The sequence below is a fragment of the Saccharicrinis aurantiacus genome (assembly GCF_947489045.1).
GTDB classification, from domain to species: domain Bacteria; phylum Bacteroidota; class Bacteroidia; order Bacteroidales; family Marinilabiliaceae; genus Saccharicrinis; species Saccharicrinis aurantiacus.
Genome location: NZ_CANLCN010000006.1, coordinates 230,686 through 284,841, shown reverse-complemented (window position 1 = coordinate 284,841; position 54,156 = coordinate 230,686). Strand labels below are relative to the sequence as shown.

Genomic DNA, 54,156 nt, shown 5'->3' with positions numbered 1-54,156 from the left:
TCCGAATTTCTCCGGGCTATCCTTCTGTAAAAGGCAGGTTTCATACGCGTTACGCACCCGTGCGCCGGTCGTCATCTACTGCAAGCAGCAATGTTACCCCTCGACTTGCATGTGTTAGGCCTGTCGCTAGCGTTCATCCTGAGCCAGGATCAAACTCTTCGTTGTATAAAAATTATTATGACTGAACTAACAGTCTCTTATTCTTTACAAGAGTCCTACTCAAAGAATCACTTTTTTCCTTTTATGCATTCCAATATTTTCAAAGAACTTCTAGCACTTCGCTAGTCTTTATATCTTAAAACCCGAAGGCTTTTTCAATCTTTTTAATCTCACAATCTTTATTGTGATCGCTTTATTTTAGCGGCTGCAAAGATAACAACTTTAATTTCTAAACTCCAAATGTTTTTGAAAGAAAATTTGAAGTTTTTTACTTCTTGTTTTCTATTGTAATTGACTATCGTTAAATAGTTTCAATCACTTTCAAGATGTCGTTTTTGTCACTCTCAGCTCTTCGTTAAAAGCGGCTGCAAAGATAACTGATTTAATTTCTTAATTCCAAATAAATTTGAAAAGAATTTTAAATCTTTTTTGACACCTAAAAACCGCTTATATAAAGGGTTTTTAATCCATTTTTTGTTTCTCAAAATGTCTGTTGTAATCGTGCTTTGCGTTCAAAGCGGGTGCAAAAGTGAGGAGTTTTTTTCATAATTCCAAATACTACTTCAAAGTTTTTTTAGGCAAGAATACGAAGATAATAACTAAAGAATAGTTTATCAATGTTTTAAGTCGAAAAAATTTTTTTTCTCTTTTTTTTAACCTCAGAAAAAACAACGCTTACATAGTATAGAGAATGATACACTATACTAAATAAGAACTAGGTCGTGTCTTACTCGGTATAATTTCAGATTTAACTCATATCAAACTCATATCAAACACAGATCAAACTCACGTTAACGTGAGTTTGATGTGGCTTTTATTTGTGTTTTTACCAAAGTGAACTCCTTGTAATATACTTTTATGGCTTTTACTAGCCGTGTGAGAAGAGATGCGTTAATGATTGGAGCGGCATCCTTTGTGAGCCCGTTATGGCGAAGCAAAGATATAGCGCAAAGCATGACCCGAGAAAAGGGATTTGTGCTGATAATAGAGTATTAGTGGGAGGGGAACGCCCAATGTAAAAACAAAAAAGCTCGTAATCAGTTAATTAGTATATATTTTATTTATTAATATGAGGTTACTACTTATTATTACGGCTCTTTTTATATTTATACATGTATCTGCACAAGAAAACAAAGTTAAAATAGACAGCTCTTACATAAGGAAGTACAACGATAAGTTTATTTTAAAGGTTGGGATTAAAAATGCAGGTGAATCATTTGGCGTGCGAGGTAATAGCGTGAATTATGATTTAAAACCGAATACCGAATTAAAAACAAAGGTTTGGTTTAACTATAGGTTTATTGCTTTATCGCTTGGGTTTGCACCAAATTATTTAAGTGGAAATAATGATGATGATAGAAAAGGTAAGTCTGAGCTGAAGTCGATAGGCCTGAACTTAATATTTCCGCATTGGGTGCAGCACTTTGGCTATTCAAAAACTAAGGGGTACTATATAAGTAACACGAGTGATATTATTGGAGACTGGGACAAGTATAAAGATGCATATATACAATTTCCGGAATTGCTTGTGGAGAACTTCTCGGGATATACGGCTTATAAGTTTAATAAAAACTACTCGGTTAAGGCAGTTAGCGACCAGACGGAACACCAAGTAAAGAGCTGCGGAAGTTTGATGGCCTTTTTACTTTATAGATATTACTCTATTGACAATAAAGCTACCATTACAGCATCGAATAGCACTCAGAAGTCACAGAACTTTGAAACCACCGTACAACTTGGATATTTTTATACTTATGTGTGGCATCAGAATTTTTATATCTCGGCTGGAGCTGCTGCAGGGTTGGGTTTTATCAACAGTAAACTTTTAACTAGAACTATTGAGGAAGAAATTAACTCTCATAATTTAGATCCATTAGCTCGGCTTGAAGCTCAGTGTGCCATGGGATATAATAGTAATCGCTTTTTTGGAGGCATACAAATAACAGGTAGCATACAAAAGCACCCTCAAGGTAAAAGTACTGCTTCGATAGAAGACAACTCACTTGATTTGCAGGTGTTTTTGGGTTATAGATTTGGCATGATTAAGGGCATTAATCATCTGTTTGATAAGTATGGACTATAATACAGCGCCTACTGAATAGTATAAGAAAAAGTCTGCACACCTGTTGTCGCCACCCCTGCGACGTAGTACACAAGAATACAGACTTTCTCGGAGGGTTTGGCAAATTGCAATTTTGCAGATAGCAATTTACCGTGCGTAACCTTATCATTAATTGCCAAAGGTTACTTAATTTTTATTAGGCTGATACTGCCACTTTTATTTGAGTATCGGTCCATTGTTTTACTTCGCGCAGAGCATCTACCAACTTAGCTACCTCATCGGCAGTAGGTATTAAGGCATTACACCCACATCCTTGATCGAGTATTTTAACCTGATCGCGCACTTTAGGTGGAATTATACGGTTAAAACACAATGCTTTTAACATTTCACTGAGGCCATGGCCATATAGCGGAATATTGTTCTTTGTTAGCACACTACTTAATAAGTATTCGGCAGATAATACCGCTACATTTGCTGTTAAAGCCTCACCAAAGCGGTTACTCTCAACAAGGGATATTGTATTGTGATAATAATCAAATCCCACATCATATATTTCTCTATATGTTTCCATTTTGTATGTTTATTTTATACTCAATAGACATAACCAAGAGAATTTCTCACGCTCAGGTAAATCCATTGACCATGTTATTATAGTTTGAGAATTAAATCGCGTAATTCAGTTTGATTAATACCAGCTTTCTTCTCGCTTGCCAAACGTTTTACCTCTGGTAAAATTTCTTTACCCCGTTCGGGTGACACATTAATACCCATCTGTTCGAGCATATTGACTACAGATGCTACGCCAGAATGCTTTCCTATAACAAACTCGGAAGTTTTGCCCACTTCACTAGGATGAAAGGCATGGTAGGTCATTGTATTTTTTAAAAGCGAACGACAATGAATCCCTGACTCATGACTGGTTACCAACTCGCCCGTTACTGGTTTGGTTTTACTTACATATCTTTTTGAGACATGCTCAACATACTTACAAATATCTTGCAATTGAGCAAGGTTGATGCCCATATCTTTATTTAAAGAGAACTTTGAAGCTGCGGCCACCTCTTCGAGCGGTGCATTACCAGCGCGCTCTCCCAATCCGTTTATTGTAACATCAACAGATTGAATACCTGCCTGAAGCGCAGCAATAGTATTAGCTGTAGCCATGCCTAAATCATTATGTGCATGAAATTCGAAATCTACATCGGGAAATAATTGAGTGGTTTCGTTAACCATCTCCCCCACCGAATAAGGATTCATAATACCTACTGTATCTGCTAAACGTACCCGCTTTACTCCGTAATGTGCAGCATTAGAAATATACTGATGCAAAAATTGTGTATTGGCTCTTGATGCATCTTGCGCACCTATACCTACAAATTCAAAGTGATTAGAGGCCAATCCGATCATGGTTTTCATTTGCTTGAGCACCCAATCATAGTTTTTACCAAGAGCTGCTAATTGCAAATCGCTCACCGGAAAAGAAATACTAATACGCTTAACACCTGTGCGCTTGGCGGCCATAATATCGCCTACTGTAGCTCTTGACCAACAAAGGGCATCGAATTTAAACCCCTGGTTAAGTATTGTCTTTATATCTTTTTCTTCTTGGCGCGAGATGGATGGAGTACCTACCTCCGCCTCTACAATACCAATTTCATCTAACATTTGAGCTATTCTAATTTTCTCTTCTAAAGAAAAAACAACTCCTGCGGCTTGCTCGCCATCGCGTAAAGTAGTATCAATTAGATGTTGCATAGTTTTTTGTTTAGATAGATTAGCTAAAATTATATTCTAGATTATATAGCATTACATATTGGGCTTTCAGCCCAAACCCGACTTCATTTCTTGTCTTGAAACAAGAAACAGAAGCAAAGAAATTCAAGACTGCTTTACAAATAACTTTCTTATTTAGTTACGCTTAAGTGCGGCTGGCGGATCTTCGAGCACAGCTCTCAGCTAGCCAGTCTTACTAAAGCTTTAACTAAAACAAAAGCTCTTTATAAAGAGGTCATTTACCGTGGTGCTTAAACAACGATGGTGAAGTTAAAACCACTTGCAAATAGTAGCATTAGTTTAAGAGTATGAAATTGTTAAGTTTAAGTGCACATTATTAGGAAAACATTGAGCTAGCACTTCCCCAACAATATGCACTACCCTTAAATATGCTAATCTGAAATTAAATACTCTTCAACTGCGTTACCTTCTTCTAAGGCATCTAAAATTTCATCAATTTTATCCTCAGTAATTTCTCCATACCAAAAGTTATTTGGGTGAACCACCATAATAGGTCCTTGGCTACATACATTTAAACAGGCTGTGCTTGTTACTGCGGCATCAATACCTCTATCGTTGCACTCTTCCATGATGTATGGAATAAAATCGCCAGCTCCATTTTTGTTACAGAATCCTTTTGCATCGCCTGCAACACGATACGAATTACAAACTAAGATGTGATACTCTGGTTTTTTCATAATGATTGTTTAAGATTCAAGACTAAGCATAAATACTTTACTTGATGATGTTATAAATTTGTTTAATTGTCTTCTTGTATTATTTATTACCAATGTTGTCCTAATTAAATTTTCACTCAAGCCGTGAAGGCTTCTACTTTTTTCTACAGTCAAAAAAGTAGACAAAAAGACCGTCGACTGCACCCATTTCACTCAAAAAACTTTAATGGTGCTGAAACAATTAAGAATACTCAATTCTTAATCGTCCCGATATTTTAAACTCGTACTTTTTCGTGCCTCAAAGCACTCAAACAGCTTACGTTTTTTAACCGTCATTTCAATCCAGTTTTTTGGTTCACTGGCTGAGGTCGATACTAAACAAGGCGTGTAGCACATTATTTAAATACTTTTAGGACGAGATTGATATATTACTAAACATTGAAGCACCCCCTAAGCATTTGCCTGGCCCACGCGAGTTTCACCTCATCCCTTAGAACCTTTTAGGAATCCCCATGGGTTTAGAGCTGTCCCCTACATATTTTGCCTCATCACACTAAAGGTTTTTGCCATCCCCTAGGGTATTGATGGCTTCCCCGAGAGGTTTGTAATCGTCCCCGAGGTAATTGACACCACCCCCGAGCACATTGGTTAATTCCCCTAGGTATTTTACCCATCCCCTAGAGATATGTGCAGTCCCCTAGCGGCTTTCAGCAGTTTTATCAACCACAACCCGTTCCTGTTCCTGAACATGATGCTCCACATTTGAATGCTTCTGCTTTGGTAATGGTTCTTAAATCTTCACCCTTATAAATAGCATCCATTCCTTGGTCGATAAGTCCAGACATCTCTACTACCTTAATACCCGACTTACCTAATATTTTAGATGGTTTAGGTCCTATACCTCCAACCAATATTGCTCGGCAATCACTTAAAGTATCTCCTAACTCTACCCATCTATCATCTCCCTTGCCTCGTGATGGTGTTACTCTTTGGTTTACGAGCTTGTATCCGTTTGGTGTTTCTTTAAAAATATATAGTCGATCAGCTTCACCTAGATGCTGATTCACCAAAATACCTTCGTTACTAGCCACTGCTACATATGGGCGTTCTTCCTCTTCTCCACCTCCACAGCCAACAGTCATTTTTGCCGCTTCTGATAAAAGCTCCATGGCCTCAGTACTATCTTTTCCTAAAAGACCTGCTGCATCAGCTCTACAACGACTACAGTGCGTCATTGGAGGTAAGAATGCGCCAATTTCTTTACGGATGGCTTTCATGGTTGCTGCTTCAGGCTCTGTTAAATCAGAGAAAGGCGTATCCTCAACAGGAATTAATGGAATGGTATTCATTAAATCAACACCCATTTTTGCTAAACCTTCGGCAAGCTCTGGTAAATGATCTTCGTTAATACCTGGTATTACAATGGCATTGGCTTTAACTGTTATGCCTGCTGCTTTTAGCTTTTCAATGGCTTCGAGCTGTTTGCCTAATAATATAGTGGCGCCTTCTAAACCGAAATATCCTTTTTTATCGAAACGAACCCAACGGTATACTTTTGATAATATTTCAGGATCGAGTGCATTTATGGTAATGGTAACATGACTTACTTCTAACTCTGCAAGTTCATCAATATAAGGTCCTATTCCTAAACCATTAGATGATACACACAAAATCATATCATCATAAGTTTTTCGAACCAATCGAAGTGTTTCCATGGTTTCATTAGGATTGGCAAATGGATCTCCAGGACCTGCAATACCAACAACTGAAAGGTTTGGCATTTTCTCTTTCAGTCCTTTTAAGTAAACCATTGATTGCTCTGGCGATAATATATTTGAAGTAACTCCTGGTCTGCTTTCGTTTACACAATCGAATTTACGGTTACAGTAGTTACAGCTAATATTACATTTAGGAGCTACCGGAAGATGAACTCTGGCATATTGTCCTTTCGCTTCTTTATTGAAACATGGGTGTTTTTTAAAATCGATCATAGTACTCGTTTTTAATAATTGAAAAATGAACACTGAGACACTGAGGCTCTGAGTTTATTTTCAATAGTTTTTTAACATTGCAAATAAGTTCTGGAGATTCCCAGGAAAATAATTCCTTTAAACACTTAGTAAAAAACGCTCCGTGTCTTTGAGTCTCCGTGTTCTTACCCCTATATATATTTGTATCCTATTTCAGAGTGCTCTTGTTTGTATTCCATCATGGCGTTGCCAATTTTATCAAACAGCTCTTGAGCACCTTTGTAGGCAATGTGTTTTAATCGTGAACCGCCCATTCTGTCGTGAATTGGGAATCCTACTCTTATAATTGGTATCTCTAACTCACGAGCGATATAATAGCCTTTGCTGTTACCAACCAAAAAGTCGGGTTTCATATCAATACAGAGTTCGTTAATCTTTTCGTAATCTAAATCGCCCATTACCTGTATGGTTTTACCATGAGTGGGCGCACATTTTTCAATTTCGGGCTGTAGCGTTCCACTGTTTCCTCCTGATGCAGCAAGTATTACTTCTACTCCTATTTCATCCAAGAAACCAGTCATGGCAACTACTAAATCCTCTTCGCCATATACTACTGCTTTTTTGCCAAACACGTATTTATGTCCATCGGCGTAAGCATCAATTAATCGGCCGCGTTCCATTTGGTACCTCATCGGCACTTCGTTACCACTTATCTCGCTTAGCGCTTTAAAAAGCTCATCACTTTGCGTGATGCCTACCGGAACATTAACGGTGTATTTTTTAACTCCGAACTCTTTGGATAAATACTCGGCACCTGTTACAGCAAGGTTTTTATTTTTAAGTCGACCTACTAAATTTCCTTTATTAAGGATAGGACCAAACTCAATGGATGCTTTTGCACCTCCTAATAATTTCAAGTCTTCAACAGGAGTTCCTCCATCCGGAATACGATGATAAGTATCCCACACTGGGTTATCTAAAGTCTCAGAGTAATCAGGAACCATTATATAATCAATACCAAAATCAGTAAGAATATCCTTTAACATCCTTAAATCTTCAGTAGATATAAAGCCAGGGAAGATGGCAACCTTCTCATTGGCTTCAACCTTAGTGGCAAATGTTTTGGTGATGGCTGCCACTGTCTCATGAAACCCATCCATATGCGAACCCTGATAACTTGGCGTTGATGAGTATACAAACTCGGGTATACTTTTATCATCGGCATTGGCTGCTTTGTAGTTTCGGAGTGCTTGTCCGATATCATCGCCAATTGTTTCGCTTAAGCAGGTGGTACAAACCCCCACCACCTCTGGTTTATATTGTGCTATTACATTTTGAATAGCCGCGCTGAGATTGCCTTCTCCGCCGAATATAGTTGATTCCTCACTAAAATTTGAAGAGGCAATATCAACAGGCTCCTTGTAATGACTGATTAAATATCGTCGGATGTAAGTGGCACACCCTTGTCCCCCATGAATTACAGGCACACAGCCTTTAATTCCTTTATATGCTATACTTCCGCCCAATGGCGAACACACTTTACATGCGTTACGCGTGGCTACGAAGTTTTTTCTTTCTTTTAATACTGGTATTTTGTCGGCCATCTTTTTTAAGTATCAAGATTCAAGATTCAAGTATCAAGATGATTTACAGCTTGCTTTGAAACTTGAAAGGATTAAAACTTAGAACCAAGGCTGTGTATCAAGAGATATTTACATCATGCAAATAGTCTTATGTCTTGATACTTGCTACTTGATACTACTTCTTATCTATAAACTTCCACACAGGACTACAAACCGAGGCGTATACTTCTTTGGCGAAGTTGAGCATACCAATGTATCCGGCTAATGCTTCTTTACGTTCGTGATTGTGATCGCAAAATCCTAGTCCTAACTTATAGGCTATCGGTCGTTCTTTAACGCCACCTATAAACAGATCGGCTCCCGTTTGCTTTACAAAATCGGATAGCTCATTTGGATTTGAGTCATCAACGATTACGGTTCCCTTATCACAGATTTTCTGTAACAAGTTATAATCGTCTTTATTACCCGTTTGAGACCCTACAACTACCGTTTTCATACCTAATAAACGCAGTGCTTTAACTAGGCTAATGGCTTTAAAGGCACCGCCAACGTATATGGCTGCTTTTTTTCCTTCAAGCTTTTCGCGATACGGTTGTAATGCCGGAATTAATATTGCCAACTCTTCTGAGACTAGTGCTCTGGCATTGGCCATTAATTCAGGATCGTTAAAATGTGTGGCCACTTCGTAAAGTGCATCCGACATATCTTCAATACCAAAGTAGGATACCTTTTTAAATGGTATACCGTACTGACTTTCCATTTCTTTGGCTACGTGCATCATACTACCTGAGCACTGTACCACATTTAGGGATGCTTTATGAGATCGGCGTACTTGTTGCACACGGCCATCGCCTGTAAGACAAGCAATAATCTCAACACCTATTTTTTTATAATATTCGGCCAATATCCAAAGCTCACCGGCTAAGTTAAAATCGCCCAATATATTTATACTGTATTTAGGTGGAACATAATCCTCATCGGTTCCCACCAAATTCATTAATGCATCGCAGGCTGCTTTGTAACCATCTTTTTTGGTTCCCTTAAAGCCTTCGCTCATTACAGGAAGTACTTCAACGCCTGTTTCTTTTTTTAGCTGACGCGCAACGGCCTCAACATCATCTCCAATAACACCAACAATACATGTGCTGTATATAAAAACAGCCTCGGGTTTATACGAAGCAATTAATTCTGTTAGCGCATTGTATAATTTCTTTTCTCCACCAAAAACCACATCCTTCTCACGTAAATCAGTTGAGAAACTCAAACGGTGCAACTGTGGACCAGACGACATAGCGCCTCTGATATCCCAAGTGTATGCTGCACAACCTATAGGACCATGTACAATATGTAGCGCATCTGCAATAGGATATAAAACTACCCTTGAGCCACAAAAAACACATGCTCTCTGACTTACTGAACCTGCTGCTGATTTCTTTTCACAGGCTAAATCGTGTTGGTCTTCGCCTATGGTAACAATCTGGGATGTTCTATCTTTTATATATTTTGACATAAGCGTTTAAATAGAAAGATTGATTTAATTAGACTATCAGACCTTAGTTAGAGATAAAAGACTGTGCTTAAACCTCTATTTTAAAATCTTTTATTTAAAATATGCTGCAACATATTTTATTGTGAGAGTAATTTGTATTTATAAGGAAAGATTGGCGGGGTAATTCTAATCGTTTAATTAATACTCAAAGCACATTAAATTAGAAAATATATATACCACCTATTTATTTTGAATTTCGGCGTTCCGATAATTCAACTACCCCGCTAATCTTAAGGCAACGAACATGTTCAACGCTGCCTAACCTCTGGCAAACACAAATCTTTATTTAGAATTGAGATTTTTGGATAAGAGATAATAGACTCCTCTTTATCTCTTATCACTGACATCTCATGCCTAATTATCTAGAATTACATTACTAATTCTACTTTTTCTTCTTCGCAATTTTCATCTTGATATTGCATCAATAAATCCAACATTTTTTCGAGGATGCGGATACCACCCATATAACCTAATGTTGGGAAATAAGAGTGACCTACACGATCAACAATTGGGAATCCCATTCTTAAGAAAGGAATCTTCTCATCGCGAGCGATATACTTACCATAAGTGTTACCTATTAGTAAATCAACACCCTCTTGTTTAATCCATTGGTGAATTTGGAACATATCCGCATTAGCACCATTTTTGAATTTCACTTGGTCGATTTTATCACCAAATATTTCTTTCATTCTCTTCTCGAATGATTTACCTGGAGTACCTGAAACTACATAAGCAGGAACCATATCAAGATCTAATAAGAACTCACACATAGCGAATAATTGATCTGGATCGCCAAATAAAGCAACACGCTTACCATAAAAGTATTGGTGCATATCCGTAATCATATCCACTAAACGACCACGCTCATCATTTATCGCCTCAGGAACCGAAACAGCTCCGGCTTGTGATAAAGCAGAAATAAAACGGTCAGTAGCTTTAACTCCGATAGGTAAATCCAATAAATCGAATGGTACCTTGCAAGCATTGTCTAAAGCAACGGCTGCTCCTTTTGTACCATACTCACCTAAGGCTAAAGTTTTCATGCTATCGCCCATGCTCACTAGCTCAGGAATAGTAGTTCCTCCTTTAGGATACATTTCGAACTTACCAGTCATTGGTGCATCTAATACATCAGAAGTATCAGGAGCCAATACGGTTTTAACACCCATTAAACCAGTAATTCTTTTTAACTCACGCATATCTGAAGGCTCAACCCAACCAGCTAATATATTAACCTGGCGTTTTGCCTCATCTGTTTTCATGGCAAAATACTTAACAATACCTTCTAACATATTGTGGTATCCTGTAACATGAGAACCAACGTAACTAGGAGTTGGAGCTTGTATTACGTGCTTTCCTTCTGGTACTTTACCATCGTTACGAGCCTTAGCAACAATCTGACCAAGGTCATCACCAATTGTTTCTGATAAACAAGTAGAGTGAACTGCGATAATTTCAGGATCGTATACTGAGAATATAGTACCGATAGCTTGTAAAAGGTTTGCTTGTCCACCAAATACTGAAGAACCCTCAGTAAACGATGATGTAGCAGCCATTACTGGCTCTTTATAGTGACGGGTTAAAGCTGAACGGTGATATGAACAACACCCTTGTGATCCGTGGCTATGTGGTAAACATCCGTGGATACCTAAAGCCGCATACATGGCACCTACCGGCTGACAAGTTTTAGCCGGGTTTACTGTTAGTGCCTTTCTATCTATTTCTTTTTCTGTAGTATGTCGAAGTAACATAATGAATCTTTTTAAATATTAGTAATCAGATTTAAGAATAAACCTTCTTATAGTAGCTGAAGTATTTTCCTCAAGCCGGAAGGCTCTTCATTTTTGGCTTGACCCAAAAACGAAGCAAAAAAGTCAAGACTGCCATAAAACCACTTTTTTTACTTTCGTAAAGCTTAAGTGCGGCCGGGTGATCTTCGAACAAGTTCTCAACTTCCCGGTCTTACTAAAGCTTATCTTCATTAAAAAAAGCGTTTTTCTGGAGGTCAGATCCTCACATTACAAACCTTGCAAGATTGAGAATACTAAAGCTCTGAGGTTTAAATCTTATCCCTCTAAATGACTAAGCGTTAATAGTCATGCTACCTACAATCTCTGGCTCCGATTTCCAAGGAGTATCTACTAGTTTCCATACATCGGTAACTAACATACGTTCCATTTCCTTAAAGAAGTTAATGGCTCCACCAAAGGCAGTATAAGGACCACCATAATCGTAACTATGTAGCTGCTTTAAAGGCACACCTGATTTTTGTACCACATATTTCTCTTTAATACCAGCACAGAAGATATCTGGCTTATAGAATTCAATTAATTTTTCAGTTTCATGGTGAGAAACATCATCAATTACTAATGAATTCTTTTCCATTTCTGGCATCATTCCTTCGTAATCGCTAAACTGGTAACCTTCTTTTTCAAGCTTGGCTTTTTTAGCAATTAGGTCTTCGCGCCATAATTCTTCTTTCTCTGTTTTCTCAATAGTAAGATCTTCGATATTACGAGTATCTGCATCAATCTTAATACTAGGAATCACTTTACGTCCTTCGTAGTCATCGCGGTGAGCAAACTCGTATCCTGCAGAAACAGTATGCATACCTAACTCTTTGAACAACTCTTGATAATGGTGAGCACGAGATCCACCTACAAACATCATAGCTAATTTGCCTTCTGTTTTTGGTTTAATGGCATCCATTACCACTTGTACTTTAGCAGCTTCGCGAGCAATAACTTCTTCAACTTTTGCTGTTAATTCAGCATCATCAAAGAACTCTGCCACTTTACGAAGTGTTTTTGAAGTAGCTTCAGCTCCAATAAAGTTGGCTTTGATCCACGGAATACCGTATTTCTCTTCCATCATCTCAGCAATGTAGTTGATAGAACGGTGACACATTACAATATTTAAATCAACTGTATGTGAGTACTCCATACTTTTAATGGTAGAGTTACCTGAGAAAGTAGAAATTAACTCAATACCAACTTCTTCGAACAATGCTTCTAATTCGAAAGCATCACCACCAATATTGTACTCCCCTAATAAGTTCATTTGGAACTTACCTTTACGTGGACGGTCATTTAAACCTACTACGTTTTTAAATACACCATTGTTGGCAATATGGTGACCTGCTGACTGTGATACTCCGCGGTAACCCTCACAAGAAAAACCAAAAATATTGATTCCTAATTCTTCTTTCATTTCGCGAGATACAGCGTGAACATCATCACCAATTAAACCTACCGGACAAGTTGAGAAAATACCGATTGCTTTTGGGTTAAATAAAGCATGCGCTTCGCGAACGGCTTGCTTTAATTTAATTTCACCACCAAACACAATATTCTCGTCTTGCATATCAGTAGAGAAAGAATACATGATGAAGTTATCTTCGCCCTCTGCTGCTCTGGTTTGGTTACGACGTGTTAACCAAGCATAGAAACTACATCCGATTGGTCCGTGTACTAAGTTAATGATATCTCTTGTTGGCCCTAATACCACCCCTTTACAACCTGCATAAGTACAACCACGTTGTGTAATAATTCCAGGAATAGTACGTACGTTAGCTTGAACTTCTTGATCCACTTCGGGATCGTTGGCTACCATACCTTTTTTACGCTTCTTAGCAATTTTGCTAGGGTACTTGCTAACTATATCTTCTATTAATGGAGTAGGATCTGGTAATCCTGCTGAAAAATCTTTCTTTTTAACCATGTTTTTACAATTTAACGGTTATTAATCAACTGCTTTGCTACCTGTAGTTCCTGTTCTTACCTGCACCACATCGTTAACAGGCATTACGAATATTTTACCACAGCCATGAGGCTCGCCTTGATTGGCTTCTATTATTGCATCTACAGCTGGTTGCACATACGAATCGTTTACTACAACCTCTAAAACTCTTTGTGCACGAAGTCGTGGTTCTTTTCCTAAATGCTCTAAAGCTTCAGGTCTATCGTTTTTCACTCCTTCTAGTATTTTGGCTTCCCAAAGACCTTTTCCTCGTCCGAATACTTTCCCCGATGCAGTCATCGACGTAATATCAGCGGCTAATAAGGCCTTTTTCGTTGCATTCATCTTATCGATGTTTATTATTGCCATTACTGTTTTCATAATTTCTTTTTTTGATAGATGAGTAGATAAATCCTGAATGTGAATTAAAGCTCTTTAACCCCTCTTGAGATGGTGTAAGCCTCTTCAACTGGAGTGATAAATATTTTACCATCACCAAAAGCTCCTTTTTCTCCTGAGCGAGCAGCTTCCATAAGCGTATTCACTGCAAAATCTTTATCCTCATCTTTCACAACCATTACAAGTTGTTCTTTTGGCAACTCATCGTAAGTAACATCACCAATTTTAATTCCTCGCTGCTTACCACGACCAACAACTGGTGTTTTTGTAACAGCTATGTATCCAGCTTCGAATAGAGCTTTAAGTACTGCGCTTGATTTTTCTGGACGTATAATTGCTTTTATCATTAACATAACTAAGATCTTTTTAAAAGTTTAAGAGACTAGTGGGAATTGCCTCTAATTGAAATGAATATTTAATTCTGACAGATATGAATTGACTATCGAAATAGATTAGTTTGCGATACCAAAATCGATCAATAACTTCTCTAGCTCTTCAATCTCTAAAGGATTTGGAATTACGAACATTTCATTTGAATCAATAGCTTTTGATAAAGCTCTATACTCATCAGCTTGATTGTGCTCTGGAGAAAACTCGATAACAGTTTTTCTATGAATCTCAGCTTGTTGAACCATGTTATCACGAGGTACGAAGTGAACCATTTGAGAACCTAATTTTTTAGCTAACTCCTCAATCATTTCTCTTTCGTTATCTACTTTACGTGAGTTACAAATTAATCCACCTAAACGAACAGTACCTGCTTGAGCATACTTTTGGATACCTTTACAAATGTTATTTGCAGCATACATTGCCATCATTTCACCTGATACTACAATGTAAATTTCTTCTGCTTTACCATCTCTAATTGGCATTGCGAAACCACCACAAACTACATCACCTAATACATCGTAAAAAGTATAATCTGTTTTGTATTTCTCATCCCAAGCACCTAATTGCTCTAATAGGTTGATAGAAGTAATAATACCACGACCAGCACATCCTACACCTGGTTCAGGACCACCTGACTCAACACAACGAACACCACCATAACCTGGTTTTACAACATCATCTAACTCAACATCTTCACCTTCTTCACGAAGTGTATCAAGAACCGTTTTCTGAGCTAAACCACCTAATAATAGACGTGTTGAATCTGCTTTAGGGTCACATCCTACTACTAGAATATTTTTTCCTAATTCAACTAAACCTGCTACTGTGTTTTGTGTAGTTGTACTTTTACCAATACCGCCTTTTCCGTAAATTGCTACTTTTCTCATCTCTAAATGAATTAATGGGTTTATACTAATTGTTATAATTTCATTGTCTTGTGCCAAATCTTATTTCACAAGATGTGCCACAATGAGAAAAGTCATGCTTTCGAAGCAAATGAATTATCACGTTAAGATCGCACAATCAATAACTTACACGCAAACACATTTTTTGGCACGCCTTTTTTAAGGATGTTTATTTCCTACATATATGTAGAAAGGAGTCTTTTGACGAGCACTTGTGTAGAAACACACATACAAACCTAGTAATGTGCTACTTACATACAAATCTTGCAATATCCCCTTACAATTGAGTAGGAAAAGTACGGAAATGGAGTAGCTAATTAAGCCTAAGAAAAGAGGCTATTTATAATTAAACTTCTTACTAAAGGGGATTGAATAAAAAAATAAAGTAGTTTCTAATTTAAAGATAGTGTACTCCCTCACTAAGAAATTGCATTTTACAGGTTCACTAATCCTATCATGAAGTAAAAAACGTGCAGTTTAATTTTTGTGCGGATACAAAATCAATACAATATAGGGTGCATATGCACCAAAAGCGTTATTTCCAATTCTGGGATCATATATTATATCTCAATTTTATTTATGTTTAAAATTCAATCAAATAATCTAAAAACAATCTACAATGAAAAAACTCAATTTTTTACTATTGCTTTCTGCAATTCTCATCTTCACTTTCATGAACTCTTGTACTGAAGAAGATACACCTGAACCAGACAAAACTGAACAAGATGATGGTGAACAACAAGATGATGATGGAACTAATGGTGACGATAATAAAGACGATAGAACTGAAGACAATGACGAAACTGATGATGATGACGATGATGCACAAGAACCCTTTGAACCGGTAATAATAACTATTGAAGCTGAGACAGTCGATTTAGTAGAAGACTGGAAATTAAGAACAGACATAGAAGGCTTTACTGGTGATGGCTATATTATATGGGAAGGGCCTGATTTATTTTGGAAAGGAAACCCGGGTGGTGTAGCTCAACTTTCGTATGAAATAGATGTGCCAAAAGCAGGAACATATCAGTTCAACTGGAGATCGCAAATTGGAAAGGGAGATAAGTGGGACGAACACAACGACACTTGGCTAAAGCTACCCGATGCTGATGATTTCTTTGCTCAAAGAGATGCATCAATTGTATACCCTGAAGGATCAGGAAAAACCCCCAACCCAAAGGGTGAAAATGGAAATGGATTTTTTAAGTTATATATGAATAAGACAACATGGGAATTTACAGCAGGAACTTCTGATGGAAACTTCCATTCCATATATGCTACTTTCGATGAACCTGGTAAATACACCATAATAATTGCACCAAGATCATCTTATCATGCCATAGATTCTTTCAAACTTACACTTCAGAAATAAGCTAACAGATAATATTCATGATATATAAAAACAACAAAAGCGACCCCTTGGAGTCGCTTTTGCTTTTATAAATATCTTAGTTTCTATTTCGTTTTTTCGTAGGCATACCAATAAATGGTTCCTACAAAGAAGGCTCCACCAATGATATTACCAATGGTGGCTGGTATCAGGTTTTTCACAATAAAGGTATACCAAGAAATATCAGCCCCTTCAAACATAGCTAATGGAATAAAGAACATATTAGCAATGGAGTGCTCAAATCCTAAAGCCACAAAAGTCATTACTGGCCACCAAATACCCATAATTTTTCCGCTTGTGTGTTGTGCCGACATACCCATCCACAACGCTAAACATACTAACCAATTGGCTCCGATACCTTTTAGCAATGTTTTATAAAATGGATTTGATGTTTTTGCTATCGCGATGTTTTGTGCATACTCGCCCCAAGGTTCAGTGCTAATTACTCCAGTTAAATGTGCAATAAAGTAGGCCACAAATAAACATCCCACAAAATTGCCAATATATACTAATGCCCAATTACGCAGTGGTGCATTCCAAGCTTGGCGCCCGCTTAATACATTTGGAATAAAATAGGCATTATTGCCTGTAAATAATTCTGCACCCGCCATTACTACCATCATTAGTCCAACAGGGAAAGCAGCACCTAATAAAAATTTTGAGATTCCTGGGTTTTCAGCAGCAATACCCGGAACACCACCACCTAAAAGAATGGCTAACATTGCACCAATGGCAATATAGGCTCCACCTAGGAAACTTAGTGTTAATATCTTTTTTGCGGAATAGTTGTCTTTGGCAATAGCCATTTTACTGGCAACCTCTATTATTTGAGGAGGTGTATTTAAACTCATTTGTTTGTTTATTTTCTGAGGTACTAGTTTATTTTAATCTCTTTGAAGTAAGGTGTTAGTAAATCCTTTACTTTTTCAATTTGTTCTGGTGTGTTTTCTTTGGCGTCCTTCAATTGATATTCTTCTCCTAAACTCTCCCACTTGTGAACACCCAAATGGTGGTAAGGCTGAATCTCAATTTTCTCAAGATATTGGTAATCCTTAAAGGTTTCACCAAGCTTAACGAGCTCTTCTGGATTATCGGTAATGCCTGGAATTAAAACATAGCGCAACCAAAAAGGCTTTTTCGATTTTTCGCGATGCTCCGTTAACTTTAATACATGGTCAAGTTGTTTGGCTCCTGTTAAAGCGCGATAGCCTTCTTCGTTGGTATGTTTGATATCAATCATCAACAAATCGGCATAATTATCAATCAATTCTTTGGCACTGCTATTTAACACCGAACCATTGGTATCAATATTGGTATGAATTCCTTCCGCTTTAAGCGCTTTAAAAAAGGGAATAAGTGATTTCGCTTGTAGTAAAGGCTCGCCACCCGAAACGGTAACTCCACCTAACTTACCAAAGTAGGACTTCATATTAACAGCTCGCTTTACCAATTGAATAACAGGTTGTTCCTCTGCTATTTTTCGTGATATTGTATCCGGATTATGGCAGTAAAGGCATTTTAAGTTACATCCCTGTAAAAAAACCACCATTCGAATTCCGGGTCCATCGTGTGTTCCGAATGATTCGATTGAATGTACGTTGAGCGTATCTGTATCTTTAATCATAGTAGTTTTTTTTATAGATTTATTTCTGATCTATTGGCGCTTCGCCCAAACCCGACTTACTTTTTTTTCTTGATGAAAAAAACTAAGGAAAAAACATCAAGGCTACTTTTTAAATTACTTTCTTATTTTAATAAAGCTTAAGTGCGGCTGGGTGATCTTCGAGCGCAGCTCTCAGCTTCCCAGTCCTACTAAAGCTTTCTTAAAAACAAAAGCTATTTAAAAAAAGGCCACCTTATCGTGGCGCCTACAAAATTTCATAATACAGTAAGACCTGTTGATTCGAAAATCAACAGGTCATTATATGTTTATTATACTCTATTCAATGTTTATTACATAGAATCGTGGAACGAACGAGATAATACCTCTTGTTGCTGTTCGCGAGATAAACGGATGAAGTTTACTGCGTAACCCGAAACACGGATTGTTAACTGAGGATACTCTTCTGGATGCGCCATAGCGTCTTCTAATAACTCGCGGTTTAATACATTCACGTTAAGGTGCTGTGCATTTTTACCGAAGTAACCATCTAAAGCAGCCACTAAGTTATTGATACGATCTTCTTCGTTTGAACCTAAAGATTTAGGAACAATGGAGAAAGTATTTGAAATACCATCTTGAGAATCTTCGTACTTAATTTTAGCTACTGAGTTTAATGATGCAATAGCACCGTGTGTATCACGTCCGTGCATTGGGTTTGCTCCAGGAGCAAATGCAATACCTTTAGCTCTACCATCAGGTGTAGCACCCGTTTTTTTACCGTATGATACGTTCGATGTAATTGTAAGAACTGATAATGTTGGGTTAGCACCTTTGTAAACAGCTAATTTTTTAAGCTCATCGCTAAAGTGACCAACAATATCACGTGCAATAATATCAACACGGTCATCATCGTTACCATATTTAGGAAAATCACCTTCAATTTGGAAATCAACAGTTAAACCATCTTCATTACGAACAGGCTTCACTTTTGCGTGCTTAATTGCAGATAATGAATCGGCAACAATTGACAAACCAGCGATACCATAAGCCAAGTTAATTCTTGGATTAGTATCAATTAATGCCATTTGTGCTTTTTCGTAGTAATACTTATCGTGCATGTAGTGGATGATGTTCATCGACTCATTGTAAACACGAGCTACTTCTTTCATGGCAACATTAAAGTTAGCCATTACTTTATCGTAATCTAAATACTCATCTTCAGTTAACGATGGTACACCATCAATCATTTGTGTACCCGTGTTCTCACACTTACCTGAGTTAAGCGCTAATAAAAGCGTTTTAGCTAAGTTAGTTCGAGCACCAAAGAATTGGATATGCTTTCCTAACTCTTGGAAAGATACACAACAAGCAATACCATAATCATCGCTATCGCGATTACAACGCATTAAGTCGTCATTCTCGTATTGGATAGATGAAGTATCAATAGAAACTTTAGCACAATAATCTTTAAATCCTTGAGGAAGACTATTTGACCAAAGAATAGTAATATTTGGCTCAGGAGATGGTCCTAAGTTATAAAGCGTGTTTAAGAAACGGAATGAAGTTTTAGTTACTTTACTACGTCCGTCAACTAACATACCACCAATTGACTCAGTTACCCAAGTTGGATCACCGGCAAAAATTTGCTCGTATGCTTCCATTCTTAAGTGACGAACCATACGTAATTTCATTACGAATTGATCGATATACTCTTGCGCTTCTTCTTCAGAAATAATACCAGCTTCAACATCTCGGTTGATGTAGATATCAAGGAATGAAGAAACACTACCCAATGACATTGCTGCACCATCTTGCTCTTTTACAGCAGCAAGATAAGCCATGTAAGTCCACTGTACAGCTTCTTGACCATTTTCAGCAGGACGAGATAAGTCTAAACCATACTCGTTACCCATTTCAATCATTTGAGCTAATGATCTTAACTGCTCAGTTACTTCTTCGCGTAAACGAATAGTAGCATCAGTCATAGGACCAGTGATTGCCTCAAGGTCTGCTTTTTTGGTTTCAATTAAAGTATTGATACCGTATAAAGCAACACGACGGTAATCACCAATTATTCTACCACGAGCATAATTATCTGGCAAACCAGTTAAAAATCCTAGTGATCTAAATTTTCTAATTTCAGAAGTATAAGCATCAAATACACCATCGTTATGAGTTTTAGTATATTTAGAAAATGCTTCAGTAACCATAGCAGATGGTTTTAAGCCATGCTCAGAAAGTGCTTTCTGAACCACTTTAAATCCACCGTAAGGTTTCATAGATCTTTTCAGTAATTCATCAGTTTGTAAACCAACAATTACTTCATTGTCTTTATCAATATATCCAGCGGGAAATGCATTTACAGTAGAAACTCTTTCTGTGTCTACACCTAGTAAACCATTATTATCACGCTCTTTTTTAAGAGCCGCTAAACAAATGTCCCAAAGTTTTTGGGTCTTCTTGCTAGCTCCTTTTAGGAAAGAATGATCTCCAGTATAAGGATTGATGTTTAACTTAACAAAGTCTCTTACATCGATGGCTTTATTCCAATTTCCTTCTTTGAACTTTTGTAATTCCATAAGTGATATCTAAATTTTGTGCAAAAGTACTGCTTATTATTGGTTTGTGAAATCCCAACTTGTTGTGATTGTGCTTAATAATAAAGGACTTCTGAGTGTTTTATTTTGTATTTTTATGTCTTTCAGGCAGTTTAGGTAGGCAAATACCTAAATGTGAATAAAGGTTAAAATTTAAAAAACATGTTTTATAAAAGGATTTATTACTTGTTAAAGTACATTTGAAGTTATAATATAAAAGCGCACCTACCCTTATCTGAAGCTAATTCATGTTCTTTTTTTCAATATTTGAAAGTTTTTTAAGGAGTTTTTTTTCTTCTAATTCTTGCTCATAATCTTTAACAAAAGTGCTAATCAGAATTTTCAATTCTTCAAGGTCTATAGAGGATAGTACCATTTTTATACTTGTTCGAGGAAAAGGAATTTGTATTTTCTTTATATAGGAGTTGTTCCTGAATTTATCTTCTTCCTTAAAAGCATTAATCTGATTTATATAACTCTTAAAATCTTTAACGATATCTAGATTTGAGAAATCCATACTGAATTGATTAAACTCAAAATGAATTTTACTACAATTGCTACAAGTAAAAATATGTCCATGAAGTGTTTTAATATCCATAAAAATATATTTTTAAGGATAACAACTAGATAATCATATAGTTTAAGGATAAATCCTGCTTAACCACTATGTTTTTAAAAGAAAAAGGCTTCCTCAAATTAATGAAGAAGCCTAAATATTTTATTACACCTTGTAAGCACTTAGATCATAGGCTCGCAAATAGTCTCAATTTTATTTCTATCGTTCAAATATTTTGTATAATCCGTAACAAACTCAATACGAGTTTCAATGGTTTTATTCATATCTCCGGTTAAACCAATAACTACTTCTGATATTTCACGAACACCGCCATTACCTCCAGCACTTCCTGTTCGATAATCACAGCTCTTATTATCTACCAAAAATTGATTGAATAGGGGGTTTGCTTTTCTGTTTATTTGAAAAGCAACACCACAGCTACGTGCCAATTCAACATCCAAAATATCATCAAAAACAAAAGCAATTTCATCGGGTTCCAAGTTATAGTCATTACAGATACGCTTTAAAGCTTTGACTTTAAATTTACATTGATGAAATACAGCATTCATTCGTTCGCGCTTTGCCAAAAACTGTGCAATACGGTTTTCTTCGCCAGTTACCACAAAAGTATGTGGCAATACGCCATTATTAAGCCAGTAATTCAGTTTAACCATATTAATACCCATGGCATCAATCTCAGAGAAGTTACTACCCTCATCACTTACTTTTGAACCATTGTTAAAAACACCATCCCAATCAAAAATGAATGCTTTTACCTTCTTAAGCTTTTCTTGTAATTCATCCACTGGAGTGATGAATGTGCCTCCGATATTTTCGAACTGTTGTTGTATAGTCATGCTAATGATGCTTTAGATATATGATTTAAAATAAGAGACTATATGCTTATACAATATAGCTCCAATACAAAATCTACAAAGGTTTACTTACTTAATGTTTTTACGTATTCGTTGGCTTTTATAAGATCTTCCTCTGTGTCTATACACATGGTTTCATCATTTTCGGTTACAACACAACGTACTGGAATTCCGTTTTCAATCCAACGCAATTGCTCAAGCGATTCTGCCAACTCTAAAGAAGAGGGCTTGAGCTTCACAATTTTTTTAAGCGCATCGATATGATAAGCATAAATACCCAAATGCAAATAAAAATCGTGATGTTTTAACCATTCAGACTGTACGTGGTTACGGATAAAAGGAATAGGAGAACGACTAAATAATATGGCATCGTTCTTTTCGTTTAAAATTACTTTGGCTTCACCAATATCAGTAACCTGATCAATTGAGTCGGCCTTTTTAATTAAAGTAGCCAACTGAACTGTTTTATCCTCAAAAGCTTGTTTAATATCAACCAACTGTTGCGCCTCAAAAAACGGTTCATCACCCTGAATATTAATGACTACATCAACTTTTAATCCATATTTTAATTCGATAGCTTCAGCAGCTTCAGCACATCTATCGGTACCACTTTGATGATCTTCAGCTGTCATTACCGCTTTACCTCCAAAAGCTTCAACGGCATCAATTATTCGTTGATCATCTGTAGCCACAAAAACATCGTCTAAACCCTTTTTACAGTTTTCGTATACCCATTGTACCATTGACTTATCGCCGATTAAGGCTAATGGTTTACCAGGCAAACGACTTGATGCATATCTACTAGGAATAATTCCAACTATATTCATAATACTAGTTAATTAGTTTAAAGACAGAAGGCAGAAGCGATTATACACTTCTGCCTTCATTCTTCAGGCTTTAGCCTAATTTATTACATTTTACGGAATAAATCCTTAATCATATCTTTGGTAATATGCTTTTCCCACTCAGGACCAAAAGCATTATTCCACATATGCTCAAGTGCCCAACTTACTTCAACCATTTGGTCTAATTCAGTTTCGGTACACTCTTTTGTTATTCCTTCAGGAATGGTAACACCATGAAGTGTTTGCATTTCCTTAAACTCTTTATATTCGTTTGGATAATATTTCTCCAATTGATTGAAAACAATACAATTTCCAACACCATGATGTACTTTTAATACAACAGCTAAACCGTACGATAAAGCATGGCAAACACCAACCTGAGCATAAGTAATACTATTACCGCCCATAATTGAAGCTACCATCATTTTTTCATCTGCCACCAAACGATCCATATCTTTGTTTAAGAAAACTTCTTTACAAAGCTCGTTCGATTTTTCAGCAAATGCTTTACCCATCTCGGTAATCCAAGTTCCGTTTAACGATTCTGCATTATGAATATAACAATCCATACCTGTATAAAAGCGCTGGTTTGTTGGAACAGAAGCTAAAATTTCAGGATCAAAAACTACTTCGTTTGGAATGGTATAATCACATTTGATACCTAATTTCTTTTCAGGTCCACTTAAAACAGCCGTCATTGAAACCTCAGCACCTGTACCAGAAACTGTTGGTACACAGATGGTGTATATACCTTCGTTTTTGATTAAATCTAAACCTTGAAAATCAGCCGAATCACCAGGATTGGTTACCATTAAGCCTACAGCTTTGGCATAATCCATAGTAGTTCCACCACCAATACCAACAATGGTTGCAGGTAAATTAGAGTCGTGTGCTAAAATTAAATCGCGGTACGAATTAACAAATGTAGTTTTTGGCTCCTCTGATGTATCAATCCAAATAATTAAATCATCTTCAGTAGATGGGATCTTACTCATCAAAGGTTTTCCACTAAAATAATTATCGATAATAAAAACCGACCAATTATTCTTTTCGTTTTTTTGCTTATCAATAAGTTCACCCAAGTGGTTGATACTTCCTTTACCGAAAGCATATTTACCTGGATTTACAAAACTTCTAAAATCGTATAACATCTCAATATAAATTGATGATTAACCTAAAACTTTATCAAATGCGTTACAAATGGCTCTTAATTGCTCCTCAGTATAAAGAACTTTAATCTGAATAGATACTAATCGTCCTACAACATCTGTTGATTGTGGCATCTCTAAAGAAGCATAATCAGGTGTGTTTTTGTTCGATTGCATAGCCACCTTTCCTGCAAATTTATTTTGCTTTAAGTGAGTCCAGTTTTTAATAAAGTGATAATTATTGTGGTACCAGTATGCTGAAGGAACACCTTCTGCAGCTAATTCACCAGCTACCTTTTCAGCTTCTTCTTGCGTTGGTAAAAAGATATTTAAGAATGTAGCCGAATCACCATCTTCATCAGGAAGTGGATGTAAAGTTACTTTAGAAAACTTAGAGATATAATCTTTTAGAACTTTTTTGTTTCTACGCTGATTCTCAAGTATCGTATCAATTTTACGGAATTGCGCTAAACCAACGGCTGCATGTAATTCACTAATACGATAATTAGTACCCATTATTGGATGCTCCTCAGCACCACGGTTATCTCCAATATGGCTATGTCCATGATCACTCCACATGTGAGCTGTGTTATAAACATCTTCATCGTTAGTGATAACAGCTCCACCTTCTCCTGCTGTAATTAATTTAAAAAAGTCGAAAGAGTAACAAGCTACTTTACCAAAAGTACCTAACATACGACCTTTAAAAGAACCACCTAAAGCTTGCGCTGTATCTTCAATTAAGATTAAGTTATGCTTTTCACAAACCGCAACAATCTCATCAATTTGAGCCATTGAACCTAACATATGGATAAGCATTACAGCTTTTGTGCGAGGTGTAATGGCATCTTCAATACCCTTTGCTGTTAAACAAAGTGTTTCGTCTATTTCACCGAATACAGGAACTGCACCACAGTTAATTACTGCCTCAACAGGGGCAATAAAAGTAAATGGAGGACAAATTACTTCGTCTTCAGCACCAATACCTACAGCGGCTAAAGAAACAGCATCGGCAGCAGTACCACTTGATGTTAAATGGCAATATTTTGAGCCATGAAATTCTGCAAATTCTTTCTCTAGAGTTTTAGCTTTCCATACGCCATTTCTATCAGCATCGTGGTTATAGCGAAATAGAACTCCATTATCGAGAACGTCTAAAATTTGTTCGCGTTCTTCTTTACCAAATAATTCTGTACCCGGCATAATATATATTGTTTAATTATGATTCAAAAATGGTGTTATGCGCAACAACCATTGATTACTCAATGGTTGCTGGTATAAGATTTCGTTTATCAATGTAAACGAGAATAAGAGCTAATAATTACAATACCTCTAATTTAACAAGGTCTTGAATATCTAACATACCTACTGGTTTGTTTGCAGATACAGCAATTAAGTTATCAACTTCTTTAGCTTTAAATAAATCAACAGCTACATTAAGCTTATCTTCAATATCAACAACTAAAGGTGCTTTCATTTCAAAGTCAGACATTTTCATTGAAAGTACTTTTTCACCTTGCTCAGTCATGCCTCTACGTAAATCACCATCAGTGAAAATACCCGCTAAATTGCCTTGAGCATCTACAACCGAAACAGCTCCTGTTCCAAACTTCGACATTTCAACAGTAGCATCAGTTACTTTGCAATCTAAAGTAACGGTAGGATTCTTTTGGCTAACAGCCTCTCCAACTTTCATAGTCATCTGACGAGTATGGTTCACAAATTGTTGTGTTCCTAAATCAGTAAAACTATTGTTGTTTAAGTTTTTCATGATCTTCCATGGAATAGTGATGTTTTGAACACCTAATTCCAAAGCATTGTTGATGTGCTCAGGGTAACGAACTGAAGAGAACATGATTTTTGAATCATATCCGTACTGCTCTACTAAACCTACACATTTGTCAACTAATGATAAAGCATCATAACCTTGATCTTGCATACGACCCACTAATACACAAACGTAAGTTGCTCCTGCAGCCATAGCCATATAAGCTTGTTGCAAGTTATATACCAAGTGGATGTTTACCAACATATCTTCGTCGCGAAGCATTTTACATGCTTTAACCGCTTCTAAAGATGCTGGGATTTTAAATACGGTTTTCTTTTTATCTAAACCTAAAGCCAATAAACGTTTTGCTTCTGCAACAACTTCTTCAGCAGTGTCTCCTAATGCTTCAATCATAAGCACAGGAACCATTTTTGATAATTTTACAATGGCAGCATCGATATCTGTGATACCATGACGGTGCATGAATGTTGGTGTTGTTGTTAAACCATCGATAAAACCTAATTTAAAAGCTTCTTCGATTTCGTTAATATCGGCCGAATCAAGATATAATTCCATAACTATATTTGTATAATATGATGTTTCTTATTTGATTATCTGTATTGTTTTTCAATATTATGAAGTTCAATTAATGGCTTCATAAACTCCTCAAGCTGATCTAAAGGATATTGACTTGCTGCATCGCATAAAGCTTTTGCAGGCTCAGGGTGTGCCTCAATGAAAATACCATCGATACCAGCAGCTACACCTGCACGTGCAATTGGCCCTAGATATTGACGTGTTCCACCATTCGGATCAGAACTAGGAATACCATATCTACGGATACAATGTGTAATATCAAAAATAACAGGATAACCTGTTTGATTTAATTCATAAAAACTTCTTGGGTCAACAATTAAATCATTGTATCCAAAAGTATATCCACGCTCAGTAAGCATAATTTGCTTGTTACCAAAACTTTCTACTTTCTGAACTGGTTTTATCATGTTTTCAGGAGCTAAAAACTGGCCATGCTTAATGTTAATTGGCTTTTGTGTTTTTGCAGCCTCCGATACCAATGAAGTTTGCATACATAAATAAGCTGGTATCTGAATAACATCTAATACATCAGCAGCAGCTTTAATTTCTGTAGCTTGGTGAACGTCGGAAATAACCGGTACGTCAAATTCGTTTTTGATTTTATCCAAAGTTTTTAAACCTTCCTGCAAACCAGGACCATGGTAAAACTCAACTGAACTACGGTTATCTTTAATATATGATGATTTAAAAATGAAAGGAAGATTTAATCTTTCTGCCATTTCTTTTAACTTCTCAGCTGTTTTCATCATGATTGATTCATCCTCAACCACACATGGGCCTGAGATTAAAAACAACTGATCTTTGCCAAAGCTTTGTTGGCCAATATTAATATTTTTCATTTTTATAAATGAGATTTTTTAAAACTCCATTTCACTAGGTTTGTTTTATTCGAATTAAAACGCACCCATTAATCTGCAAAAGTACTAAAATGTTTAGTTAAAACATTGACCTTTACCCATAATCATTTATTATTGCGCAGTACTATAGTGAACAATTTGTACTACTCACTATCGAAGCGGGGCAAAAGTAAAAATTATTAGCCTAAAACATACCGATTTGGTAATTGCTTTTTATTTTCTCATTACTAGACAATCATATTAATATTAATACGTATTTATTTTTTAATATTTTTTAGCGACTCGTACCATAGACTATTATCACAGAAACAAAATTAAGATTACTACCTTTGCGCTTTATAAAAAAGATTCTAAATGTTTGATGTTTCTTCTGTTGATTTACCCGTTGTTGAAATTGTTGATGAGGTAAAAGATAATCTGCAAAATAAAAATGTACTTATTGTTAACGCCCCTCCTGGAGCCGGCAAAAGCACATTACTTCCCTTGGCTTTAATGCACGAAGATTGGTTGGGTGATAAGAAAATTATCATGCTTGAACCACGAAGATTGGCCGCTAAAACAATTGCTATGCGGATGGCCGATTTGTTAGGAGAATCTATTGGAGAAAGCATAGGTTACAGAATTAGATTTGAAAATAAAGTAAGCAAAAACACCAAAATAGAAGTTGTAACCGAAGGGATATTAACTCGAATGTTACAAAGTGATAATGCCCTTGAGGAAGTGGGCATGGTTATTTTTGATGAGTTTCATGAACGCAGTTTATTTGCCGATGTGGCATTGGCTTTAACCAGAGAGTGTCAGCAGGTATTGCGCGAAGATCTGCGCATCTTAATTATGTCGGCTACTTTGGATGTGCCTATGTTAGCTGAAAAGCTTGACTCTAAGGTTGTTATAAGTCAAGGTCGTCAATATCCAGTTGAGATAAAGAATATTGGTGATACAGACATTACCTTATTGCCTGAATCGATGGCACAAGTTGTGGTTGATGCCATAAAAAATGACGATGGAGATATATTGGTTTTTCTTCCTGGCGAAGGAGAAATAAGAAAGTGCGAAGGCATTCTGCGCAACACATTAAGCAGAGACATACAAATTCATCCCCTTTTTGGGATGCTAAACCCGGGAAAGCAGTTTGCTGCAATTATGCCCGATAGGCAAGGCAGACGCAAAGTTGTGCTGGCCACTTCAATCGCAGAAACTAGTTTAACCATTGAAGGTGTTAAAGTTGTGGTAGATTGTGGTTTTGGACGAACCATGCAATTTGATACAGCCACTGGTTTATCGCGATTGGTAACTGTTGAAATCACCAAAGATGCCGCTGACCAAAGAGCTGGAAGGGCCGGGCGTTTAGGACCAGGGAAGTGTTATCGCATGTGGAGCAAAGCAACGGATCTCCGCTTAAGAGCACATCGTATCCCAGAAATTCAGCAAGCCGATTTAACTTCATTGGTTCTAGAAATGGCCGTATGGGGTGTTGATAATATTGAAGAATTAGTTTGGTTAACACCTCCTCCTGCAACAGCAGTTAAGCAGGCAAGCGAATTATTACATCAGCTCGAGGCTATTGAGGATGGAACGATAACAGCTCACGGAAAAGAAATTAACAAATTACCTTGTCACCCGCGCATAGCGCATATGCTTTTAATGGCCGAAGATGAAGGGCTTTCAGAATTGGCTACCGACATTGCAGCTTTACTTGAGGAGCGCGATCCTTTAGAACGCGGAACTGGTATTGATATCAATTTGCGCATTGAAGCTTTACGTAAAAATAGAAAAGGTACTTTGAGTAATCGCAAATTGCAGCGCATAGAAAAAGTAGCACAGCAATATCGGAAGATGCTAAAACTAGAGGCTGATAATTCTGCGCCTGATGAATTTGAGACTGGCTTACTATTGGTACACGCCTACCCAGAACGTATTGCCTTTGCCAAACCTGGCAACAATGCTCAGTTTAAAATGGCCAATGGAGCCATTGCTGCTGCCGGACACAAAGATGAATTGGCACATGAACCATGGTTAGCGGTTGCGCATGTAAATATGCGCGATAACATGGGGAAGATATTTTTAGCATCGGCTTTAAATCCAAAGGATTTAGCTAGTATGGTTAAAGAAAAAGATTTGGTAGAATGGGATACCAAACGAGGTGGTTTTAAGGCAATGCGTAATACTTGTATTGGTCAAATTATTTTGCAAAGTAAACCTTTACAGGACTACGATAGATCACAAAAGGCAGACGCCATTGCAAAGGCCATTTCTAAAGAAGGCGCACATTTATTAAACTTCACTCCCGAAATTCAACAATGGCAAAACAGAGTAATAAGCCTTCGCATTTGGAACAAGGATAAAATCTGGCCCGATGTGAGTACTGAGAACTTATTAAAAACCACGCATAAATGGTTGGCTCCGTATTTAGAGAATATTAAAAAACCAGAGGATTTAAAAAAGATAAATTTAAAAGAGGTATTACAGCATAACCTCGATTACGATTTACAACAAAAGCTTGATAAAATAGCTCCAGAAACCATTAAGGTACCCACTGGATCGAACATAAAAATAAAATATGGAAGTAAAGGTGAAGCGCCTATTTTAGCCGTTCGCTTGCAAGAGGTATTTGGCTTACAACAAACGCCAACAGTTAATAATGGTGCTGTGAATATGCTAATGCATTTGTTATCACCAGGATATAAACCCGTGCAGATAACTGGTGATTTGGCAAGCTTTTGGAGCAATGCTTATTTTGAAGTAAAAAAGGAATTGAAGTCACGCTACCCAAAGCATCAATGGCCTGATAATCCTTTAGAGGCTAAGCCTGTAAGAAAATAATAATTAGGCAAGTGGACGAATACCCATAACCAAAATATCGTCTACTTGCTCAACATCACCCATCCAATCTTCAAACTGTTTGTGTAAAATAGCCTTCTGATTATCAAAAGGAAGCCCATATATCGTTAATAATAAATGCCTAAATCGACGGTATTTAAATTTCTTACCTTCTTCTCCTCCAAACTGATCTGCATAGCCATCAGAAAATAAATAAATAACATCTTTTTCTTTTAAGTCAATTTGATGACAAGTATATGCAATGCCAATTTCTTCAGGGTGACCTATTGGAATTCGATCTCCCTTATAGGTAATAATTTCATCCTCTCTAACCAAGTACAACGGACTCATCGCGCCTGCAAAAGAAATCTGTTTTTTACTCTTGTTAATAACGCATAGTGCGATATCCATACCATCATTTACTTGCATATCATCAGATTGACTATGCTTTTTAAAGGTATTGTTAACTTCTTTATTGAGAATATTTAGTATTTGATCAGGTGTACTATCTGGATAAACATTTACAATATTTCGGAGCATATTATTGGCTATAATTGATAAAAAAGCACCTGGAACACCATGCCCTGTACAATCAACAGAAGCAACATAAATTAAATCGTTTTCATTATGCAGCCAATAAAAGTCACCACTAACAACATCTTTTGGTCTATAGTAAACAAAAGAATCTTTTAAGGAAGAAAGAAACTCATTTCTTGAAGGAAGAATAGATTCTTGAATACGCTTTGCATAATGAATACTATCTGTTAGGTGTTGATTCATTTGAGATAACACCTCTTTCTGAGCCTCTACATTCTCCTTACCTACCGTTCTATTTTCTAGAGCTTTATACGCCCTTTTATATTTGCGTAACCTATAATTAATTACAATTTGAATTAAGAATACGAATGCGATTAAGTAAAAAGCATAGGCATAACTTGTTAACCAAATTGGCGATATCACCGTAATAGATAATTCAGTAGGCTCTTTACTCCAAACTAAATCATTGTTTGAACCACGAACTAAAAGTCTGTATTTTCCTGGCGGGATATTAGAAATATTAATTTCTCTTTTATCTGTTATTGGTCGCCAATCTTCATCAAAACCCTCGAGAAAAACTTGAAATTTATTCTTTGTAGGATTCGTAAACTCAAGAGCTGCAAGTTGTATAGACAATATTGATCCCCTCCTATATTTTATTGAAATCTCTTCATCAATATTATGGTATTTTTCCACTCGCCTACCTTTATGATAAACATTAACAGCTCCTACTCTAACTATTGGTTCATGTCTATTAAACCTTAATGAATCAGGCTGAACGTAACAAAGTCCATTCATTCCCCCAAAGTAAATAGTCCGATCCTCCCCAGTAACAATGGCACCTTTATTAAAGATATAACCTGGCAACCCTTCTGAAGTATCAAAATTTAAAATTTTTCCCTTAGCATCAATCCTTGAGATACCTTTATTTGTGCTAAGCCAAAGGTTATCGTTTTTGTCAAACTCCATGGCCTTGATAAAATCGTTTGACAAGCCATCTTGCTCAAAGAAGCTAACTACAGTACTGTCTGATTTATTATATTTGAGTAATCCTGAACTTGTACCGAACCATATATTATCATTTTTGTCTTCAATAATCGATAGCACATAGGTATTATCTAATTCATTTGCATCAATATTACTAGGTACGATACGATCAAAGCGACTCATATCATCAGTATTATTAATGTCTATACAATTAATGCCTTGACTGGTTCCGAGCCAGAGGATTTTATTGTCATCTTCATAAAGATCTATAATTTCATCACTACACAGATTAGACTGACCAATTCTATCTGAAAAATAATTATAAATATGCTCATTTTCATACTTATATAAGCCAAATTGAGTAGCAAACCAAATCGCTCCATTAGAATCCTCAAGAATATCATTCACTTGATTATCCTTTAAAAGAGATAATAATTTCTTATCATTTGTACTTAAAAAGTCGATAATGGAATTGCTTTTTCTGGAATAAATAAAGACCCCAACTTCAGTCCCTAACCAAATATTACCTAATGAATCCTCGTATATGGCAAGCACAACATCTTTATTTACCTCATTAAGTGCTTTATCAACAGCTATGTTATTAAATTCACCACTCAACAAATTAATTGTAGTAATACCCTTGCCTCCTGTACCTAACCACAACAAACCATCCCTGTCACTATAAATACTTTTAATATCATAATTACTAAGCTTCTTTAAACCATCACTTTTCTCACATAGACTTTTGAATTTTCTTTGTTTAAAATCAACTTTTATCAACCCATTTCTAGTTGTTCCTACCCATAATAAGCCCGAATTATCTTCAATAACAGACGTAACTTCTAATCCACTGCATATTTCATTTGTCACATATGGATTTGAATTATAAGAATACAAATACTTATCATGATCATAGTCAAGCAAATAAAGACCCGAATTTGTTCCAACCCAAACATCATCATTAGACCTTTGGATTATTGCATTAACAATACTTTTTGGTCCTTCTGGCGTTTTAATCTTATAGCTATAAGATTCTCCATTGTCGGCAAATTTCAAATGATGCAAACCATTACCAGTGGCAATAATAAAACTTTTGTCTTTTAATTCTTTGAAGAATGTAGCGGTACTAGAGTCAAAATCTTCGTTATCTACGATAGGAATTGTTTTATTTAAGAAACTTTCGCTAGTTAAATCAAACCTAAGAAGTCCGCCTGAAGAGCCTATCCAGATATTACTGTTATTATGAAAATGTAGTAATGATTTTAACTTACTAGAGCTAAATAAATTATTTGAAGGTATATCGTAGGATTCAATATTCTTTGTTGTAGTATTTAATGAGACCAAATAATTATCTGTTTTAAACCATATGATGGAATCTGATTGGTTACATAAGCCATAAATATTATTTTCTGGTATATATCTATCAAAGTTTACATATGAGTTAAACCTCTGAAAAGAACCTTTCTTACGGTTCCACATGTTAAGGCCGTTATTTAGTGTTCCAACCCAAATATTACCATTAAAATCTTCGGAAATACATCTAATGAAGTTACCTGATATAGAACGTTTGATATTTTTATTATTACGAAACTTAGTAAACTGACGACCATTATACCTATTTAAACCATCGTTTGTCCCTACCCAAATATAACCCCTCGAATCTTGGCAAATATCAGTAATGCTATTACCCGATAACCCATCTTTAATTGTAAAAAAAGTACAATCCGGTTTCTCAATATTCACTCCTACTAATTTGCTCGTGAGGAGGATGAATAAGGATAATAACAGGTACTTCTTTATCAGAAAAAAAATGGAGTGGATTCGATAATACATGTCGACTAAAATAATCATTTGTTTATCAAATACAATCACAAATAAAGAAAACTAAATAAGTAAAGGATTGTAATAATTGTTCTAAGAAAAGAACAAGGGGGAGAACTACTTAATCCTAATATATATAAATAAAAAAGGCCACCATAATTTTGGCGACCTCTATATTGTTACTTTTTTACTTGATCTTCAAACCATTGTAGGTTTTGTGATTTTGGCCGCTCAATTGGCAAACCATACAATCTATCCCATATTAACTGGGTCAATACTCCCAGCGAGCGAGATACCCCAAATAGAACAGTATAAATACGATATTCATCAATACCGAAACTTGTAAGTAGAGAACCTGATATGGCATCGACATTAGGCCAAGGATTCTGAACTTTCCCAGTTGATTTTAATACTTCAGGAACAACATTATAAATTTTATTCGCAAGTTTTATATATGGTGCATCGGGTATATACTTATTGGCAAAGTCGAGTTGAACCTGAAACCTTGGATCTGTTTTACGCAAAACAGCATGGCCATAACCTGGTATTACTTGTCCCTTAGCGATAGTTTCTTCAGCATACTTTTTAATTTGCTCTTCTGAAGGATCATCAGTTCCTATTTCTCTTTTTAATTTATTCAGCCAGTGCATCACATCTTGATTTGCCATTCCATGCAATGGACCAGCCAGACCATTCATTCCCGCGGCAAAACTATAGTATGGATTTGAAAGTGCTGAACCTACTAGGTGAGTTGCATGAGCTGAAACATTCCCACCCTCATGATCAGAATGTATTACCATATATAAGCGCATCAACCTTTTGGCCTCCTCGCTACTATGCCCCATCATATGTGCAAGGTTACCTGCCCAATCAAGACTAGGATCTGCAGCAATATGATTACCATTATGGAATACTCTTCTATATATATAAGCAGCAATAACAGGCAAACGAGCAATCAAATCCATTACTCCTTCATACATTGGATCCCAATAATCCTTTTTATCCATGCCGGTTAAATGTGCCTTTCTAAACTGTGATTCTGTCGACATCGCTAAAATTGCGTTGTTAAACTGAATCATTGGATGGGCATCTATTGGTAGAGCCTCAATAACATTAAAAACATGAGATGGTATAGATTGAGCCCTTTGTGCCCACTGATTACTTACATATTTTACATCTTCATTTGTAGGGAGCTCTCCGGTTAACATCAAATAGAAAATTCCTTCAGGTAAAGGTTCTCCATCTTCATGTATACGCGGAAGTTTCTCTTTTAGTTCATTTATTGAATACCCTCTAAATCTAATTCCCTCTTCTGGATCAAGTTTTGAAGTACAAGTAAGTAAACCTACAATACCTTTCATTCCAGTTAAAACTTGGCCCATAGTAATCTCTTGAATCACCGTATCACCATGTTCCTTTACTAATTTCCGTACGGTTTCAACCTCAGGAGTTGCAATATCTAATAACTTTTTCTTCAAATAATCCATAGAATTCTTTTTGGTGCTATTATCTGGGTATTTATATAACCTTTATCACCACATTAAACGCAAAAACATGACTTTTGTTCTGAAAAAAAGCAACAAAAAAAGGCCACTCTATTGAGTGGCCTCCAAATTAGTTTTATGTACTAATTATGCTTTTTTGATAGCTTTATAACCGTAAACAGCTTTAGAACCTAATTCTTCTTCAATACGAAGTAATTGGTTATACTTAGCCATTCTATCAGAACGACTTAAAGAACCTGTTTTGATTTGTCCTGAGTTAGTTGCAACAGCAATATCAGCAATAGTTGAATCCTCAGTTTCACCTGAACGGTGAGAAGTTACTGAAGTATAGCCAGCTCTATGAGCCATTTCAATTGCATTTAAAGTTTCTGTTAAAGAACCGATTTGGTTTACTTTAATAAGAATTGAGTTAGCTGCTCCTAATTCGATACCTTTTTTAAGGTAATCAACGTTTGTTACAAATAAGTCATCACCAACGATTTGGCATTTATCACCAATTTTGTTGTTTAATGCAACCCATCCGTCCCAGTCATTCTCATCCATTCCATCTTCGATAGAATCAATAGGAAATTTAGCAACTAATTCAGCTAAATAAGCAGCTTGCTCTTCTGAATTACGCTTAACACCATTTGGCTCGAAAATACTATAATCATAGAATCCATCTTTGAAGAACTCTGAAGAAGCACAATCCATAGCAATAGAGATATCACCACCGTCTTCTGCACGACCTGCTTTATAACCAGCGTTATCAATAGCAGTTAAGATACAGTCAATAGCCTCTTCTGTGCCACCTAACATAGGAGCGAAACCACCTTCATCACCTACAGCAGTAGATAAACCTTTTCCTTTAAGAACTTTAGCAAGTGCATGGAATACCTCTGCCCCCATACGTAAACCTTCTTTGAAGCTAGCAGCACCAATTGGACGAATCATAAACTCTTGGAATGCGATAGTAGCATCAGAGTGAGATCCACCATTAATGATGTTCATCATAGGTACAGGAAGCGTACAAGCATTTGTACCACCAATATAACGATATAATGGCATTTCGCAGTACTCTGCTGCAGCTTTAGCTGTTGCTAAAGAAACACCTAAGATTGCGTTAGCTCCTAATTTGCTTTTAGTTGAAGTACCATCTAAGTCAAGCATTTTGTTATCAATACCAACTTGGTCAGTTACATCTTCGCCGATTAAAGCAGGTGCAATAACGTCAATTACGTTAGCAACAGCTTTTTGAACACCTTTACCCAAGTAGCGACCTTTGTCACCATCTCTTAATTCAAGAGCTTCATGCTCACCAGTTGATGCACCAGAAGGCACAGCAGCACGACCAACAATACCACAATCTAAAGTTACCTCTACTTCAACAGTAGGGTTTCCGCGAGAATCAAGAATCTCACGAGCATGAACATTTGCAATTTGTCCCATAATAATGAAAATATTTAAAAAAAATTGAGTTTCAAATTTCAAAAAAAAAGGACAATTGCGCAATACGCAATTATCCTTTTATATAATATTAAGAATTTAATAATCCACAGGATATATTACTATTCTTTTGTAGTTTCATCAGCAGAAGTTTCTGTTGTTTCTTCTTTTGTATCTTCAACTACAGGAGCGTCAGTTGTAACAGTAGCTGCTTTTTTACTACGTCTACGACGTGTTTTCTTCTCAGCACCGCCTGATTTACCTTCTAACATGTTCTCATTGTAGTCAACTAACTCAATAATACACATTTCGGCATTATCACCTAAACGATTCCCTAATTTTAAGATTCTGGTGTAACCACCTGGTCTCTCACCAACTTTTCCTGCTACTTCTCTAAATAGCTCAGAAACGGCATATTTATCACCTAGGTGACTAAAAACGAGTCTACGTTGTGCTGTAGTATCCTCTTTAGATTTAGTGATAAGTGGCTCAACGTACATACGTAAAGCTTTTGCTTTAGCAACAGTAGTTTTAATTCTCTTATGCATGATAAGAGAAGACGCCATGTTTGCTAACATTGCTTTACGGTGAGCGCTCTTTCTACCTAAATGATTGAACTTTTTTCTATGTCTCATCGCAATTATTCCTTGTCTAATTTGTACTTAGTAATATCCATACCGAAGCTTAAATTCATAACCTGTAAAAGGTCATCAAGCTCTGTAAGAGATTTCTTACCGAAGTTACGGAACTTTAATAGATCGTTACGTTGGAACTGTACAAGCTCTCCTAATGTTTCAACATCAGCAGCCTTTAAACAGTTAAGTGCACGTACCGAAAGGTCCATATCTACTAACTTCGTTTTTAATAGTTGACGCATATGAAGAACTTCTTCATCAAACTCTTCGTTACCAAATTTCTCGTCAGAATCAAGCGTTATACGCTCATCTGAGAATAACATAAAGTGGTAAATAAGAATTTTAGCAGCTTCTTTTAATGCATCTTTTGGATGGATAGAACCGTCTGTTTCTATTTCAATAACTAATTTTTCGTAATCAGTCTTTTGCTCAACACGATAATTTTCAATCGCATATTTTACATTACGGACTGGAGTGTATATAGAGTCTATCGCAATAACACCTAGTTCTGAATCTACTAAACGATTTTCTTCTGATGGTACATATCCTCTACCTTTATTGATAGTGATTTCCATTTTGAAGTCAACGTCAGTATTCATCTTGCAGATTACAAGCTCTGGATTTAATACTTCAAATCCAGTCATGAAGTTATTTAACTCACCTGCTTTTAACTCATCCTTCCCCGAGATACTAATAGTTACTTTTTCACTATCAACATCTTCTACAATTTGTTTAAATCTAACTTGCTTAAGGTTAAGAATAATGTCGGCAGCATCGTTAATTACTCCAGGAATTGTTGAAAATTCATGATCAACTCCTTCGATCTTAACAGATGTAATTGCGAAACCTTCTAATGAGGATAACAATATTCTTCTTAAGGCGTTTCCAACGGTAATACCATATCCTGGTTCTAGCGGACGAAATTCGAAGCGACCGAATTGATTGTCCGCTTCAAGCATGATTACTTTATCAGGTTTCTGGAATGCTAATATGGCCATAAGAATTAATTATTTAGAATACAATTCAACGATCAATTGTTCTTTAATGTTTTCTGGAATATCTTCTCTAGTTGGTGTATTTAAGAATTTACCAACTAATGCATTTTGGTCAAACTCTAACCATGAGAAGTCATGAACAGACGAAGCTGCAACAGAATCAGCAATTACTTCAAGAGATTTTGATTTCTCTCTAACTGCGATTACTTGATCAGCTTTTACAGAATATGATGGAATGTTTACAACTTTTCCATCAATAGTGATATGCTTATGAGACACCAATTGACGTGCTGCAGCTCTTGTTGGAGCAATACCTAAACGGTAAACTACGTTATCTAAACGTGACTCTAACAATTCTAGTAAAACCTCACCAGTAATACCTTTAGCACGTGATGCTTTTTTAAACAAATTACTAAATTGCTTTTCTAATACACCATAAGTGTATTTAGCTTTTTGCTTTTCTTTTAACTGGAGACCGTATTCACTAGTCTTTCTACGACGGTTATTACCGTGCTGTCCAGGAGGATAGTTTTTTCTTTCGAAATACTTATCCGAACCATATATTGCCTCACCGAATTTACGGGCAACTTTTGTTTTTGGTCCAATAAATCTAGCCATTCTTCTAAATTTTTGTTATTAAATTTCTGTTTTCGAATTATGAATATGAAGGCCGCGTTATTATAGAGAGGAGGTTCTATATATAATCATTCACAACTCAAAATCCAAGAACTCAATTTATGGTTAATAACTAGTTAATAATTATACTCTACGTCTTTTTGGAGGACGACAACCATTATGTGGTTGTGGTGTGATATCAACAATTTCACTCACTTCAATACCATTTGAATGTAATGAACGAATAGCAGATTCACGACCATTACCTGGTCCTTTCACATATACTTTCACTTTTCTTAAACCTGCATCATGAGCAACTTTTGCACAATCGGCAGCAGCTGTTTGAGCAGCATAAGGAGTGTTCTTTTTAGAACCTCTAAAACCCATTTTACCAGCACTAGACCAAGAGATAACTTGACCAGTTTTGTTAGTTAATGAGATAATAATATTATTGAAAGATGAGTGAATATGTGCTTCTCCTTGAGCCTCAACTTTAACGACTCTTTTTTTCTGACTAGCTGTCTTCTTTGCCATATCTCAATTATTTAGTTGCCTTTTTCTTATTAGCAACAGTTTTCTTCTTCCCTTTACGAGTACGTGCGTTATTCTTTGTAGATTGACCACGTAGGGGTAAACCAATACGATGACGAATTCCTCGGTAACAACCGATATCCATCAAACGCTTAATATTAAGTTGTACTTCTGATCTAAGCTCTCCTTCGATCTTATATTCTTCAGAAATAATTTCACGAACTTTTGCAGTTTGTTCGTCAGTCCACTCACTAACCTTTAAGTCAGCTGCAACCTCAGCAGCGCCAAGGATCTTTTGAGCACTTGAACGCCCAATACCAAAAATATATGTTAATGATACCTCTCCTCTTTTGTCAGTAGGTATATCAACCCCAGCAATTCTAGCCATAATGTTATAATTTTATCCTTGACGTTGTTTAAACTTTGGATTTTTTTTGTTAATCACGTATAAGCGACCTTTGCGTTTTACAATCTTGCAGTCGGCGCTTCTCTTCTTAACAGATGCTCTAACCTTCATTTTATTATAGAATTAATTTTTATATCTATACGATATTCTTCCCTTAGTTAAATCATAAGGAGACATTTCTACCTTTACCTTATCTCCAGGAAGAATTTTTATATAGTGCATTCTCATTTTACCTGAGATATGCGCTGTAATAACATGACCATTTTCTAACTCAACCCTAAACATTGCGTTAGAAAGTGATTCAATAATAGTCCCATCTTGTTCTATAGAGGCTTGTTTAGCCATAATAAATATCCTTTTTATTAATTTTCAGACTGCAAAGGTAATATTTCTTCGATAAAATTAAAATTTGATAATATATCTGCACCATTTTTTCTCACAGCAACTGAATGCTCGTAGTGTGCAGATGCTTTTTTATCGATTGTTCTGATGGTCCAACCATCATTTTCCTGAACAATATTTCTCTTACCTAAATTAATCATCGGTTCGATTGCAATTACCATGCCTTCTTTTAACATAGGGCCTGCTCCGCGTTTTCCATAGTTAGGAACCTCTGGTGCTTCATGTAAATCTTTTCCAATCCCATGGCCTACCATTTCTCTAACTACTGAATATCCACGTGCTTCTGCATGATCTTGAATAGCAAATCCAATATCTCCTAATCTATTACCCACAACAGCTTCTTCGATTCCCTTATAAAGGGCTTCTTTTGTTGTAAATAGAAGTTTTTTTAAAGTACTATTAATCTCTCCAACACCAAAAGTGTAGGCTGAATCACCGTAGTAACCATTTTTTAAAACTCCACAATCCACAGAAATAATATCTCCTTCCTTTAAAGGAGTATTATTAGGAATCCCATGTACCACATTTTCGTTTAGAGAGGTACAAAGAGTATTGGGAAACCCCTGGTAATTTAAAAAACCAGGAATTCCACCATTATCTCTAATATATTCTTCAGCAACTTTATCTAATTCTAAAGAGGTAACACCTGGTTTTATCAACCTTGCTACTTCAGCTAAAGCTTTCGCAACAATGCTATTACTCTCTCGAAGAAATTCTATTTCCTCGTCAGTCTTAAGATATATCATTGCAATTAATAGATCTCTAGTAAACAGCAGGACCTCCACCTGTACGCCCTTTAATTCTACCCGACTTCATTAAACCATCATAATGTCTCATTAATAAATGGCTTTCGATCTGCTGTAAGGTATCTAATACAACACCTACAAGAATCAACAATGAAGTTCCTCCAAAGAATTGAGCGAACATACGATCTACACCTGCTATCATTGCAAACGCAGGAAGTATTGCTATTAAAGCAAGAAAAACAGAACCTGGTAAAGTAATTTTCGACATTACTGAATCCAAAAACTCTACAGTTTTTTTACCTGGCTTAATACCTGGTATAAAACCTCCATTTTTCTTCATATCCTCAGCCATCTGAGTAGGATTTATTGTAATTGCTGTATAAAAATAGGTAAAGGCAATAATTAATAATGCAAAGATTAAATTATAACCCCAACCAGTAAAATCAGCGAATACAGATGCAAATCCTGTAGCTGTTTCGCTATCAACGAAACCTGCGAATGTTACAGGGATAAACATGATTGCTTGTGCAAAAATGATAGGCATTACCCCTGCAGCATTAACCTTTAAAGGTATATACTGACGAACACCACCATACTGTTTATTCCCCACAATACGTTTTGCGTATTGTACAGGAATGCGGCGAGTTCCTTGTACTAATAAAATTGTTCCTGCGAAAACAAAGAAAAGAATCACGAGCTCAATTAGCAACATTACTAAACCTCCGCCTTCTTCAAGACGAGATACAAATTCAGCTACTGCTGCATAAGGTAACCTTGCAATAATACCAATCATAATGATTAACGAGATTCCGTTTCCAATACCTTTTTCAGTAATTCTTTCACCTAACCACATTACAAACATGGTACCAGCTGTTAAAATTATAACTGAAGATATTTGAAACATTATTCCTGGAGATGCAATAGCTACTTCTGGTAAATTAGCTAAATATGCAGGTGATTGAAACAAAAGTATGATTACTGTTAGATAACGTGTTATCTGGTTAATCTTACGTCTACCGCTTTCACCTTCTCGCTGTAATCTTTGAAAATAAGGTACAGCAATACCTAATAGTTGAATTACAATAGATGCAGATATGTAAGGCATAATTCCTAATCCAAATACCGAGGCATTAGAAAAGGCTCCTCCAGAAAACATATCTAAAAGTCCCATAACTCCTTCACGAGTTTGGCTTTCAAGTGCACTTAATTTTGTCGGATCAATACCAGGTAGTACAACATATGATCCTAAGCGGTAAATTAATACCAAACCAATAGTTGTTAAAATACGAGATTTTAAATCCTCAATCTTCCAAATGTTGCGAATTGTTTCGATCAGTTTCATTGATTTACAGTTTTACAACGGTTCCCTCAACTGCTTCAATTGCAGTTACCGCTGATTTAGAAAAGGCGTGAGCTTTTACTTCAATTTTTGCAGTAATAGTACCATTACCAAGAATCTTAACTCTGTCATTCTTGTTAATAAAACCAGCTTCAATTAGTGTTTCAACGTCAATTACAGATAGTCCCTTCTTTTCAGCAAGAGTTTGTAATGATTCAACATTTACCGCCTTGTATTCTACACGGTTAATATTTTTGAATCCAAACTTAGGAACACGTCTCTGTAAAGGCATTTGACCACCTTCGAAACCGCTCTTTTTAGAATAACCAGATCTAGACTTGGCACCTTTGTGCCCACGGGTAGATGTACCACCACGACCTGAACCTTGTCCTCTACCAATTCTTTTTCTAGTCTTGGTTGAGCCTTCAGCAGGTTTTAAATTACTTAAGTCCATATCGAATGTTGTCTTAAATCGTTAATATTATTTTTCTACACTAACCAGGTGTTTCACCTTTTCAACCATACCAAGAATTTGAGGTGTTGCCTCAAATTCTTTAGTTGCGTTAATTTTAGTTAGCCCAAGAGCAGTCAAAGTTCTTTTTTGACGTTCGGTTGAACCGATTTTGCTCTTTAATTGAGTTACTTTAATTTTAGCCATCTTACGCTTGTTAACCGTTAAATACTTTGTCTAACGAAACGCCTCTTTGCTGTGCTACAGTTTTAGCATCTCTTAATTCACTAAGAGCATTAATTGTAGCTTTTACAAGATTATGTGGGTTTGAAGAACCTTTTGACTTAGCCAAAACGTCTGTTACACCAACACTCTCTAGTACAGCACGCATCGCACCACCAGCCTTAACTCCGGTACCATGTGAAGCTGGTTTCATGAAAACACTTGCACCACCAAATCTGCAATATTGCTCGTGAGGAATTGTACCATGTAAAACTGGTACTTTAACTAAGTTTTTCTTAGCTGCCTCAATACCTTTTGCAATTGCACTGGTAACTTCGCCTGCTTTACCTAAACCCCAACCTACAATACCGTTCTCGTTTCCAACTACGACAATAGCAGAAAAACTGAAAGTTCTACCACCTTTGGTAACTTTTGTTACACGGTTGATGGCAACTAAACGGTCCTTTAATTCAAGGTCGTTATTACTTTTTACTTTTTGATTATCTCCTGCCATAGTTATTAAAATTTAAGACCTGCTTCACGAGCAGCGTCAGCTAATTGTTTAACTCTACCATGATATAAATATCCACCACGATCAAAAACAACTGTTTCGATACCAGCACCTTTAGCTTTGTCAGCAATTGCTTTACCAACTAGGCCAGCTTGATCACCTTTAGTAACTTTTTGTGCAGCCACTTCTTTTTCAAGAGATGAGGCAGCAACAATAGTCTTTCCAGTAACATCATCGATAAGCTGAACAGAAATTTGTTTGTTGCTTCTGAAAACCGACATACGAGGTTTTTCAGCAGTACCAGAGATTTTCCCTCTGATACTCTTTTTTATTTTTAGTCTTCTTTCTACTTTAGAAAAAGCCATAATTCAAATTTTAATCAGATTAAACTTTTGCAGATTTACCAGCCTTACGTCTGATTTGTTCACCCACAAAACGAACACCTTTACCTTTATAAGGCTCTGGTTTACGTAGAGAGCGGATTTTTGCACAAACCTGACCAAGCAATTGCTTGTCTGCAGACTCTAATGTAATAATCGGATTACTCTTTCTGTCGGTTACAGCCTCTACTTTAATTTCAGAAGGCAACTGCATGTGTATTGGGTGAGAGTATCCTAATGAAAGTTCAAGAATTTGTCCTTGGTTAGTAGCTCTATAACCTACACCAACTAATTCCATTTTCTTAACAAAACCTTTAGATACACCCTCTACCATATTGTTAATAAGAGAGCGATATAATCCGTGTTGTGCTTTTTGCTCACCTGAATCGTTCGCACGTGTTAACACAACTTGGTTATCTTCAATTTCAACTGTTAACTTGGGATTAACTTCTTGAGTTAATTCTCCTTTTGGTCCCTTAACGGTTACTACGTTGTCTTTGCTTGTTACAGTAACACCGGCAGGGATCATCACAGGTTGTTTTCCTATCCTTGACATAATAAATCCTCCTTTGTTAGTAAACGAAACATAAAACTTCACCGCCTACTTGTTCTTTTCTTGCTTCTTTATCAGTCATTACACCTTTTGAAGTTGAAAGAATGGCGATACCTAAACCGTTAAGTACTCTTGGAATAGTTTTGTACCCAGTATACTTACGTAAACCTGGAGTACTGACTCTTTTAAGAGTTTTGATTGCAGAAGTCTTTGATTTTGGATCGTACTTCAATGCAATTTTGATGATTCCTTGCTTGTCATCTTCTACAAATTTGTAGTTAAGAACATAACCTTTGTCGTATAACAACTTAGTTATCTCTTTTTTAAGATTTGATGCCGGAATCTCAACAACTTTGTGATTTGCCATGATGGCATTTCTAACTCTCGTTAGAAAATCTGCTATTGGATCTGTCATTTTAAAAAAGTTTAAATTAATCCCGAATCCCGGGACAATATTTATACTTGAAACCTAAATTAATTCTTACCAGCTGGCTTTTCTTACTCCAGGGATTAAACCTGCAGCAGCCATTTCACGGAATTGAATTCTGCTCAAACCGAATTGTCTCATGTATCCTTTCGGACGACCTGTGATCTTACAACGGTTGTGCATGCGTACTGGAGACGCATTCTTAGGTAACTTTTGTAACCCTTCATAGTCTCCAGCCTCTTTCAATGCCGCTCTTTTCTCAGCGTATTTGGCAACAAGTTTAGCTCTTTTTACTTCGCGAGCTTTCATTGATTCCTTTGCCATATCTAACTCTTTTTTACGTTTTTAAATGGTAACCCGAAGCCTTTTAATAAAGCAAAAGCTTCCTCATCGGTATTTCCAGAGGTCACAAAGGTAATATTCATCCCCAAAATCTTACTAACATTGTCAATATTTATTTCAGGAAAGATAATTTGCTCCTCGATACCTAAGGTATAATTTCCACGACCATCAAGTTTGCTGTTAATTCCTTTAAAATCACGAATACTTGGTAAAGAAACGCGAATTAATCTTTCAAGGAATTCATACATGTTTTCTTTTCTTAATGTTACTCTAACTCCAATTGGCATTTTCTTACGCAATTTGAAGTTCGAAACATCTTTCTTAGAAAGTGTAGGAACAGCTTTTTGACCTGTAATGGCAGTAAGCTCATTAATTGCAATATCGATCATTTTTTTGTCAGCTACTGCTTGACCTAAACCTTGATTGATTACAATTTTTTCTAATTTAGGAACTTGCATTACACTTTTGTAATCAAATTCTTTCATTAATGCAGGAACAACTTGTTCCTTATACATCGTTTTTAAACTAGTGGTATTGCTCATTACTTGATCTCCTCCCCTGATTTTTTAGCGAATCTTACTAATTTTCCTTCTTCGTTAGCTTTACGACCTATACGTGTAGCTGTACCTTGTGAAGGATCCTTAAGATTCAAGTTAGAAACGTGGATAGGAGCTTCTTGCTTAACAATTCCGCCCTGAGGGTTATCAGCGTTAGGCTTAGCATGTTTTGAAACCATGTTAATACCTTCCACGATAGCTCTATTCTTAGCTGTAATAACTTCTAGAACTTTCCCTTCTTGTCCTTTATATTCTCCGGCGTTAACTATAACGGTATCGCCTTTTTTGATATGTAACTTTCCCATTGCTATCTTCTTTAATAAATTATAGCACTTCAGGAGCCAGTGAAACGATTTTCATAAATCCTTCACGTAACTCTCTGGCAACAGGGCCGAAGATACGTGTTCCTCTAATTTCGCCAGCTGTATTTAATAATACACATGCGTTATCGTCGAAACGGATATAAGAACCGTCAGCTCTTCTGATTTCTTTTTTTGTACGAACAACTACTGCCTTTGTAACAGTACCTTTCTTCATTTCAGTAGAAGGCGTGGCACTTTTAACAGTTACAACGATACGGTCTCCGATAGAAGCGTATCGTTTTTTAGTACCACCAAGTACTCTAATGCAGAGTACTTCTTTGGCGCCACTATTATCGGCAACAGCCAATCTGGATTCTTGCTGTATCATGATTACTTAGCTCTTTCGATAATTTCTACTACTCTCCAACGCTTAGTTTTACTAAGTGGTCGAGTTTCCATAATTTTCACAGTATCGCCTGCATTGCAGTCGTTTTTCTCATCATGTGCGTGAAACTTTTTAGTTTTCTTCACGAACTTACCATAGATGGGGTGCTTTTCACGGATTTCTACTGCTACTACAATAGATTTATCCATTTTGCTACTTGCAACAACACCGACACGCTCTTTTCTTAAGTTTCTTTTTTCCATCACTTAAACTATTTTTCGGTTGTTTGCTTTTGTTGCAAAATTGTTTGCATACGAGCAATATTTTTACGTAAGCTTCTTATCTGCATTGGGTTCTCCAATGGAGATATGCTATGATTGAGTTCTAAACGTACAAGTTCACCGCTCTCGGTCTCAATCTTCTCGATGATCTCTTCGATCGTCAATTCTTTAATTTCCGAAGTCTTCATACTTATGCGTTTTGTGATTCAACATAGTCTCGTCTTACAACGAATTTAGTAGTAACAGGCAATTTTTGAGCTGCTAAACGCAATGCTTCTTTTGCTGTTTCATATGGAACACCGTCACACTCGATAATAATTCTACCAGGTGTAACTGGGGCAACAAAACCTTCTGGAGCACCTTTACCTTTACCCATACGAACCTCTGCAGGTTTTTTAGTAATTGGTTTATCAGGAAATACTCTAATCCAGATTTGTCCTTGACGTTGCATATAACGGGTTACTGCGATACGTGCCGCCTCAATTTGGCGACCAGTAAGCCATTTTGTTTGTAAGGCTTTAATACCAAAAGATCCGAATGCTAGTTGCGCGCCACGTTGAGCTTCGCCTTTCATTCTACCTTTTTGCCTTCTTCTGTATTTAACTTTCTTTGGTTGTAACATCTTTCTAACCTATTTACATTAGTTGATGACTACTTTCTTCTCTTCTTGAAGTTTCCACCTTTACGACCGTTATCTTTGGTAGCGAAGTTTGGAGATAAATCTGGTTTCCCGTAGATTTCACCTTTACAAATCCAAACTTTAATACCTAATAACCCCGTTTTAGTAAGAGCTTCAGCTTGAGCGTAATCAATATTTGCACGGAATGTATGAAGAGGAGTACGTCCTTCTTTATACATTTCTGAACGAGCCATTTCAGCTCCATTCAAACGGCCTGATACTTGAATTTTGATACCTTCTGCTCCCATTCTCATGGTTGCTGCGATAGCCATTTTAACAGCACGACGGAAAGCGATACGGCCTTCTAATTGACGTGCAATGTTATTTGCTACGATGATTGCATCTAATTCTGGTCTCTTAACCTCAAAAATGTTGATTTGAACCTCCTTATCGGTGATTTTTTTCAACTCTTCTTTTAGTTTATCAACCTCCTGGCCACCTTTACCAATAATGATACCCGGACGAGCCGTGTGAACAGTAATAGTGATCAGTTTAAGCGTACGTTCAATAACAATTCTCGAAATACTAGCTTTTGCTAGACGCGCGTTTAAGTATTTACGGATTTTAGTATCTTCTAATAACTTATCACCGTAATTCTTTCCGCCAAACCAGTTAGAATCCCATCCTCTGATGATTCCTAATCGGTTACTAATTGGATTTACTTTTTGTCCCATCTAGCTAATTAATTTTCTTGTTTTTCAACGTTGCTATCAATATAAATGGTTACATGGTTTGATCTTTTTCTGATGCGATGAGCACGCCCTTGTGGAGCTGGTCTCAATCTTTTTAACATTCTTGCTGAATCAACATTAATTGATTTTACAACAAGGTTAGCATCTTCCATGCGTACCCCCTCATTTTTCTCCTTCCAGTTTGCAATAGCAGATAGAAGTAACTTTTCTACTCGACGAGAAGCTTCTTTTGATGAAAACTTCAATAAGTCAAGAGCTAAATTTACTTCTTTACCTCTGATCATATCTGCAACCAGGCGCATTTTACGCGGAGAAGTAGGCACATTGCGAAGTGAAGCAAAGCTTACTTGCTTTTTGGCTTCCTTATTTTTTTCTGCTGCGAGTCTTTTTCTTGCACCCATTTTTAATTCTCTTTATTAAAAATTACTTTTTAGGTTACTATTTCTTATTCTTTCCGTGACCTCTATAGGTACGTGTTGGAGAAAATTCACCTAATTTGTGACCTACCATATTCTCGGTCACGTAAACAGGAATAAACTTATTTCCGTTGTGCACTGCGATAGTATGTCCTACAAAATCAGGAGATATCATCGATGCTCTTGCCCATGTCTTAATTACTGATTTTTTACCAGACTCGTTTTGTGTTGCCACTTTACGGTCAAGTTTATAATCGATAAAAGGGCCTTTTTTTAGTGATCTACTCATTAGTCCTTCAGATTACTTTTTACGTCTTTCAACAATGTACTTACTAGAAGCTTTCTTCTTATCACGAGTTTTAAACCCTTTAGCAAGAACTCCAGTACGAGATCTTGGGTGACCTCCAGACTGACGTCCTTCACCACCACCCATTGGGTGATCAACTGGGTTCATCGCTACACCACGAACGCGAGGACGACGACCTAACCAACGAGAACGACCTGCTTTACCAGATCTCTCTAAGGCGTGATCAGAATTTCCTACAGCTCCGATTGTAGCACGACATGTGATAAGAACCATTCTTGTTTCACCTGAAGGTAACTTTACGATAGCGAATTTACCATCGCGAGCAGCCAATTGAGCAAATGTACCTGCACTACGTGCCATAATTCCACCCTGTCCTGGGCGCAACTCAATGTTGTGAATAATCGTTCCTAATGGAATCTCGCTTAGTAATAGAGTATTTCCAACGTCTGGAGTAACTCCAGCACCTGAATTTACTTCTTGACCAACTTCAAGACCATTTGGAGCGAGAATATAACGCTTCTCACCGTCAGCATAATTTAACAACGCGATTCTTGCGCTACGATTTGGATCGTACTGAATAGAATCAACGATTGCTTTCACACCGTCTTTATTTCTCTTGAAATCGATTACCCTGTAACGTCTCTTATGTCCCCCACCGATGTAACGCATCGTCATTTTTCCGGTGTTATTTCTACCGCCGGACTTTTTTATGGGTTCCAGTAAGGACTTCTCTGGTGTACTTGAGGTAATCGTATCAAATGCACCAATAACTTTGTGTCTCTGCCCCGGTGTTGTGGGCTTTAGCTTTCTTACTGCCATTTTAATTAAATATTGCTATAAAAATCAATCTTATCTCCTTCAACCAAGGTAACAATTGCTTTTTTGAACGCAGCAGTTTTACCTGCTTGCACACCACTTTTTGTATAGCGAGTTTTTACTTTACCAGCATATACCATAGTGTTTACATCTTCAACAGTTACATTGTACATTTCCTCAACCGCAGCTTTAATTTGTAGTTTGTTAGCACTTTTGGCTACTACAAATCCGAAACGATTTAATTTATCGCTCTGTTCGTTGAGTTTTTCAGTAACTAATGGCTTAATTAATATTTGCATTTTTAAATCTCCTTAAGCTTTTAATTAAATATTACCTATTCCTTCAACTGAACTTTCAACAAGAACAATAGTTCCGGCTTTCATAATACTATAAGTATTCAATTCAGCTAATGTTGCTACTTCCGACTTAGGAATGTTACGTGATGCTAAATAAACGTTTTTGTTAGCTTCATTGAAGATAACTAATGAACGTTTTCCATCAACTTTAAGATCTTTACGGATCTGAGCAAATTCTTTTGTCTTAGCTGATTCCATGTTGAAATCCTCTACTACAATAATCCCGCCAGTTTTTGCTTTGTATGATAAAGCTGACTTACGAGCCAACTCTTTTAACTTCGCATTTAACTTAAATCCGTAGTTACGTGGACGTGGACCAAAAGCTCTACCACCACCTCTAAATACAGGTGACTTAATGCTACCAGCACGTGCTGTACCAGTACCTTTTTGCTTTTTGATTTTACGTGTACTACCTACAATCTCAGCTCTCTCTTTTGACTTGTGGGTTCCTTGACGTTGATTTGCTAGGAACTGTTTTACATCAAGATAGATCGCGTGATCATTAGGCTCAATACCGAATACTGAATCAGATAATTCAACAGTTTTTCCGGTCTCTTCTCCTTTTATACTTAATACCTTTAGTTCCATTACATTTCAACAATTACATATGAACCTTTTGCTCCTGGAACTGAACCTTTAACGATAATAAGGTTGTTCTCTGGAACCACTTTCAATACTCTAAGGCTTTCTACCTTTACTCTATCGCCACCCATACGGCCGGCCATACGCATTCCTTTAAATACACGAGCAGGGTAAGATGCTGCACCAATAGAACCTGGAGCTCTAAGACGGTTGTGTTGTCCGTGGGTTGCACCACCAACACCACCAAAACCGTGACGCTTAACTACACCTTGAAAACCTTTTCCTTTAGAAGTACCAACTACATCAACAAATGAATCTTCAGTGAAGATTTCAACTGTTACTTCGTCTCCTAAATTAAACTCTTGTTCGAAACCTTTGAATTCTACAACACTTCTCTTTGGTGTTACGCCGGCCTTTTTAAAGTGACCTAACACTGGCTGAGGAGTATTCTTCTCTCTTTTGTCGTCGAACGCCAGCTGCACAGCCTCATACCCGTCAGTTTCCACAGTTTTAATTTGTGTAACTACGTTTGGGCCTGCTTCGATAACAGTGCATGGTATGTTTTTCCCATCGGCACTGAAAACGGAAGTCATTCCGATTTTTTTTCCAATTAATCCTGGCATTGTTACTAAATATTAAATATTAAATAATCGATTCAAGTAACTCGTACTTTCGGCTGACGAGTTACTCGAACTTATTTGTTTATTCTCAGACTTTAATTTCAACTTCTACTCCACTAGGAAGCTCTAACTTCATTAAAGCATCGATAGTTTTAGCTGTTGAGCTATAGATATCGATTAAACGCTTGTATGAAGAAAGTTGGAATTGCTCTCTTGATTTTTTGTTTACGAACGTTGAACGTAACACTGTAAATACTCTTTTGTGAGTTGGTAATGGAATTGGACCACTTACAACAGCACCAGTAGTTTTTACTGTCTTAACGATTTTCTCAGCTGATTTGTCAACTAAGTTATGATCGTAAGACTTTAATTTGATTCTTATTTTTTGACTCATCTTGAGATCTAATTATAATAATTCTACTTTTCCTTCAGCTTCTTTTACTACTTCTTGAGCAATGGCTTTAGAAACTCCTTCGAAGTGTGAGAACACCATTGATGAAGTTGCACGGCCAGATGAAATAGTACGTAAAGCAGTTACATATCCGAACATTTCGGCTAGAGGCACTTTAGCTTTTACTACACGAGCACCAGCTTTAGATTCCATTCCTTCTACTTGACCACGACGCTTGTTAAAGTCACCGATGATATCTCCCATATATTCTTCAGGAGTAACAACTTCAACTTTCATTAATGGCTCAAGTAAAACTGGCTTAGCTTTCATACATGCTTGTTTGAAGGCTTGACGACCAGCAATCTCAAATGATAATTGATCAGAATCGACAGGGTGGAAAGATCCGTCTGTAAGTGTTACTTTAAGACTATCAACAACAAAACCAGCTAACACACCGTTTATCATTGCATCTTTAAAACCTTTCTCAACTGAAGGAACATATTCTTTAGGTACATTACCACCTTTAATAGTACTTACGAACTCTAATCCTTCTTTACCTTCATCGGCAGGACCAACAGTTACGTGAATATCAGCAAACTTACCACGACCACCAGACTGCTTTTTAAACACCTCACGATGATCAACAGTTTGAGTAATTGTTTCTTTGTAAGTTACCTGTGGACGACCTTGGTTACACTCTACTTTGAACTCACGCTTCAAACGATCAATGATAATTTCAAGGTGAAGCTCACCCATACCACTAATTACAGTTTGACCGCTATCCTCGTCAGTTTGAACACGGAATGTTGGATCTTCCTCAGCTAATTTACCAAGAGCTACACCCATTTTATCCATATCCTTTTGCGACTTAGGCTCTACAGCCACACCAATTACAGGCTCTGGGAAATCCATAGACTCTAAAGTAATTGGGTTTTTCTCGTCACAAAGAGTATCTCCAGTACGAATATCTTTAAAACCAACTCCAGCACAAATATCACCTGCTTCAATCACATCTTGAGGCATTTGCTTATTTGCTTTCATTTGGTATAAACGTGAAATACGTTCTTTTTTCTGTGTACGTGAATTTAACGCATATGAACCAGCCTCTAATTTACCTGAGTAAATACGCATAAATGCCAAACGACCTACGAATGGGTCAGTAGCAATTTTAAATGCTAAAGCAGAAAATGGCGCTTCAGCATCATGCGGACGGCTAGTTTCTTCACCTGTATCTAAATCTGTACCTGTAATTGCAGGAACATCAGTAGGAGCAGGTAAGAATGCCATAACGTAATCCAATAAACGTTGAACACCTTTATTTTTAAAGGCAGAACCACATAACATTGGAGTAATTGTTCTTTCGATAGTAGCTACACGAATAGCCTCAAGCATTTCTTCCTTAGTGATAGAATCTGGATCTTCGAAATAACGCTCCATCAACTCTTCATTAGACTCAGCAACAGCTTCAACAAGTTTGTCTCTATACTCTTTTGCTTCCTCTTTTAAGTTTTCAGGAATTTCTTGGAACTCATAACGAGAACCCATTTGCGCATCGTCAAACCAAACTACAGCTTTATTTTCGATAAGGTCAACAACCCCTTCGAAAGTTTCTTCAGCTCCAATAGGAATTTGAAGAGGAATAGGATTAGCTCCTAACATCTCCTTAACTTGCTTAACTACCTCAAAGAAATTAGCTCCAGAACGGTCCATTTTATTAACAAAACCGATACGTGGCACACCATATTTATCTGCTTGTCTCCAAACAGTCTCTGATTGAGGCTCAACACCACCTACTGCACAGAAAACTGCAACAGCACCATCAAGTACACGTAATGAACGCTCTACCTCTACAGTAAAATCAACGTGTCCTGGAGTATCAATGATGTTTACTTTATATGACTCATTATTATAGTTCCAGTTAGTAGTAACAGCAGCAGAAGTAATTGTAATACCTCTTTCTTGCTCTTGCTCCATCCAGTCCATTGTAGCCGCACCATCGTGTACCTCACCAATTTTGTGAGTAATACCAGTGTAAAACAAGATACGCTCTGTAGTCGTAGTTTTACCGGCATCGATGTGAGCCATAATACCAATATTTCTGGTATATTTTAAATCTGTACTTGCCATTTTATTTAATTCTTAAAGATTAGTAAGATATTAGAATCTAAAGTGAGCAAACGCTCTATTAGCCTCTGCCATCCTGTGCATATCTTCTTTCTTTTTGAAGGCTCCACCTTCATTGTTATAAGCCGCAACAATTTCAGCAGACATTTTTTCTGCCATAGATTTACCACTACGCTTACGAGCAAAAAGAATCAAGTTTTTCATTGCAACTGAAACTTTTCTAGATGGGCGAATCTCAGTAGGAACCTGAAATGTAGCACCACCAACTCTACGAGACTTAACCTCGACAGCAGGAGTGATATTTTCTAAACCTTTTTTCCACATTTCCAAAGGAGTCTTTCCTTCTTTCTCAGCTTTTTCAGCCATGCGATCTAAGGCATCGTAAAAAATACCATAAGCGGTAGATTTTTTACCATCAATCATTAAGTTATTAATGAATTGTGTTACCAAAGTATCATTAAACTTTGGATCTGGAAGCAATATTCGCTTCTTTGGTTTCCCTTTTCTCATCTTTCTTGTTTATTAGTTTCTTATTGGCTGTTAATATCTGTGTC

Annotated in this window: 59 protein-coding genes and 1 rRNA gene; 3 read left to right on the top strand and 57 right to left on the bottom strand. The window is 36.7% G+C overall.

The features are described from left to right. Positions 1 to 165, bottom strand: a 16S ribosomal RNA gene (locus tag QMO11_RS09650); the annotation flags it as partial. 1,063 nt (positions 166 to 1,228) lie between these two features. Between QMO11_RS09650 and QMO11_RS09645 the strand changes: the two genes are divergently transcribed. Continuing rightward, positions 1,229 to 2,242 (top strand): DUF4421 family protein, encoded by a 1,014-nt coding sequence (locus tag QMO11_RS09645; protein WP_282037059.1) that lies wholly within the window; start codon positions 1,229 to 1,231, stop codon positions 2,240 to 2,242. Positions 2,243 to 2,417: 175 nt separating this feature from the next. Here QMO11_RS09645 and QMO11_RS09640 read toward each other — a convergent pair whose 3' ends face one another. From QMO11_RS09640 to nifH, 11 genes are all read right to left on the bottom strand, one after another. Continuing rightward, positions 2,418 to 2,792 (bottom strand): hypothetical protein, encoded by a 375-nt coding sequence (locus QMO11_RS09640; protein WP_068474176.1) that lies wholly within the window; start codon positions 2,790 to 2,792, stop codon positions 2,418 to 2,420. Between the two features lie 77 nt (positions 2,793 to 2,869). Next, positions 2,870 to 3,976, bottom strand: coding sequence for a homocitrate synthase/isopropylmalate synthase family protein (locus QMO11_RS09635; protein ID WP_282037058.1), 1,107 nt, complete (start codon positions 3,974 to 3,976; stop codon positions 2,870 to 2,872). Between the two features lie 410 nt (positions 3,977 to 4,386). After that, a complete protein-coding gene (locus tag QMO11_RS09630; protein ID WP_068474182.1) occupies positions 4,387 to 4,692 on the bottom strand; it encodes a (2Fe-2S) ferredoxin domain-containing protein in 306 nt (101 codons plus the stop codon). A gap of 698 nt (positions 4,693 to 5,390) precedes the next feature. Next, positions 5,391 to 6,662, bottom strand: a complete 1,272-nt coding sequence (locus tag QMO11_RS09625) for a radical SAM protein (RefSeq protein WP_282037057.1) — start codon at positions 6,660 to 6,662, stop codon at positions 5,391 to 5,393. A 170-nt stretch (positions 6,663 to 6,832) separates the two neighbouring features. Next, positions 6,833 to 8,245: a nitrogenase component 1 gene (locus QMO11_RS09620; protein WP_068474188.1), complete on the bottom strand. Its 1,413-nt coding sequence runs from the start codon at positions 8,243 to 8,245 to the stop codon at positions 6,833 to 6,835. Between the two features lie 154 nt (positions 8,246 to 8,399). Then, complete coding sequence (gene nifE, locus QMO11_RS09615) at positions 8,400 to 9,734, bottom strand: nitrogenase iron-molybdenum cofactor biosynthesis protein NifE (RefSeq protein WP_068474191.1); 1,335 nt, start codon at positions 9,732 to 9,734, stop codon at positions 8,400 to 8,402. Between the two features lie 407 nt (positions 9,735 to 10,141). Further along, the gene (gene nifK, locus QMO11_RS09610) at positions 10,142 to 11,524 is read right to left on the bottom strand and encodes a nitrogenase molybdenum-iron protein subunit beta (RefSeq protein ID WP_068474193.1); all 1,383 of its coding nucleotides are present in this window, start codon (positions 11,522 to 11,524) and stop codon (positions 10,142 to 10,144) included. A gap of 331 nt (positions 11,525 to 11,855) precedes the next feature. After that, positions 11,856 to 13,493: a nitrogenase molybdenum-iron protein alpha chain gene (gene nifD / locus QMO11_RS09605; RefSeq protein ID WP_068474196.1), complete on the bottom strand. Its 1,638-nt coding sequence runs from the start codon at positions 13,491 to 13,493 to the stop codon at positions 11,856 to 11,858. 21 nt (positions 13,494 to 13,514) lie between these two features. Next, the gene (locus tag QMO11_RS09600; protein ID WP_068474199.1) at positions 13,515 to 13,892 is read right to left on the bottom strand and encodes a P-II family nitrogen regulator; all 378 of its coding nucleotides are present in this window, start codon (positions 13,890 to 13,892) and stop codon (positions 13,515 to 13,517) included. 44 nt (positions 13,893 to 13,936) lie between these two features. Then, positions 13,937 to 14,263 (bottom strand): P-II family nitrogen regulator, encoded by a 327-nt coding sequence (locus QMO11_RS09595; RefSeq protein ID WP_068474202.1) that lies wholly within the window; start codon positions 14,261 to 14,263, stop codon positions 13,937 to 13,939. 99 nt (positions 14,264 to 14,362) lie between these two features. After that, a complete protein-coding gene (nifH, locus tag QMO11_RS09590; protein WP_068474205.1) occupies positions 14,363 to 15,187 on the bottom strand; it encodes a nitrogenase iron protein in 825 nt (274 codons plus the stop codon). Positions 15,188 to 15,824: 637 nt separating this feature from the next. On the opposite strand from nifH, the gene QMO11_RS09585 reads away from it, so the two are divergent. After that, entirely contained in the window at positions 15,825 to 16,580 is a 756-nt protein-coding gene (locus tag QMO11_RS09585) for a carbohydrate-binding protein (RefSeq protein ID WP_282037056.1), read from the top strand. A gap of 83 nt (positions 16,581 to 16,663) precedes the next feature. Here the strand turns inward: QMO11_RS09585 and QMO11_RS09580 are convergent, their stop codons facing one another. The 10 genes from QMO11_RS09580 to kdsA all read right to left on the bottom strand — a co-directional run bounded on the left by QMO11_RS09580 (position 16,664) and on the right by kdsA (position 27,426). Then, positions 16,664 to 17,449 (bottom strand): formate/nitrite transporter family protein, encoded by a 786-nt coding sequence (locus tag QMO11_RS09580; RefSeq protein WP_282037055.1) that lies wholly within the window; start codon positions 17,447 to 17,449, stop codon positions 16,664 to 16,666. A 23-nt stretch (positions 17,450 to 17,472) separates the two neighbouring features. Further along, positions 17,473 to 18,222, bottom strand: a complete 750-nt coding sequence (gene pflA, locus QMO11_RS09575) for a pyruvate formate-lyase-activating protein (protein ID WP_282037054.1) — start codon at positions 18,220 to 18,222, stop codon at positions 17,473 to 17,475. Between the two features lie 329 nt (positions 18,223 to 18,551). Continuing rightward, the gene (gene pflB, locus QMO11_RS09570) at positions 18,552 to 20,780 is read right to left on the bottom strand and encodes a formate C-acetyltransferase (protein WP_282037053.1); all 2,229 of its coding nucleotides are present in this window, start codon (positions 20,778 to 20,780) and stop codon (positions 18,552 to 18,554) included. A 259-nt stretch (positions 20,781 to 21,039) separates the two neighbouring features. Continuing rightward, a complete protein-coding gene (locus QMO11_RS09565) occupies positions 21,040 to 21,396 on the bottom strand; it encodes a DUF6686 family protein (protein ID WP_282037052.1) in 357 nt (118 codons plus the stop codon). A 140-nt stretch (positions 21,397 to 21,536) separates the two neighbouring features. Further along, a complete protein-coding gene (locus QMO11_RS09560; RefSeq protein WP_282037051.1) occupies positions 21,537 to 22,211 on the bottom strand; it encodes a hypothetical protein in 675 nt (224 codons plus the stop codon). Positions 22,212 to 22,294: 83 nt separating this feature from the next. Further along, positions 22,295 to 23,056 (bottom strand): 3-deoxy-manno-octulosonate cytidylyltransferase, encoded by a 762-nt coding sequence (gene kdsB / locus QMO11_RS09555; RefSeq protein WP_282037050.1) that lies wholly within the window; start codon positions 23,054 to 23,056, stop codon positions 22,295 to 22,297. Positions 23,057 to 23,139: 83 nt separating this feature from the next. Then, complete coding sequence (locus QMO11_RS09550) at positions 23,140 to 24,225, bottom strand: iron-containing alcohol dehydrogenase family protein (protein ID WP_282037049.1); 1,086 nt, start codon at positions 24,223 to 24,225, stop codon at positions 23,140 to 23,142. 18 nt (positions 24,226 to 24,243) lie between these two features. Continuing rightward, entirely contained in the window at positions 24,244 to 25,425 is a 1,182-nt protein-coding gene (locus QMO11_RS09545; protein WP_282037048.1) for a DegT/DnrJ/EryC1/StrS family aminotransferase, read from the bottom strand. A gap of 118 nt (positions 25,426 to 25,543) precedes the next feature. Continuing rightward, the gene (locus QMO11_RS09540; protein WP_068474231.1) at positions 25,544 to 26,566 is read right to left on the bottom strand and encodes a transaldolase family protein; all 1,023 of its coding nucleotides are present in this window, start codon (positions 26,564 to 26,566) and stop codon (positions 25,544 to 25,546) included. A gap of 35 nt (positions 26,567 to 26,601) precedes the next feature. Beyond that, complete coding sequence (gene kdsA, locus QMO11_RS09535) at positions 26,602 to 27,426, bottom strand: 3-deoxy-8-phosphooctulonate synthase (protein ID WP_282037047.1); 825 nt, start codon at positions 27,424 to 27,426, stop codon at positions 26,602 to 26,604. Positions 27,427 to 27,798: 372 nt separating this feature from the next. Between kdsA and hrpB the strand changes: the two genes are divergently transcribed. Continuing rightward, entirely contained in the window at positions 27,799 to 30,267 is a 2,469-nt protein-coding gene (gene hrpB / locus QMO11_RS09530; protein ID WP_282037046.1) for an ATP-dependent helicase HrpB, read from the top strand. 3 nt (positions 30,268 to 30,270) lie between these two features. Here the strand turns inward: hrpB and QMO11_RS09525 are convergent, their stop codons facing one another. The 35 genes from QMO11_RS09525 to rpsG all read right to left on the bottom strand — a co-directional run bounded on the left by QMO11_RS09525 (position 30,271) and on the right by rpsG (position 54,112). Then, a complete protein-coding gene (locus tag QMO11_RS09525; protein ID WP_282037044.1) occupies positions 30,271 to 33,531 on the bottom strand; it encodes a ligand-binding sensor domain-containing protein in 3,261 nt (1,086 codons plus the stop codon). Positions 33,532 to 33,788: 257 nt separating this feature from the next. Further along, entirely contained in the window at positions 33,789 to 35,096 is a 1,308-nt protein-coding gene (locus QMO11_RS09520) for a citrate (Si)-synthase (RefSeq protein ID WP_282037043.1), read from the bottom strand. Between the two features lie 144 nt (positions 35,097 to 35,240). Further along, entirely contained in the window at positions 35,241 to 36,542 is a 1,302-nt protein-coding gene (eno, locus tag QMO11_RS09515; protein WP_068474248.1) for a phosphopyruvate hydratase, read from the bottom strand. 119 nt (positions 36,543 to 36,661) lie between these two features. Beyond that, positions 36,662 to 37,174 carry a 50S ribosomal protein L17 gene (gene rplQ / locus QMO11_RS09510; RefSeq protein ID WP_068474251.1) on the bottom strand — a complete coding sequence of 171 codons (513 nt, stop codon included), beginning with the start codon at positions 37,172 to 37,174 and terminating at the stop codon, positions 36,662 to 36,664. Positions 37,175 to 37,179: 5 nt separating this feature from the next. Beyond that, positions 37,180 to 38,172 carry a DNA-directed RNA polymerase subunit alpha gene (locus QMO11_RS09505; RefSeq protein ID WP_068474254.1) on the bottom strand — a complete coding sequence of 331 codons (993 nt, stop codon included), beginning with the start codon at positions 38,170 to 38,172 and terminating at the stop codon, positions 37,180 to 37,182. Positions 38,173 to 38,181: 9 nt separating this feature from the next. Further along, positions 38,182 to 38,787: a 30S ribosomal protein S4 gene (gene rpsD / locus QMO11_RS09500; protein WP_282037042.1), complete on the bottom strand. Its 606-nt coding sequence runs from the start codon at positions 38,785 to 38,787 to the stop codon at positions 38,182 to 38,184. A 141-nt stretch (positions 38,788 to 38,928) separates the two neighbouring features. Continuing rightward, positions 38,929 to 39,318: a 30S ribosomal protein S11 gene (rpsK, locus tag QMO11_RS09495; protein ID WP_068474258.1), complete on the bottom strand. Its 390-nt coding sequence runs from the start codon at positions 39,316 to 39,318 to the stop codon at positions 38,929 to 38,931. A 7-nt stretch (positions 39,319 to 39,325) separates the two neighbouring features. Next, entirely contained in the window at positions 39,326 to 39,703 is a 378-nt protein-coding gene (rpsM, locus tag QMO11_RS09490) for a 30S ribosomal protein S13 (RefSeq protein WP_068474260.1), read from the bottom strand. A gap of 12 nt (positions 39,704 to 39,715) precedes the next feature. Continuing rightward, the gene (gene ykgO / locus QMO11_RS09485) at positions 39,716 to 39,832 is read right to left on the bottom strand and encodes a type B 50S ribosomal protein L36 (protein ID WP_071792536.1); all 117 of its coding nucleotides are present in this window, start codon (positions 39,830 to 39,832) and stop codon (positions 39,716 to 39,718) included. A gap of 12 nt (positions 39,833 to 39,844) precedes the next feature. Continuing rightward, on the bottom strand, positions 39,845 to 40,066 hold the full coding sequence (infA, locus tag QMO11_RS09480; RefSeq protein WP_068474262.1) for a translation initiation factor IF-1: 222 nt from the start codon (positions 40,064 to 40,066) through the stop codon (positions 39,845 to 39,847). 17 nt (positions 40,067 to 40,083) lie between these two features. Then, a complete protein-coding gene (gene map / locus QMO11_RS09475) occupies positions 40,084 to 40,869 on the bottom strand; it encodes a type I methionyl aminopeptidase (RefSeq protein ID WP_282037040.1) in 786 nt (261 codons plus the stop codon). A gap of 16 nt (positions 40,870 to 40,885) precedes the next feature. Beyond that, the gene (gene secY / locus QMO11_RS09470) at positions 40,886 to 42,211 is read right to left on the bottom strand and encodes a preprotein translocase subunit SecY (RefSeq protein WP_068474267.1); all 1,326 of its coding nucleotides are present in this window, start codon (positions 42,209 to 42,211) and stop codon (positions 40,886 to 40,888) included. A 4-nt stretch (positions 42,212 to 42,215) separates the two neighbouring features. Beyond that, positions 42,216 to 42,662, bottom strand: coding sequence for a 50S ribosomal protein L15 (gene rplO / locus QMO11_RS09465; protein WP_068474269.1), 447 nt, complete (start codon positions 42,660 to 42,662; stop codon positions 42,216 to 42,218). A 27-nt stretch (positions 42,663 to 42,689) separates the two neighbouring features. Continuing rightward, positions 42,690 to 42,866 (bottom strand): 50S ribosomal protein L30, encoded by a 177-nt coding sequence (gene rpmD / locus QMO11_RS09460; RefSeq protein WP_068474271.1) that lies wholly within the window; start codon positions 42,864 to 42,866, stop codon positions 42,690 to 42,692. Positions 42,867 to 42,876: 10 nt separating this feature from the next. Next, the gene (gene rpsE, locus QMO11_RS09455; protein WP_068474281.1) at positions 42,877 to 43,395 is read right to left on the bottom strand and encodes a 30S ribosomal protein S5; all 519 of its coding nucleotides are present in this window, start codon (positions 43,393 to 43,395) and stop codon (positions 42,877 to 42,879) included. Positions 43,396 to 43,400: 5 nt separating this feature from the next. Continuing rightward, complete coding sequence (gene rplR / locus QMO11_RS09450; RefSeq protein WP_068474283.1) at positions 43,401 to 43,757, bottom strand: 50S ribosomal protein L18; 357 nt, start codon at positions 43,755 to 43,757, stop codon at positions 43,401 to 43,403. A 19-nt stretch (positions 43,758 to 43,776) separates the two neighbouring features. Then, positions 43,777 to 44,328, bottom strand: coding sequence for a 50S ribosomal protein L6 (gene rplF / locus QMO11_RS09445; RefSeq protein ID WP_068474285.1), 552 nt, complete (start codon positions 44,326 to 44,328; stop codon positions 43,777 to 43,779). Between the two features lie 16 nt (positions 44,329 to 44,344). After that, on the bottom strand, positions 44,345 to 44,740 hold the full coding sequence (gene rpsH / locus QMO11_RS09440) for a 30S ribosomal protein S8 (RefSeq protein ID WP_068474286.1): 396 nt from the start codon (positions 44,738 to 44,740) through the stop codon (positions 44,345 to 44,347). A gap of 66 nt (positions 44,741 to 44,806) precedes the next feature. Then, complete coding sequence (gene rpsN, locus QMO11_RS09435) at positions 44,807 to 45,076, bottom strand: 30S ribosomal protein S14 (RefSeq protein ID WP_068474289.1); 270 nt, start codon at positions 45,074 to 45,076, stop codon at positions 44,807 to 44,809. A 2-nt stretch (positions 45,077 to 45,078) separates the two neighbouring features. Then, positions 45,079 to 45,636, bottom strand: coding sequence for a 50S ribosomal protein L5 (gene rplE, locus QMO11_RS09430; protein WP_068474292.1), 558 nt, complete (start codon positions 45,634 to 45,636; stop codon positions 45,079 to 45,081). After that, the gene (gene rplX / locus QMO11_RS09425; protein ID WP_068474295.1) at positions 45,636 to 45,956 is read right to left on the bottom strand and encodes a 50S ribosomal protein L24; all 321 of its coding nucleotides are present in this window, start codon (positions 45,954 to 45,956) and stop codon (positions 45,636 to 45,638) included. Before rplX ends, rplE begins: the two co-directional genes overlap by 1 nt. A 19-nt stretch (positions 45,957 to 45,975) precedes the next feature. After that, positions 45,976 to 46,341: a 50S ribosomal protein L14 gene (rplN, locus tag QMO11_RS09420; RefSeq protein ID WP_068474298.1), complete on the bottom strand. Its 366-nt coding sequence runs from the start codon at positions 46,339 to 46,341 to the stop codon at positions 45,976 to 45,978. A 2-nt stretch (positions 46,342 to 46,343) separates the two neighbouring features. Next, positions 46,344 to 46,601 carry a 30S ribosomal protein S17 gene (gene rpsQ, locus QMO11_RS09415; RefSeq protein ID WP_068474301.1) on the bottom strand — a complete coding sequence of 86 codons (258 nt, stop codon included), beginning with the start codon at positions 46,599 to 46,601 and terminating at the stop codon, positions 46,344 to 46,346. 8 nt (positions 46,602 to 46,609) lie between these two features. Beyond that, complete coding sequence (rpmC, locus tag QMO11_RS09410) at positions 46,610 to 46,807, bottom strand: 50S ribosomal protein L29 (protein ID WP_282037036.1); 198 nt, start codon at positions 46,805 to 46,807, stop codon at positions 46,610 to 46,612. A gap of 2 nt (positions 46,808 to 46,809) precedes the next feature. Continuing rightward, positions 46,810 to 47,241: a 50S ribosomal protein L16 gene (rplP, locus tag QMO11_RS09405; protein WP_068474306.1), complete on the bottom strand. Its 432-nt coding sequence runs from the start codon at positions 47,239 to 47,241 to the stop codon at positions 46,810 to 46,812. A 29-nt stretch (positions 47,242 to 47,270) separates the two neighbouring features. Continuing rightward, positions 47,271 to 47,972, bottom strand: a complete 702-nt coding sequence (gene rpsC / locus QMO11_RS09400) for a 30S ribosomal protein S3 (protein ID WP_068474309.1) — start codon at positions 47,970 to 47,972, stop codon at positions 47,271 to 47,273. Positions 47,973 to 47,980: 8 nt separating this feature from the next. Further along, the gene (rplV, locus tag QMO11_RS09395; RefSeq protein ID WP_068474312.1) at positions 47,981 to 48,391 is read right to left on the bottom strand and encodes a 50S ribosomal protein L22; all 411 of its coding nucleotides are present in this window, start codon (positions 48,389 to 48,391) and stop codon (positions 47,981 to 47,983) included. Between the two features lie 37 nt (positions 48,392 to 48,428). Next, positions 48,429 to 48,695 (bottom strand): 30S ribosomal protein S19, encoded by a 267-nt coding sequence (gene rpsS / locus QMO11_RS09390; protein WP_068474314.1) that lies wholly within the window; start codon positions 48,693 to 48,695, stop codon positions 48,429 to 48,431. Positions 48,696 to 48,707: 12 nt separating this feature from the next. Further along, the gene (gene rplB, locus QMO11_RS09385) at positions 48,708 to 49,532 is read right to left on the bottom strand and encodes a 50S ribosomal protein L2 (protein ID WP_068474316.1); all 825 of its coding nucleotides are present in this window, start codon (positions 49,530 to 49,532) and stop codon (positions 48,708 to 48,710) included. Positions 49,533 to 49,537: 5 nt separating this feature from the next. After that, positions 49,538 to 49,828, bottom strand: a complete 291-nt coding sequence (gene rplW / locus QMO11_RS09380) for a 50S ribosomal protein L23 (protein ID WP_068474318.1) — start codon at positions 49,826 to 49,828, stop codon at positions 49,538 to 49,540. A 24-nt stretch (positions 49,829 to 49,852) separates the two neighbouring features. After that, positions 49,853 to 50,473 carry a 50S ribosomal protein L4 gene (gene rplD / locus QMO11_RS09375; protein ID WP_068474319.1) on the bottom strand — a complete coding sequence of 207 codons (621 nt, stop codon included), beginning with the start codon at positions 50,471 to 50,473 and terminating at the stop codon, positions 49,853 to 49,855. Continuing rightward, a complete protein-coding gene (gene rplC / locus QMO11_RS09370; RefSeq protein WP_068474322.1) occupies positions 50,473 to 51,090 on the bottom strand; it encodes a 50S ribosomal protein L3 in 618 nt (205 codons plus the stop codon). The genes rplD and rplC overlap by 1 nt, the downstream gene beginning before the upstream one ends. 85 nt (positions 51,091 to 51,175) lie before the next feature. Beyond that, complete coding sequence (gene rpsJ / locus QMO11_RS09365; RefSeq protein ID WP_027472457.1) at positions 51,176 to 51,481, bottom strand: 30S ribosomal protein S10; 306 nt, start codon at positions 51,479 to 51,481, stop codon at positions 51,176 to 51,178. A 12-nt stretch (positions 51,482 to 51,493) separates the two neighbouring features. Further along, positions 51,494 to 53,605, bottom strand: a complete 2,112-nt coding sequence (gene fusA / locus QMO11_RS09360) for an elongation factor G (protein ID WP_068474326.1) — start codon at positions 53,603 to 53,605, stop codon at positions 51,494 to 51,496. A 30-nt stretch (positions 53,606 to 53,635) separates the two neighbouring features. Continuing rightward, positions 53,636 to 54,112, bottom strand: a complete 477-nt coding sequence (gene rpsG / locus QMO11_RS09355; RefSeq protein WP_068474328.1) for a 30S ribosomal protein S7 — start codon at positions 54,110 to 54,112, stop codon at positions 53,636 to 53,638. Positions 54,113 to 54,156: the final 44 nt, after the last annotated feature.

Excerpts from the sequence above, each read along its gene's own strand:
- QMO11_RS09645 (WP_282037059.1), top strand. The coding sequence starts at position 1,229 with ATGAGGTTACTACTTATTATTACGGCTCTTTTTATATTTATACATGTA.
- QMO11_RS09640 (WP_068474176.1), bottom strand. The coding sequence starts at position 2,792 with ATGGAAACATATAGAGAAATATATGATGTGGGATTTGATTATTATCAC.
- QMO11_RS09635 (WP_282037058.1), bottom strand. The coding sequence starts at position 3,976 with ATGCAACATCTAATTGATACTACTTTACGCGATGGCGAGCAAGCCGCA.
- QMO11_RS09630 (WP_068474182.1), bottom strand. The coding sequence starts at position 4,692 with ATGAAAAAACCAGAGTATCACATCTTAGTTTGTAATTCGTATCGTGTT.
- QMO11_RS09625 (WP_282037057.1), bottom strand. The coding sequence starts at position 6,662 with ATGATCGATTTTAAAAAACACCCATGTTTCAATAAAGAAGCGAAAGGA.
- QMO11_RS09620 (WP_068474188.1), bottom strand. The coding sequence starts at position 8,245 with ATGGCCGACAAAATACCAGTATTAAAAGAAAGAAAAAACTTCGTAGCC.
- nifE (WP_068474191.1), bottom strand. The coding sequence starts at position 9,734 with ATGTCAAAATATATAAAAGATAGAACATCCCAGATTGTTACCATAGGC.
- nifK (WP_068474193.1), bottom strand. The coding sequence starts at position 11,524 with ATGTTACTTCGACATACTACAGAAAAAGAAATAGATAGAAAGGCACTA.
- nifD (WP_068474196.1), bottom strand. The coding sequence starts at position 13,493 with ATGGTTAAAAAGAAAGATTTTTCAGCAGGATTACCAGATCCTACTCCA.
- QMO11_RS09600 (WP_068474199.1), bottom strand. The coding sequence starts at position 13,892 with ATGAAAACAGTAATGGCAATAATAAACATCGATAAGATGAATGCAACG.
- QMO11_RS09595 (WP_068474202.1), bottom strand. The coding sequence starts at position 14,263 with ATGTTAATGATAAAAGCAATTATACGTCCAGAAAAATCAAGCGCAGTA.
- nifH (WP_068474205.1), bottom strand. The coding sequence starts at position 15,187 with ATGAGAAAAGTAGCAATTTACGGAAAAGGCGGTATTGGTAAAAGTACA.
- QMO11_RS09585 (WP_282037056.1), top strand. The coding sequence starts at position 15,825 with ATGAAAAAACTCAATTTTTTACTATTGCTTTCTGCAATTCTCATCTTC.
- QMO11_RS09580 (WP_282037055.1), bottom strand. The coding sequence starts at position 17,449 with ATGAGTTTAAATACACCTCCTCAAATAATAGAGGTTGCCAGTAAAATG.
- pflA (WP_282037054.1), bottom strand. The coding sequence starts at position 18,222 with ATGATTAAAGATACAGATACGCTCAACGTACATTCAATCGAATCATTC.
- pflB (WP_282037053.1), bottom strand. The coding sequence starts at position 20,780 with ATGGAATTACAAAAGTTCAAAGAAGGAAATTGGAATAAAGCCATCGAT.
- QMO11_RS09565 (WP_282037052.1), bottom strand. The coding sequence starts at position 21,396 with ATGGATATTAAAACACTTCATGGACATATTTTTACTTGTAGCAATTGT.
- QMO11_RS09560 (WP_282037051.1), bottom strand. The coding sequence starts at position 22,211 with ATGACTATACAACAACAGTTCGAAAATATCGGAGGCACATTCATCACT.
- kdsB (WP_282037050.1), bottom strand. The coding sequence starts at position 23,056 with ATGAATATAGTTGGAATTATTCCTAGTAGATATGCATCAAGTCGTTTG.
- QMO11_RS09550 (WP_282037049.1), bottom strand. The coding sequence starts at position 24,225 with ATGTTATACGATTTTAGAAGTTTTGTAAATCCAGGTAAATATGCTTTC.
- QMO11_RS09545 (WP_282037048.1), bottom strand. The coding sequence starts at position 25,425 with ATGCCGGGTACAGAATTATTTGGTAAAGAAGAACGCGAACAAATTTTA.
- QMO11_RS09540 (WP_068474231.1), bottom strand. The coding sequence starts at position 26,566 with ATGGAATTATATCTTGATTCGGCCGATATTAACGAAATCGAAGAAGCT.
- kdsA (WP_282037047.1), bottom strand. The coding sequence starts at position 27,426 with ATGAAAAATATTAATATTGGCCAACAAAGCTTTGGCAAAGATCAGTTG.
- hrpB (WP_282037046.1), top strand. The coding sequence starts at position 27,799 with ATGTTTGATGTTTCTTCTGTTGATTTACCCGTTGTTGAAATTGTTGAT.
- QMO11_RS09520 (WP_282037043.1), bottom strand. The coding sequence starts at position 35,096 with ATGGATTATTTGAAGAAAAAGTTATTAGATATTGCAACTCCTGAGGTT.
- eno (WP_068474248.1), bottom strand. The coding sequence starts at position 36,542 with ATGGGACAAATTGCAAATGTTCATGCTCGTGAGATTCTTGATTCTCGC.
- rplQ (WP_068474251.1), bottom strand. The coding sequence starts at position 37,174 with ATGAGACATAGAAAAAAGTTCAATCATTTAGGTAGAAAGAGCGCTCAC.
- QMO11_RS09505 (WP_068474254.1), bottom strand. The coding sequence starts at position 38,172 with ATGGCCATATTAGCATTCCAGAAACCTGATAAAGTAATCATGCTTGAA.
- rpsD (WP_282037042.1), bottom strand. The coding sequence starts at position 38,787 with ATGGCTAGATTTATTGGACCAAAAACAAAAGTTGCCCGTAAATTCGGT.
- rpsK (WP_068474258.1), bottom strand. The coding sequence starts at position 39,318 with ATGGCAAAGAAGACAGCTAGTCAGAAAAAAAGAGTCGTTAAAGTTGAG.
- rpsM (WP_068474260.1), bottom strand. The coding sequence starts at position 39,703 with ATGGCTAGAATTGCTGGGGTTGATATACCTACTGACAAAAGAGGAGAG.
- ykgO (WP_071792536.1), bottom strand. The coding sequence starts at position 39,832 with ATGAAGGTTAGAGCATCTGTTAAGAAGAGAAGCGCCGACTGCAAGATT.
- infA (WP_068474262.1), bottom strand. The coding sequence starts at position 40,066 with ATGGCTAAACAAGCCTCTATAGAACAAGATGGGACTATTATTGAATCA.
- map (WP_282037040.1), bottom strand. The coding sequence starts at position 40,869 with ATGATATATCTTAAGACTGACGAGGAAATAGAATTTCTTCGAGAGAGT.
- secY (WP_068474267.1), bottom strand. The coding sequence starts at position 42,211 with ATGAAACTGATCGAAACAATTCGCAACATTTGGAAGATTGAGGATTTA.
- rplO (WP_068474269.1), bottom strand. The coding sequence starts at position 42,662 with ATGGACTTAAGTAATTTAAAACCTGCTGAAGGCTCAACCAAGACTAGA.
- rpmD (WP_068474271.1), bottom strand. The coding sequence starts at position 42,866 with ATGGCTAAAATTAAAGTAACTCAATTAAAGAGCAAAATCGGTTCAACC.
- rpsE (WP_068474281.1), bottom strand. The coding sequence starts at position 43,395 with ATGGCAGGAGATAATCAAAAAGTAAAAAGTAATAACGACCTTGAATTA.
- rplR (WP_068474283.1), bottom strand. The coding sequence starts at position 43,757 with ATGGCTTTTTCTAAAGTAGAAAGAAGACTAAAAATAAAAAAGAGTATC.
- rplF (WP_068474285.1), bottom strand. The coding sequence starts at position 44,328 with ATGTCAAGGATAGGAAAACAACCTGTGATGATCCCTGCCGGTGTTACT.
- rpsH (WP_068474286.1), bottom strand. The coding sequence starts at position 44,740 with ATGACAGATCCAATAGCAGATTTTCTAACGAGAGTTAGAAATGCCATC.
- rpsN (WP_068474289.1), bottom strand. The coding sequence starts at position 45,076 with ATGGCAAAGGAATCAATGAAAGCTCGCGAAGTAAAAAGAGCTAAACTT.
- rplE (WP_068474292.1), bottom strand. The coding sequence starts at position 45,636 with ATGAGCAATACCACTAGTTTAAAAACGATGTATAAGGAACAAGTTGTT.
- rplX (WP_068474295.1), bottom strand. The coding sequence starts at position 45,956 with ATGGGAAAGTTACATATCAAAAAAGGCGATACCGTTATAGTTAACGCC.
- rplN (WP_068474298.1), bottom strand. The coding sequence starts at position 46,341 with ATGATACAGCAAGAATCCAGATTGGCTGTTGCCGATAATAGTGGCGCC.
- rpsQ (WP_068474301.1), bottom strand. The coding sequence starts at position 46,601 with ATGGAAAAAAGAAACTTAAGAAAAGAGCGTGTCGGTGTTGTTGCAAGT.
- rpmC (WP_282037036.1), bottom strand. The coding sequence starts at position 46,807 with ATGAAGACTTCGGAAATTAAAGAATTGACGATCGAAGAGATCATCGAG.
- rplP (WP_068474306.1), bottom strand. The coding sequence starts at position 47,241 with ATGTTACAACCAAAGAAAGTTAAATACAGAAGAAGGCAAAAAGGTAGA.
- rpsC (WP_068474309.1), bottom strand. The coding sequence starts at position 47,972 with ATGGGACAAAAAGTAAATCCAATTAGTAACCGATTAGGAATCATCAGA.
- rplV (WP_068474312.1), bottom strand. The coding sequence starts at position 48,391 with ATGGGTGCAAGAAAAAGACTCGCAGCAGAAAAAAATAAGGAAGCCAAA.
- rpsS (WP_068474314.1), bottom strand. The coding sequence starts at position 48,695 with ATGAGTAGATCACTAAAAAAAGGCCCTTTTATCGATTATAAACTTGAC.
- rplB (WP_068474316.1), bottom strand. The coding sequence starts at position 49,532 with ATGGCAGTAAGAAAGCTAAAGCCCACAACACCGGGGCAGAGACACAAA.
- rplW (WP_068474318.1), bottom strand. The coding sequence starts at position 49,828 with ATGCAAATATTAATTAAGCCATTAGTTACTGAAAAACTCAACGAACAG.
- rplD (WP_068474319.1), bottom strand. The coding sequence starts at position 50,473 with ATGGAACTAAAGGTATTAAGTATAAAAGGAGAAGAGACCGGAAAAACT.
- rplC (WP_068474322.1), bottom strand. The coding sequence starts at position 51,090 with ATGCCAGGATTAATTGGAAAAAAAATCGGAATGACTTCCGTTTTCAGT.
- rpsJ (WP_027472457.1), bottom strand. The coding sequence starts at position 51,481 with ATGAGTCAAAAAATAAGAATCAAATTAAAGTCTTACGATCATAACTTA.
- fusA (WP_068474326.1), bottom strand. The coding sequence starts at position 53,605 with ATGGCAAGTACAGATTTAAAATATACCAGAAATATTGGTATTATGGCT.
- rpsG (WP_068474328.1), bottom strand. The coding sequence starts at position 54,112 with ATGAGAAAAGGGAAACCAAAGAAGCGAATATTGCTTCCAGATCCAAAG.